Below are 43503 nucleotides of genomic sequence, written 5' to 3'. Positions count from 1 at the left end.
GAGATCGAACACATTCTTGATGTGTGCCGCCATGTCTGGAATTTTGCTCTGCGGGAACGTAAAGACTGGCTAAATTCCCGCAAGTCACCCGTGAATGCGTGCTCGATTCGGCAGGAATTTATCTTGCCAGCAGATGCACCCTTCCCGAACTACCACGTTCAGGCTAAGCGTTTGACCGCTGCCAAGACTGAATTTCCTCAGCTCAAGACGGTCAACGCTCAGGTTCTTCAGCAAGTCCTTAGAAAACTTGAGGCTTCTTGGGAGTCGTGGCGGTTAAAACGTTCGGGTCTTCCACGATTCAAAAAGCCGAATCGAATGCGGTCGTTGGTCTTCCCCCAGATGCTCAAAAACTGCGTGTCTGATGAGGGTATAAAGCTGCCGCAACTGGGCTGGGTTCGGGTTCGGTGGTCGCGGAAAATTCCTGATTTATTTCAGGTTAAGCAAGCTCGAATTGTGCGTAAGGCATCCGGGTACTTTGTCATGCTGAGCCTTCAGGCTGACGTCGATATTCCTGCTGTAGCCCCTCACGGACATCCGGTAGGGATTGATGTGGGTCTGGAGTACTTTCTTTCAACTTCTGATGGAGAACAGGTCAAGCGACCTCGCTTCTTCAACAATCTGCACCGCAAGCTGAAATCGCTGCAACGTCGATTGAAGAAAAAGCAGAAGGGGTCAGCTAACTGGCTGAAACTCCAGAAGAAAATTGCCAGAGTCCATCAACGTATTGCCGATACGAGAAAAGACTGGCATTTCAAGCTGGCTCATCACCTCTGCGACGGTGCAGGGATGATTTTTGTCGAAGATCTCGACTTCCGCATTATGGCCAAGGGAATGCTGGGCAAGCACACCCTAGATGCTGGATTGGGTCAATTTGTGAATCAGATCCTTCCCTGGGTGTGCTGGAAGCGCGATGTGTATTACGGCAAGGTGGATGCGCGGGGCACTTCTCAGGAATGTCCCGATTGTGGGGCAGAGGTTCATAAAGACCTCTCAACCAGGATTCATCACTGTCACAACTGCGGGTCAACAAAGCCCCGTGATGTGGCGAGTGGACAAGTTATCTGTAGCCGTGGGCAACGGCAAATCGAAATGCCTGTGGAGTCGAGGCGACGGGGGATCGGGTCACTGATTCTAGTTGGCTGGCTGTGAAGCAGGAAATCTTTGGGGCGACCCAAGGAATCTCCCTGCATACCCGGAACGGGTTGCTGGGAGAGGATGTCAACGCACGTCGTTCGCGAAGCGTTGGAAACCCGAAAAACAGAGGAAACGCAGCGAACTGACGCGTCTTATCACAGTTGACGCGCAGCTCAAACACCGATCGCTGCCAAAGCCGATCTATCCTTTAATGTAAAGTTTTGTTACTTACACTTGAAGATTGTTATCAGTTAAATAGATAAGCCTCGACTGTAGGCTTTAAAAGTTCACCCCTGTGGATCTTTGAGATCGGGCGCAGGAGAGTATGCTTATTGAGAATTTGCAGCAAGATTGGCTTATTGAAAGTCAATAGACATATTTTGTTGAGAGTAGTAAGCTGATGACAGCTAGAGGAAGAACGCACTCAAGCATCGGTATTACGAAGGATCGCCTCTGAAACTCGTGCTGCGATTCCACGTCACCCGATCGCCGACTGGGTTTTCCTTAGCATCAACTATCTACCTTGGAGAAGCATCATGGCTACGACTACTGTTCGGGAAGTCCAATCGCAACAACTGCAAACAGCTAATTGTCAAGCTTGCTTGTCGCTCAACTGCCCTCTGAGCGGTTCTGCGGACTTTCCCGTGACGATGTGTAGCAGTTATCGTACCGCAAACTGCGCCCTGTGTGTCAACAAATCTTGCGCTCTCAACGGCACGTTGGAATCCCCCGTCATGTCTTGCGACGGTTTCCAACCCGTTGGTGCTTGAGTCAAGACAGAGATACCTAGACGACAACAATACTCCTTCGCTCGGCGCTTGTGGTCGAGTACAGCCGTAAGCGTATAAGCAATCTAAGCGATCGCACGTTCGAGAGATGGGATTTACTGAACCCCTCACTCAGACTGTCCGCGACGTGCGATCGCGCCGAGCGATATTTCGTTTTCGGCATTGAACTGTCTCTCGAAGTCGCTTCACTGCGATCGGTGCGACGGTGGCGAAGGCTCGTCGCCCTCCTTCAACTGAATCAAATAGCCGCAGCGGTTCTCGCCGTTAATCATCCAGTGAGTGCGTCGCACGTGACAGTCCGGTAACGCCCGTGTAAACATATCCAATTCGTGACCGCACACGCTCGGAAACGATTCAGCCACATTAGAGATCGCACAATTATATTCTGCAACCACAAATCGCGGCTTGGCGTTGTCGTCCTCCGCCTCCAATTCCATCAATTCCGCCATATAACCTTCAACGCGGCGGAGTTCGACCAAGTGTTCCACCCGTTCTCGAAGCGGCGCTCGACCGAGTTTCTGGCGATAGAACTCAGCCTTGCGTTTCCATTGCTTGCCGAGAACCTTGCCCATCTCGTCTTGACCGACCGTTTCGGCCAGCGTATCGAGCAAGGACACCGCAAACTCGTCGTAATGATTGGGAAACCGTTCGCGTCCGGCACTCGTGAGTTCGTAAACGTGCTGCGGGCGTCCCATTCCCGCTTGCACCGAACGATGTTGAATCAGGTTTTCTCCTTCTAAATCCTTCAGATGGCGGCGAATGGCCTGCGGGCTGATTTTCAACGCCTCGGCCAAGGTCTGCGCTTTCGCTTGCCCGTATTTGAGCAAGTATTGCAGAATGTCGCCTTTCGTGGAACTATGCTGAGTGGTCGCCCTCGTCATGGTTATCCCCAAACCCATTGCAGCAACGTATTATAAGAATTATCGATTTCGACTTTGACAACAAGGGTATTGCTAAAGTAACCTTAATGTAAGGAATAAAACAACACCCTTGTTGCTTTACACTCCATTATAGACAGAAGTTGTTTGAATCAAGTGTCATATGAATGCACCGACGAGTCCCCAGCAGGCAACCGACAAGAATTTAGAAGCCATGCGGAAGTTTTCCGAACAGTACGCCAAGCGCACCGGAACTTACTTCTGTTCGGACTTAAGCATCACGGCTGTCGTCATTGAAGGCTTAGCCAAACACAAAGACGAGTTAGGTGCGCCGCTGTGTCCTTGTCGCCACTACGAAGATAAAGAAGCCGAAGTCAAAGCCACCTATTGGAACTGCCCCTGCGTTCCCATGCGAGAACGAAAAGAATGCCACTGTATGTTGTTCCTAACTGAAGATAACGACTTCGCAGGCGACCAACAAGACATTAGCATCGAAGAAATTCGCGAAACGACCGATCGCATGAGTGCATAACACTTCGAGAAGTTTAAGATTTCGCCCCGAGCCACCGCTCGATTGTTCGATCCCGATTCAATCCCACTTTAAATTCCACCTTTTCCCAACCTTTCCCACTCAACCCCGTTCGTAAGAGAGAGAACTCGATCGATGAGTGCGACCGTCAAAACCCTAGTCAACCAGCCCTACAAATACGGTTTCGTAACCGATATCGAAACCGAAAGTGTACCGCCCGGATTAAACGAAGACGTCATCCGTGCCATTTCCGTCAAGAAAAACGAACCGGAATTCATGTTGGAATTCCGTCTGAAAGCCTATCGCCAATGGCTGAAGATGGAAGAACCCAACTGGCAACACGCCAGCTATCCCCCCATCAACTATCAAGATATCGTCTATTACTCAGCTCCGAAAGTAAAAGGCGACAAGAAAAAACAAAGCCTCGACGAAGTCGATCCCGCCCTTCTCGACACCTTCGAGAAACTGGGAATTCCCCTTTCGGAGCAAAAACGCCTCGCCAACGTCGCCGTCGATGCCATTTTCGACAGCGTATCGGTGGCGACGACGTTCAAAGAAAAACTCGCCGAAGCCGGGGTTATCTTCTGTTCGATTTCAGAAGCCTTGCAAGAACACCCCGAACTGGTGAAAAAATACATCGGAAGCGTGGTTCCCGTGGGCGATAACTACTTCGCCGCCTTGAACTCCGCTGTCTTCACCGATGGTTCCTTCGTCTTCATTCCCAAAGGCGTGAAATGTCCGATGGACTTGTCGACGTACTTCCGCATCAATAATGGAGAAGCGGGACAGTTCGAGCGTACCCTCATCGTCGCCGAAGAAGGGGCATCCGTCACCTATCTCGAAGGCTGCACCGCTCCCATGTTCGACACCAACCAGCTTCACGCTGCGGTGGTGGAACTGGTGGCACTCGACGACGCCGAAATCAAGTACTCCACGGTACAAAACTGGTTCGCCGGAGACGAAGAAGGCAAAGGTGGAATTTACAACTTCGTCACCAAACGGGGGTTGTGCAAAGGCAAGAACTCCAAAATCTCATGGACGCAAGTAGAAACCGGTTCCGCCATCACCTGGAAATATCCCAGTTGCGTCTTAGTTGGCGACAACTCCGTGGGTGAGTTTTATTCCGTAGCCCTCACCAACAACCGCCAGCAAGCCGACACCGGCACGAAAATGGTGCATATCGGCAAAAACACCAAAAGCACCATTATCTCGAAAGGGATTTCGGCTGGGAAGTCGAAAAACAGCTATCGCGGCTTGGTGAAAATGGGGCCGAAAGCCTCCGGCGCCCGGAACTATTCCCAATGCGACTCGATGTTAATTGGGGACAACGCGGAAGCGAATACGTTCCCCTACATCGACGTGAGTAACAACAAGGCGCGAGTCGAACACGAAGCCTCCACCTCCAAAATTGGTGAGGATCAGTTGTTCTACTTCGCGCAGCGGGGGATTTCGGAAGAAGACGCGGTGTCTATGATTATCAGCGGATTCTGTAAAGATGTCTTCAACGAGTTACCGATGGAATTTGCGGCGGAAGCCGATAAATTGTTGAGCTTGAAACTCGAAGGAACCGTCGGTTAATTCAATCGCATCAGGTGGGCGCTGCGGTCCACCTGATTCTTCTCTCCGATGCGATCGGTGAGGTACGCGACGGCGCAAAACTTTCGGGTATAACCAACAAATCATGTACCGAGTTTCCGTAGGGTGTGTGACGGCGGTGAAGAAGTTTCGGCAATATCCAAAAAATGGAATTTCCGCCGTCACGCACCGCGCGCCACCCAAGCAATGAAAGGTAGGGTGTGTGACGGCGGTGAAGAAGCTTCGGGAAACCGCCCAAAGGGAATTTTTACCCTCACGCACCACCCCCTTGTTGAGGTAAATTCAATTCCGTTTGATTTTTGTATTGATGTGTCGGAAAAATCCAAACATCGGTGCGTAACGGCGGAATTAAATTTTTGAAAATTCAGCGAAACGGGTTGAACCGCCGTCACTACGAATTAAATTTCTGGCAATTCAAATTAAGGAAATGTCTGAAGAGTCTGAAAAGCTAAAACAGCAATTAGAAGCTATCCAAGCTGCTATTAATGCAGCGATTACCGAATTAAACGAAGCAAAAACTGAAGCAAATCGCGTTCAAAGTATTATATCTTCCAATAATGCTTTGACTCGGAGTAACGTTGCATCGGTTAAAACCAAAGCGGTGATTGAGTATTTAAAAAGTGTAAATACAAGCCTATTAGAGGCTTTTAATGCAGCCAAAGATGTAAAAAAAGGTTTAGAGGAATCCAAATGAGTGAATCAGATATTAGTCAAAAACTCGAAATTTACAAAAGAAAGTTTATAGCCGAAAAGGTTGAGATACAAATTTCGGCAATGAAATTAGAGGTCGATCAAATTCAACAAGAAATCTATGAAATTCAAAGTTTTCTTTCAGGAAAAAGCGATATCCTCAAACAGACCAGTCGCGTTCCAAAAATTAAAATGGCAAGCATTCGGGCATATCTTCAAAGTTTACAGGCTCGATCGAGCGAACTTCAAGTCTCAATCCAAGAAAGCTTAGACGCTTTAGAAAAAATCGAAAATCCTGGGTCTTCGGAGTTTGTGGTTAAAAACGTATAAAATGATACAAAAAATCGAAAATTCGAGAGCCAAAACCCTTGAAATCTCGTGAAGTTAGTTTTTCTGTCACCCTAAATTCCGAAGAGCCAAAATCCTGAAGCACCAAACGAGATAAAATAAAATCTATCTCGGTCGTTTCAAAATTCAAACTTTGTCAACCGCTAAACCCATGATTGTCGAAAACGCACCCACCATTCTATCCGTCAAAAACCTCACTTCCAACGTCGAGGGAACCCAAATTCTCAAAGGCTTGAACCTAGAAATCAAAGCCGGAGAAATCCACGCCATTATGGGACCTAATGGTTCCGGAAAAAGCACCTTCTCCAAAATTCTCGCCGGACATCCCGACTACGAAGTAACGGGGGGCGAAGTCATTTATAAAGGAGAAAACCTCCTCGAACTCGAAGCCGACGATCGCGCCACCGCAGGCGTTTTCCTCGCCTTCCAATACCCCATTGAAATCCCTGGCGTTAGCAACCTGGACTTTCTGCGCGTCGCTTATAACTCCCACCGCAAAGCTCGAGGCTTAGAAGAACTCGACACCTTCGATTTTGAAGATCTCGTTGAAGAAAAACTCGACGTCGTGAAAATGAGAGCCGAGTTCCTCAACCGCAGTGTCAACGAAGGCTTTTCCGGTGGGGAGAAAAAACGCAACGAAATCTTGCAAATGGCGCTCCTCGAACCCACCCTTTCCATTCTCGACGAAACGGATTCCGGGTTGGATATCGACGCGCTGAAAATCGTTGCCAACGGGGTGAACCAACTCGCCACAGAAGACAATTGCACGCTGATGATTACTCACTATCAGCGGTTGCTGGACTACATCGTTCCGGATTTCGTTCACGTGATGTACGACGGACGCATTATCACCAGCGGCGATAAAGATTTAGCCCTGAAACTGGAAGAGCAGGGTTACGATTGGGCGATCGAAGAATTTGCAACGGTGGGGGTGTAAATGAGTCCTGAAACGATTACCAAACAACAAGTTTCGTCGCTCACCCAACTGCTGAACCTGCGAGAACCCCTCGCTACAGAGGTGACGGCGCTGAAAACCCTGCGCGATCGATCGGAAGCCTGGGTGCGAGAACTGGCGATTCCCACGACGCGCGATGAAGAATGGCGCTTTACTGATTTGTCGCCGCTGCTGAACGTGGAGTTCAACACCGCGCCGTCGGTAGACGTCAAGCAGTCGCGCATCGAAACTTGTCTGCTTCCGGAAGCGCCGCAAAGTCGGCTCGTTTTCGTCAACGGTGCGTACACTGAAAGTCTATCGGACGTTCGGGCGTTGCCAGAGGGTGTTTGGGCGGGGAACGTCAGCGCACTTCCCCCGGAAAAACAAGAGCAACTGGGCGACTATCTCGCCCGACATCCGAACCACGGTGAAGTCTTTACCGCGTTGAACTCCGCCAGTTTTACCGATTTGGCGATCGTCTGGGTTCCGCGCGGAAAAATCGTCGAAACGCCGCTGCAACTGATGTTTGTGGCGTCTCCAACGGATAAGGCAATGCTGACGCAACCCCGCTGTCTCGTCGTCGCGGAAAGCAACAGTAGCCTGACGCTGGTTGAAGAGTATATTGCCACCACTGAAGGCTGTCCCGATTCCCAAGGTGTCGCCTATTTCAACAACGCCGTGACGGAAGTGTGGCTGCACGAAAACGCGGACGTGAATCACGTGCGCCTCGAACGGGACAACGGTTCGGCGTTCCACATCGGCACTACCGCTGTCACCCAAGCCCGCGACAGTCGCTATCGCTTCCACGCTTTGACGCTGGGGGCGCAGCTTTCGCGACACAACATCGAAGTTCATCAAATTGGGGAAGGGACGACCACCACCTTAAACGGGTTGACTCTCATCGGCAAAACGCAAACCGCCGATACCCACAGCACTGTTGCTTACAACTATCCCAACGGAACGGCGAACCAACTGCACAAGTGCATTGTCGGCGATAAAGCCCACGCCGTCTTCAACGGGCGTATCGTCGTCCCCCAAGCGGCGCAGATGACCAACGCCAGCCAACTCAACCGCAACCTGTTGCTGTCGCCGAAGGCGCGAGTTAACACGAAACCGCAGTTGGAAATCGTGGCCGATAACGTCAAGTGCAGCCACGGCGCGACGGTGAGTCAACTCGAAGCGGACGAGGTGTTTTATCTGCAAAGTCGCGGGTTGGACAAAACCACCAGCGAAAACCTCCTCGTCGATGCGTTTGCGGCGGAAATTCTGCAAGAGGTTCCTTTAGAGTCCCTGCGGAAAGCGATCGCCCAATGCGTCGCCTGTCGCGTCGAGTTGTAATCTCGAAGTCTGGGTTCTCCAACGACTCGTTAATCGTTAATCTAGAACTATCTAGCACTATACCGAGCGAACGTCCGAACGCTGAAGCCCCAACATGACTCTTGCTACTGAAAAAACCTTAGCCGATCGCGTGCGGGAAGAATTCCCAATCCTGCACCAGCAGGTTCACGGTAAACCCCTGGTGTACCTGGACAACGCGGCGACATCCCAGAAGCCGAACGCGGTTCTCGACGCCCTAGAACACTATTACAAATTCGATAACTCCAACGTTCATCGAGGCGTCCACGCCCTCAGCGCCCGCGCCACGGAGAACTACGAAGCCGCCCGCGATAAAGTGGCAGCCTTCGTCAACGCCGCGTCTCGCAACGAAATCGTCTTTACCCGCAACGCCAGCGAAGCCATCAACTTGGTGGCGTATTCCTGGGGGGCGAACACGCTGCAACTGGGAGACGAAATTATCCTCTCGGTGATGGAACACCACAGTAACCTTGTGCCTTGGCAGTTGGTGGCGCAGCGTACCGGGGCGGTGTTGAAATTCGTCGAAATGACGGAGACGCAAGAGTTCGATTTCGAGCAGTATCAAAGCCTGCTGTCGGAGAAAACGAAACTCGTCGCCGTGGTTCACGTCTCCAACACCCTCGGCTGCATCAACCCGGTTCGCGACATTACCGAACTGGCGCACCAACGGGGGGCGAAGGTGTTAATCGACGCCTGCCAAAGTGTGCCGCATATGCCCATCGACGTGCAGGAAATCGGCTGTGACTGGCTGGTGGCGTCGGGACATAAGATGTGTGCGCCGACGGGAATCGGGTTTTTATACGGCAAATTGGAGATTCTCGAAGCCATGCCTCCGTTTTTGGGCGGCGGCGAGATGATTGCTGATGTGGAGTTGGAAGCGTCTACGTATGCCGAACTTCCCCATAAGTTTGAGGCGGGAACTCCGGCGATTGGTGAAGCGATCGCTCTCGGTGCGGCGGTAGATTATTTGATGAATCTCGGGATGGATAAAGTCGCCGAGTACGAACACGAACTCTGTCGGTATTTGTTCGACAAACTCTCGACGGTTCCGGGGATTACGGTGTACGGCCCGCAACCGAAAGCCGACGGCAGCGGACGGGCGGCGTTAGCGTCGTTTACGTCGGCGGACGTTCACGCCAACGACCTTTCGACGTTGTTGGACGAGGCGGGCATTGCCATTCGCACGGGGCATCACTGCACGCAGCCGTTACATAAGATTTTAGGGCAGTCTTCGACGGCGCGGGCGAGTTTGTATTTTTATAATACTCGCGAGGAAATCGATGGCTTTGTGGCGGCGTTGAAGGAGACGATCGCGTTTTTCAAGAACATCATGGGTTAGGAGAGTCCGCGATTCAGACATTCGGTACATTATCGGTACATTAAGAGGGTAGGCGATCGCCTATCCTTTTTGTTTGACGCTGTATCTCTGTGGTTTCCTATTTCCTATAGCCATTGACGAGTTGTCGTCGGGACTTGAGTTCGATACAGTAAAACTAAAAGTAACCACAACATTAAAAAAATAAAAATTTTAGGAGAACTTCCAATGTTTGACTGGCTCAATTCTCTATTAGGACGCCATCCCGAGCGCGTCAACGCTGATGTTGAAATTTATACTTGGCAGACTTGTCCGTTTTGTATTCGCGCGAAGTTGCTGCTGTGGTGGAAAGGGGTGAAGTTTACAGAGTATAAAATCGACGGTAATGAGGAAGCGCGTGCGAAAATGGCAGAACGCGCGAACGGACGCCGTTCGGTGCCGCAGATTTTTATCAACAACCAGCATATCGGCGGTTGTGACGATCTCTACGAGTTAGACAGTCAGGGGAAACTCGATCCGATGTTGGCGTGAAATCTGGCGCGATCGCTGCCTTACTATTCCATACAAAACACACCGATCGCTTGTCATGAAATCGTAGATCGAGTTTCGACTTCGCTCAACCCAACGAAAAGCGCCTATGTTTACGGCGGTTGGGTTGAGATGACGAAACCCAACTTACGCGACTATTGCATACAAAAACAACCTAAAATAATCTTACTATTTTATACAAAACCCATCGATCGCACTTTATAAAGCGATCGATGGGGTTTCACTAGCCTAAAGTCCCAGCGTTAAAGATTCGCGAGAACCTTAGTAACGGCCGATACCTTGACCGGGTTTGTAAACGATGAAGCTCACCGTTTGGCACTGCTTGATGTTGTCGAAACCGACGACGCGAATGTAGCAGTTGGAGTACTCAGAACGGCACTCGCGGACTTCGTTGAGAACGTCTTGGGGGGTGCGAGCGTCGAAGAGGGGCAACTTCCACAGCGTCCAGTGGTGGTCGCCGGGGAGGGGATCGGCTTCAAATTCCACCGCCGGGATGAACCCTTGATCCAACATATATTGGATTTGGGCGGCGATTTGCTGGTCGGTCAGCGGGGGCAAGTAAGACAGCGTTTCGTAGCGGCGCTCTTTCGGCAGCGTTTTCATCTCAAATAACTCCTAAAGGTCGTGTCGGAATTCAATCTTGAGAGTCGTTGGACTCGATTTCTGGATGAGTTTCCGTAGAAGACTCCAAGGACGAGTCAGCGGTTTGGGTCAAACGTTCCAGAATTTGGCGGCGACAGTCAGTATTCGAGTTGGCGATGTTCGCTCGAACCATCTCCGGAAGAAAATCCAAGATTTCCTCGGCTAAGTGGGCGCGAACGGTCAAAATCCGCAACACCAACTCTTTATTGTCCTGCATCAATTCTTGCAGGAAAACTTCGCCCTTTTGGATCCGGTTTTCTGCCGAACGCTGACTGAGCCAAATTGCCTGAGACGGGTTCGTCTCCGATAACTGGTCGATAATCGTCCGAACGGCCTGATAGGTCAAATAACTTTGTAAGACCTCGGCTGTTTGGTTTGCGACTTTTTTCGGATACATCGAACCTAACCCTCCCTCAACCGCCTCGTCTTGCGGTGCTAGTAGTCGTAACGATCGCTACTCGAACGCTCGTTACTACCACTAGCAGCTTTTCAGCGATTAGAGGGTATCGACCGCTTCAAACTCGAACTTGATTTCTTTCCACAGTTCGCAAGCCACGGCCAGTTCGGGAGACCATTTGGCAGCTTCGCGGATGATGTCGCCACCTTCGCGCATGAGGTTGCGGCCTTCGTTACGGGCTTGGACGCAAGCTTCGAGCGCGACACGGTTGGCGGTTGCACCCGGCGCGTTACCCCAGGGGTGTCCGAGGGTTCCACCACCGAACTGCAAGCAGGAATCGTCACCGAAGATGTCCAGCAGTGCGGGCATATGCCACACGTGAATACCACCGGACGCCACAGGCATTACGCCGGGCAGAGACGCCCAGTCTTGGGTGAAGAAGATACCGCGAGAACGGTCTTCTTCGACGAAATCTTCGCGCATCAAGTCCACGAAGCCCATGGTGATGCCTTTTTCACCTTCGAGCTTACCGACGACGGTTCCAGAGTGCAGGTGGTCGCCACCAGAGAGACGCAAGCACTTAGCGAGGACGCGGAAGTGGATACCGTGGATTTTCTGACGGTCGATAACCGCGTGCATTGCACGGTGAATGTGCAGCAGAACACCGTTGTCACGGCACCAACGCGCCAGGGTGGTGTTGGCGGTGAAACCACCGGTGAGGTAGTCGTGCATGATGATGGGGGTGCCGATTTCTTTGGCGAATTCGGCCCGCTGCATCATTTGCTCGCAGGTGGGGGCGGTCACGTTGAGGTAGTGACCTTTGATTTCGTTGGTTTCAGCCTGTGCTTTTTCGATGGCTTCTTGGACGAACAAGAAGCGATCGCGCCAGCGCATGAAGGGCTGAGAGTTGATGTTTTCGTCGTCTTTGGTGAAGTCCAAACCACCGCGCAGACATTCGTAGACGGCGCGACCGTAGTTCTTCGCAGACAAACCCAGTTTCGGTTTGATGGTGCAACCGAGGAGAGGACGACCGTATTTGTTCAGTTTGTCCCGTTCGACGGTGATACCGTGTGGCGGTCCTTGGAAGGTTTTGACGAGGGCGACCGGGAAGCGGATATCTTCGAGGCGCAGGGCTTTGAGAGCTTTAAATCCGAAAACGTTCCCCACGATCGAGGTCAGAATGTTCGTGACCGAACCTTCCTCGAACAGATCGAGCGGATAGGCGACGAAGCAGAAGTATTGGTTGTCTTCGCCGGGGACGGCTTCGATGTCGTAGCAACGACCTTTGTAGCGATCGAGGTCGGTCAGTCCGTCCGTCCACACCGTCGTCCAGGTTCCGGTGGAGGATTCAGCGGCTACTGCTGCACCTGCTTCTTCGGCGGGAACGCCAGGCTGCGGGGTCATGCGGAAGCACGCCAGCAGGTCGGTGTCTTTGGGGGTGTAGTCGGGGGTGTAATACGTCAGGCGATAGTCCTTAACGCCTGCCTCAAACCCGGCTGATTTCGCTTGTACCATTTCCTCAGCTATCTCCTTAATATCAGAGGTTCAATATCGACAGAACGCGACCGTTGACCGTCGTAAGCGTCTGTCCCGTCGTCTGCTCTTCCATCGCTGCCGATGTCAGAGTCGTGCCTACCGCCGTTCGGCACGATCGCCACGAAGCGAGACTTGCTTTGTCAGGTCGCACTGTACAGGCTAAGCCTGTTTGCTTCTCGGTCTCGACAGTCTTTCTGGGTGAAAACCCGTCCCCAGCGAACCGCTTGACTGGTCAAAACTTTTTGGCGCTCTCCGTTGCCGCTTTTTAACGGAATTTTACTGCCGCGAGCGCATCGCTCGAAAAGCGATCGAGAGTCGAGAAGTTATTGAAGCCAACAGTTTGGATTGAATGTTTCCTTACCGAGACATATCTTAACACGGTTCGGGATTTTTTCTTAAAAAAATCTCGCGTTTATGAAGATATCTAGATTTCTTTTTTTTCTGAGTCGGATTAGTTTAACTAATGCAAATTTACTTGTAAAGGAATATCACAAAAAGTAAAGAATAAAAACACGGAAAAACCCGCCCGATCGCTACAAAGAACGGACGAAAAACCCTTTAATTTTGACAGTTTCTCCTCGGATATCCGACTTCACTTCTGTCAGATCTTTCAAGACTCGGGGAGATTTTTTTACATTTAGAAAAGAAAATTAGGGTATTGCTGCACGTCCCGATAAAAATATTTACAATTTAAGTAGGAGCGACTGCAAATTGACCGAGGAAACACTGCCGAGGGACGGTAAAATTTACGCCCATTAGGGAGTGTTCTCACCCTCAGACTCAGAACGCTTGGCATGGGGAAATAACGTGGTCAAAATCCGATTGAGATGGACTTCTCCATAGATAATTCGCGTTTGACTGACCTCAGCGGGTGGCTCTGACGAATTTTCAGGAACGTCTTCGGGCGATCGCTCGGAATTCTCCAGGGTATCTGTTGGAGTGGTCGCGGCATCTCCTTCGGGCGAGTCTTGCCAGTAATCTGGCTCCGCTTCAGGTTCCGGTGTCGGCGGAGTCGGGTCTTCGGAGGTTTCGAGAGAACGGGGTCGATCGCGATCCGAGGATGGCGAAATTTCGGAAGTCTCGTCCTCGACTGGCGTTTCTCCAACGATGGGGCGACTGCGATCGCCGACGATGGAGGCTGTCGGCAAAATGCAATTGGCAGCAATATCGCGATCGATGACTGTCGACGCCGCGCCGACGCAAGCGTGAGCGCCGATTTTACACGCGCCCACCAACAGCACGCCCGCCCCTAAATTCGCCCCCGTTTCGATATCGATCGCCCCGTTGTGGGCGTGAATCACCGTTCCCAAGCCAATACACACCCCCGCCGCGATCGAAATTCGACTGTTCGCTCCGGCCTGCAAAACCACGCCCGTTGCGATGGCGGCACTCGGATGGATCGCGACCTCCCCACAAATATAGAGATCGTCGCGAGAGAATTCTGCTCCGCTGACGCGATCGAAACTAGATATCGGTAGCCGTTGCATTCGGGTAATCGGTCAGAGGTTTACCAACGCGTCTCGTCTTCAGGCAGGAGAAATCGAGGGATGACAGTTATCTCCCGTTCGCTTCAGTCAGTATGCGTCCGCGTCGATTTCTCCCGATCTCGAACTGAACGAGTCGCGGTTTTACGGACGTTGGATAATCGTTTCGGCCACCCGACGCTTGGCAGCGGCATCGATACCGATCAGCCGCACGTATTCGCCATCGTGTTCTTGCAAACAGGCTTCGAGGGCGGGAACCACATCCGACAGGCGAGTGCTGTCGATGGGGGCACAACTTTGCCAGGATTTAGTTTTAAACCGACGGGGCGTCGCGTGTTCCGTACCGATTTTGCAACCTTGCGCCAACAGCGATCGAATTTGGTCGAGGGTTTCGCGATCGAGGCGATCGCTCGACGCGCCGTTTTTCGAGGCTTGGTAGCTCGCGGCACTCGCGCCGAACCCTTGGCCGGTCGAACTTGCAGCCGTTCGAGATCCACTCGACGGTGCGGGTTTGTCGTCGGGGCGTTGAATAATCGTTTCCAACACGCGGCGTTTGGCGCCGGGGTCGATACCGATTAACTGCACGTATTCCCCAGCGTGTTCGGCCATGCAGGCTTCGAGTTCCCGCAACACTTCCCGTTCTTGCGTCGCTTGAATGGGAGCGCAGCTTTTCCAAGACTTGGTTTTAAAGCGGCGCGGCGTGGCGTGTTCCGTACCGATGCGGTAGCCCTGAGACAACAGCGATCGCACTTGGTCGATCGTTTCGGGACTCAGGCTCGTGCTACCACTGCGACCGTAGGAGGCGACGCCAGCGTTCCCCGTCACCGCAGCCACTTTCGTCGCGGCGGTTTTCGTCGGGGTCGAAGACCCGTCAGGACGTTGCACGATGGTTTCTACGACGCGGCGTTTGGCCTCGGCATCGATCCCGATAACCCGCACGTATTCGCCCTGGCACTGCGTTAAAATCTCGTTCAGTTCGGCGATGGCGTCGGCTTCCCGCTTACTTTCGAGGGTTCCGACGGTCAACCAAGACTTGGTTTTGAACCGACGGGCGTTGGCGCGTTCGACGCCGATTTGGTAGCCAGCCCGCAACAGCGATCGCACCTGTTCGGCCGCATCGCCATCCAAGTCACCACTGGCGGTCGTCGTGCCTCCGCCGCGAGACGCGGCCGGACGGCTAGCCCGATAAGAGGACGCACCGGAAGATCCGTTCCCCGTCGGGGCAGATTCTCCCGGCCGTTGGACGATAATTTCAGCCACGCGGCGTTTGGCGTCGGGGTCGATACCCACAACGCGCACGTATTCATTTTCATAATCGGCTAAAGCGCCTTGCAGTTCGGCTAACGCGCGATCGGGGCGGTTGCTCGATAGCGTGCCGGCCGTCAGCCAGGATTTGGTTTTGAACCGACGGGCGTTGGCGTGTTCGATACCGATTCGATATCCTTGTTGGAGCAGTCTTCTGACCTGCTCGGTCGTTTCTCGATTGAAAGTCATCTTCCCTACTGACGTATCGCTGGATACAGCTCGTCGAAGCTCGTCACTTTTAAGATCTCGTACAGGCGACATTTCGCCCGTGCCGTTGGATTGCTGGGCTTCCTCGCGCAGTGCCGCGTTGATTTCCAAGAGGCGAGCGGCAAAGGCGCGATCGACATCTCGCACGTCCGGCAAGCGATCGGCTTGAGCCTGCGTCGTTACCGTTGCCCCCGACGGAACGTATTTCCCCGGTGGAATCGCCACGTCTTGAATCAAAGCGTGCATCATGACGATACAGCCTTTCCCGACTCGCGCGTTGAAGACGGTCGATCGAAACCCGATAAAACAGTCGTCTCCCACGTAAGCCGGGCCGTGAATCAAGGCCATGTGCGCGATGCAGGTGTCTCGACCGATCCAAACCGAATATTCTTTTTGTCGGTCGCCGAGGACTTTGGAGCCATCTAATCCGTGGATGACGACACCGTCTTGGATGTTGCTGCGATCTCCGATATAAAACGGAGACCCTTCATCCGCTCGAATAGACGTACCTGGAGCGATAACGACACCTTCGCCGACGGTCACGTCTCCGATGAGATTTGCAAAGGAGTGGACGTAAGCCGTTTCTTGAATTTTCGGTTCGCCAAGCTCCCGCGACCGCGATGGCGGTGGAGCCGCGCGCTTGCGAACAACCATAACTATTTCGATCCTCCCAATTCAACCTTTCCAACTCGAGCCACTCCGGAGCGGATCGGGTTAATTCCTGACGGAGATTCCGTCACCTCGTTGTTTAGTATTGGTCTTTTTTGTTATAGAGCTGCCCGTTCTCCACGCTAACGGTGTCGATGATGCCGATGGCCAAAGCGTCGATCGGACAATTTTCGCGACCCGATTCCACTCGCGCCGCGCTCCCGCGACTGACGAGAACCCACTCTCCCACGCCAGCGCCGACCAAATCCGCCGCCACTTCGTATTGAGGTCGAGCTCGGCCGTCACTGTCGATCGTCTGCAACACCAATAACTTCAAACCCCTCATGCTATCGAGCTTTTGGGTGCTGACAACGGTGCCGCACACTTTTGCAATCTGCATTCGCTAAGTTTTCCGTTTAACGGCGGATGGTGCGCGGCGAACCGACGCTTTCCCGGAACTGTTCGACCGCCTCGGTATAGCGGATCGGCAGCACGTGCTCTAGGTTTTCGTGGGGACGCGCGATAATGTGGGTCGAGAGAACTTCACCGCCGTTGACGCGTTTGACGTTATCGACACCCGCACCGACGGAAGCTTGCACTTCCGACACGTCACCACGCACGATTACGGTCACGCGACCCGAACCGATTTTTTCATATCCGACTAAGGTTACGCGGGCTGCTTTCACCATCGCATCGGCGGCTTCGACGACCGCCGGAAACCCGAGGGTTTCGATCATTCCTACTGCAATCGACATAATATTCTCAAACTCCTGAAATTTCTGATTCCGTTGGGTCAACGGCCGTCTTTATAGTTGGTCTGTGATGCAAACCTCAGCTAACGAACTTTCGCTCGTGCCGCGATCGCAGACCAACTCGATCGAACGACACGAACTTAATAAGTGCGGAATTGATCGACTTCCTCGGTATAGCGAATCGGCAGGACGTATTCTAAGTTCTCATGAGGACGGGCGATGATGTGCGTCGATAACACTTGACCGCCGTTGACGCGGTTGGCTGCATCGATCCCTGCGGCCACGGAGGCTTGCACTTCCGACACGTCGCCACGCACGATGACCGTCACGCGACCCGAGCCGATTTTTTCGTATCCGACTAAGGTGACGCGAGCCGCTTTCACCATCGAGTCAGCCGCTTCAACCACCGCCGGGAACCCCAGCGTTTCCACCATTCCTACCGCAATTGACATATTGACGCTCCTTAATATTCCTGAGCCACGATCGAAAACGCGGACAAAATACAATCGATGCAAAAACAGCCCGGTTATTGTGTTTCAGCTCTGTTCGACGGTTCGGTTTCGTTCTCGCCATGGCGGTGTCTCGGACAAGACTGTTGGCTTCTTCGACCGGCGAGTCGATTCCTCTCAGAGTACCGAAAACAAGTAACCCAGCAATTTTTGGACGGGGAAGGCTAAATTATTCAATCCCAATACAAAGGGTAGGAAACTTTGGCACCTTTGACAATATAAATCAAGATGATATTTTTAAATCGGATGGTTTAATAAAAGTTAACGGCCGAATTTCTCGGACAAGGTTCTCGCGATCGCGACGATTCTCGGTCGGGCGTTCTGAACTGCCTTATAATTTCTTTATCCTTTCATCGATCGATTGACTTTCGCCCCTGCCAGCTATTGCAGAGGCGATAAAGTTGCTGTGTTCGATCGATCGAACCGACACCCGAACCGATCGTTTGCGAAACCGACAACAATCGTTCTTCCGCGCGGGAGATTCCCGAAGCGGGCGATCGGTGCAGTTGGCCTCGATCGCGGCGTGCGTTGGTAATGGTTGTCCGTTTTACAGATTTTTTTATAATGACTCGTTTGCTTTTGGAGACCTGTTGGTTCGTCCCCATTTACGGGCTGCTCGGTGCAATTTTAACGTTACCGTGGTCTCTCAGTATCGTGCAGCGCACCGGACAGCGTCCGGCGGCCTACATCAACTTACTGATGACGCTGGCGGCGTTCGTCCACGGATCGATCGCCTATTTCCAAACCTGGAATCGCGAACCCCAACAACTTATATTTCCGTGGCTGCAAGCGGCAGACTTAGACTTGTCCCTAGCGATCGAAATCTCCCAAGTCAGCCTGGGGGCGATGGAACTGGTGACGGGAATCAGCCTCGTCGCCCAACTCTACGCCCTGGGCTACATGGAAAAAGACTGGTCTCTGGCGCGGTTTTTCGGCATGATGGGCTTCTTTGAAGCCGCCTTGAGTGGAATTGCCCTGAGCGATTCTCTCTTCCTCAGTTACGGCTTACTCGAAATGCTCACCCTGTCGACGTACCTCCTGGTAGGCTTCTGGTACGCTCAACCCCTGGTTGTCACTGCCGCGCGCGATGCTTTCCTCACCAAGCGCGTCGGCGATATCTTGCTATTAATGGGCTTAGTCGCCCTCTCGAGCTACGGAACCGGCTTGACCTTCAGCGAACTCGAAGCCTGGGCCGAAACCAACCCCCTGCCCTTCTGGACGGCCACCTGGCTGGGCTTGGGACTGATTGCCGGGCCGCTTGGAAAATGCGCCCAATTTCCCCTCAACCTCTGGCTCGACGAAGCTATGGAAGGCCCGAGTCCCGCTTCGATTTTGCGAAACTCCGTCGTCGTCTCGGCCGGTGCCTACGTTCTCATTCGCCTACAACCCGTCTTTACGCTGTCTCCCGTCGTAGCTGACAGCCTCATCGTCATCGGTGCGATTACCGCCATCGGCGCGTCCCTAATGTCGATCGCTCAAATCGATATTAAACGGACTCTATCCCACTCCACCAGCGCCTACATGGGTCTGGTGTTTATCGCAGTCGGTCTCGGACAAGTCGATATCGCCCTGTTGCTGCTATTTACCCACTCCATTGCCAAAGCGTTGCTATTTACGAGCGTTGGCTCTTTGATTCTGGCTACGAACAGCCAAAACATCACCGAAATGGGCGGTCTGTGGTCGCGAATGCCCGCCACGACGACTTCTTTTGTCGTCGGTTCCGCCGGACTCGTCGCCTTGCTTCCTTTGGGTGGGTTCTGGACGCTGCGCCGTTGGGTCAACGGCTTTCAAGATATCCCCTGGTGGGCGGTATCGATTTTACTGGTGGTCAACGGACTGAGCGCCTTGAGTTTGACGCGGGTGTTTCGATCGATCTTCTTAGGGTCTGCCCAACCGAAAACCCGTCGCGCTCCCGAAGCCCCCTGGCCGATGGCCGTTCCGATGGTGTCTCTCATCGTCGTGACGCTGTTGGTTCCGCTAATTTTGCAACGTTGGCAACTGCTCTTAACTTGGACTGGCCCTTGGGAATATTCTCACAATCCCCTGGTTCAGTTCGGCGTTCCCTTGCTGGTGTTAAGCGGCTTCCTCGGTGTCATGGCGGGAAGTATCATCCCCCTCGAGCGGACTGGGGCGCGATCGCGCCGCATTCTCGTGCGGTTTTGGCAAGACTTGCTCGCTTATGACTTCTATATCGATCGCATCTATCGCGTGACCGTCGTTGCCTTAGTCGCACTGTTCTCTCGCCTCGCCTCCACCTTCGATCGATACATTGTCGATGGCGCTGTGAACCTCGTCGGATGGGTCGCCATTTTCAGCGGTCAAGCCCTCAAATACAGCGTTTCCGGTCAGTCTCAGTTTTACGTCCTGACGATTCTCGTCGGAACCGGCGTTCTCGTCTTTCTGGCCTTGACCTGGCCGTTCTGAGATAGGGAGATGAGGAGATTTCACACCATCTCCTCATCTCCTGGTTGAGGGCGGTGCGTGACGATTTCTCGGTCTCAGGATTTATACCCGATTTTTCAAGTCACGCAGCCTTGTATGTTGGCGGTGTACATTGTCGGTGCGTGACGATTTCTCGGTCTCAGGATTTATACCCGATTTTTCAAGTCACGCAGCCTTGTATGTTGGCGGTGTACATTGTCGGTGCGTGACGATTTCTCGGTCTCAGGATTTATACCCGATTTTTCAAGTCACGCACCCTACGGCCGCCTTATCAACGATCGATTGTCAATGCTCAATTTTTAAAAAGACGAATGCTCAGCGCGTTAATTTTCGTTCCCGTTCTCGGGGCTGGTCTCATTTTTCTGTTACCCACGACGCTTCCCTCGTCGCGATTTCGTAGCATTACCCTCGTTCCGCTGGCTGGATTGCTTCTGTGGACGATCGCGATCGCCGCACAGTTCGACCTGACCCAAACCGGGATGCAGTTCACCGAACGCCTCCCTTGGGTGGAGTGGTTGGGATTGAACTATCACTTAGGCGTTGACGGAATCTCGTTACCGCTACTGGTTCTCAACGCGGGACTGACCCTTATCGCCGTCTTCGCCAGTGCGTCGAATATCGAACGTCCTCGCTTTTACTATTCTCTGCTGTTACTCCTCAACGCCGGGGTTTCAGGAGCGTTCCTCGCCCAAGACTTACTGCTGTTTTTCCTGTTCTACGAAATCGAACTGATTCCCCTGTATTTCTTGATTGCGATCTGGGGCGGAAAACGCAGAGGCTACGCAGCGACGAAATTCCTGCTGTATACAGCGGTATCGGGCATTTTTATCCTGGCGTCATTCCTGGGATGGGTGTGGCTGACGGGAGCGCAAAACTTCGATTACAACCCGAATTTAACCGCGAGTCTTCCGGTAACGACGCAACTGATTCTGTTAGCCGGATTGCTTGTCGGCTTCGGTATCAAAATCCCCATTTTCCCGTTTCACACTTGGCTTCCCGACGCTCACGTAGAAGCTTCGACCCCCGTATCGGTCTTGTTGGCGGGGGTGTTGCTGAAACTGGGTACTTACGGTTTGTTGCGGTTCTGCGTCGGCTTGTTTCCCGAAGGGTGGTCGGTCGCCGCGCCGACACTGGCGATTTGGGCGTCTGTTAGCGTATTGTACGGGGCGCTGACGGCGATTTCCCAACAGGATATGAAGAAAATGGTGGCGTATTCGTCGATCGCCCATATGGGATATATCCTCCTAGCCGCCGCTGCTGCAACCCATCTGAGTTTGTTGGCGGCGATCGCCCAATCGGTCAGTCACGGTCTGATTTCTGCGATGCTGTTCTTACTCGTGGGCGTGGTGGGTAAAAAGACGGGAACTCGCGATATCGACAAACTGCAAGGGTTGCTCAACCCCGAGCGAGGATTGCCCCTCGTGGGAAGTTTGACCATTGTAGGGGTGATGGCCAGTGCGGGAATTCCCGGTATGGTGGGCTTCATCGCCGAGTTTATGGTGTTTCGCGGCAGCTTCCCCGTATTCCCCATCGCCACGTTACTCTGTTTGGTGGGAACGGGTTTGACGGCGGTGTACTTCTTGCTGATGGTCAACCGAGTATTTTTCGGTCGTTTGTCTGACATCGTGACCGATTTACCCCCCGTACAGTGGGGCGATCGCGTTCCGGCGATCGTGTTGGCACTGTTACTCGTTATCTTTGGCATACAACCGAACTGGCTCGTCCGTTGGAGCGATGCCGAAGCCGCGACCTTAGTGCCGGGTTATTCGATCGTCCAAACGATACAAACTTCGGCGATTGAAATTCCCCCCTCAAAGGAAGTCTTCTAAACTATCGAGTTTCGGAATTTTTTGCAAGATTTTTGATTCCCCGATCGCCAACTTTAATGTAATCGCTCGTTATGGTTAGTACACCTCTGGCTCCGTCGAGCCATCCCCTGGCTGAATACGTTCACCGCCTTGAAAGCGGTCAGGCGTTATTGAAAGATACGCCCAAAAACGTGGTTGAAGTCGTCGGAATTTTAAAGAGTTACGGTGTCGTTCTCGATGCTTATTCTCGCAATCTGATTTACATTGCCGAACATCAATTTTTAAGATTGTTTCCCTTTTTTAAATATTTCAACGGCGAGGTCACGCTCTCGAAATTGTTGAAATTTTGGTGGCACGATCGCATCAATTACGAATATGCCGAATACTGTATGCGATCGATGCTCTGGCACGGAGGAAATGGTTTAGACGAATATCTCGACACCGATGAATTTAAAAACCTTGCCGTTCGTGCCATTCGCGCCAAACTGCGTGGAAATCCCTTTATGCAAGGGTTAAACGGGCTGTTTCCCGATTTCCTCCCCGAACAAGTTCGTCAGTCCTGCTATTACAGCGGCTTGGGGCAATTTTGGCGGGTCATGAGCGATATGTTTCTCTCGCTGTCCGATCGCTACGATCGCGGCGAAATTCAATCGATTCCGCAAGTCGTCCAACATATCCTCAATGGCTTGGTGGCCGACGCCAACCGCCCCATTACCTTCAGCGTAGAAATCGACGGCGAAACCTACGATATCATCCCCAAATCTGTCGGATTAACCTTTCTCGTAGACACGGCGGTTCCCTACGTGGAATCGATTTTTTTCCGAGGCGCTCCTTTCCCCGGTACGGTGTCTTATAACGCCCAAGCGTTCCAAATTCCGGCCGAACAGGGCGATTTTACTTACGGGGCGCTTTACGCCGATCCGTTACCGATTGGAGGTGCGGGAATTCCACCGACGCAACTGATGCAAGATATGCGTCACTTTTTACCGGATTACCTGCACGAGATTTATCGAAAAGGGAAGCGACAGGAAGACGATTTGCGGGTGCAAATTTGCCAAAGTTTCCAAAAGTCAATGTTTTGCGTAACCACGGCTGCGCTTCAGGGGTTGGCGCCCCATCCTCTCGATACGACGGATATCGAGCAGCGCAAAGCCAACCGCGCCTTTTTGGAACAGTGGATGAATCGGTTTGTCACCTCCCGCGTGGAAGTCGTTAACCAGTAATATCCAGTGTTCGTTGACATCCTCTCCCCCTCTCCCCCTCTCCCCATCTCCCCCTCTCCCCCTCTCCCCATCTCCTGGTGGGGGCGGTGCGTGACGCGGTAAAACCCCATTGACCGGACTTCGGCGGTATTTGGGCGCCCGCGTCACGGCACCCTACGGGTGGTAAAACGGAAGCCATACTCGGAAGGTCGTTCCGGTATCTGACGGCTCGAAGGTGTTCCAGGGATGTTGGGGCGGGCTGAACACTTCGATTTCGCCGTGCATTTGACGCACGAGGTCGCGGGCGATCGCGAGTCCGAGTCCGGTGCCTGGGATGTTGCTGTCGGCTCGTACGCCCCGAAATCGCCGCTCGAAGAGATGTTCTAGGTCTTGGGGTGGAATGCCGAGGCCGGTGTCGCTGATGGCGATGGCAGCGCCTTCTCCGAGGCGATCGTGGTGGAAGGTTCCCGCGTCGAGGCGGATTCGTCCGCCTTCTGGGGTGTATTTGATGGCGTTGTCGATGAGGTTGTTGACCACTTCGATTAAGGCTTTGCGATCGCCTCGTACTGTAGGAAGGTCGTCGGGAAGGCTGGCGTGAAAGTCGATGTGGCGATCGCTGGCGATGGCACGAGCGGACACGCCCAGCGGGGCAATAACCTCGTGTAAATCGACGGGGTCGGGGCGATCGTCGCTGTAGGGTAGTAGGGGAAGAGGCGCGGGGACTTCGTCGGCGTCAGCCTCGAAATCGACACTCTTGGGTAAGACGAAGGGTTCGGTATCGATCGCCTCGTGGAAATCTTGCAATAAATCTTGTAGGCGATCGCTCTCTCGCACGATGTTATCGGCGTACTGTCGCCGTTCGTCATCGGGATTGAGGCGTTTGGTGAGGAGTTTTCCGAAAATGCGGAGGGCGCTGAGGGGATTTCGGAACTGGTGCAGCCAGTCGTGCAGGAGGTCGTGTCGCTGGGTTTGAAGCTGCTGCTGTTGGCGATAGTTGCGTTCGGCCCACTGACCTCGTTGTTCGAGCAGACAGGCGATGGCGATGGTGTGGGCGGTGCGTTCGACCGTTTCGCGATCGCCCTCGCTCCAGGGTCGCCCCGGACGCGCTATCACCAGCAGCCCCACGACGACGTTATCGTGAACGAGCGGAAGGACGAGTCGATCGGATTCGGGGGGGACGGCGTCCTCGCTGGCGCTTGCATCTCCTTTGGGGGACTCGTCGTCACTGAGCGCGAAGACTAAAGGGTCTGTCGATACTGGAAGAGCCGATCGCAATTGTCGGTACGGACGGTAAGAACTCCGTTCCACGTCTGAAGACGGTTCGTCGAACGTCATCGGAATTTCAATGCTTTCCCAATCGCGCTGGCTTTCGGGTTCGGCCACGACGGGGATTAACTTACCTTGCGAACCTCCCATCGCACGATCGGCCAGGTAGACGACGATCGGCGAAGCCCCTAAGTTGCGTTCGAGGAGCGTGACTTGCTCCCGACAAAGAGTTCGGAGTTCGTTGCTGACAGAAATCGTCATAAGACATTTCGCTCGAGCCAGGTCGTTTCGGTCGATGTTGAAGTCGAAGTGGCAGGACAACACCGACCTCAGCAACAGAATGGGATTGACGATCGACCGAACTCAACCAAACCGCCGATGACTTCGTTGCGCTCGAGAGTCGTGAGGATTGGAATTTTTTTTGCGGCGGTGAGGGCGATCGTCTCTTGACTATTTTAAATAACTTATCGAATTCCTAAAAAACAGTTGAAATTATTGTCAAGATCTGATATATTTTGCTCGGTTTTGGTAGCTATCACTACAACCCGTCGGCAACAAGAGGAGGTAGACAACCTTGGCAAGAAGACGCAAAAGAAAGAGCCGTCGCCGTCAAGAAGGACGAAGAATCTTAGAACACGTGCCTCAGTACAGTATTGAAAGCGGGGAAGACAAACCGGTCACTGCTGCACGTAAGTATATCAAATCCGCGCAAATTGCGCCGCCTGCTCTGCTCCTCGTCAAGCGAAACGAACATACGACCGATCGCTACTTTTGGGCTGAAAAAGGTCTCTTTGGCGCCCAGTACGTCGAGGAAAACCATTTCCTATTTCCCAGTTTGCGATTGGTCATCGAGCAGCAAGAGCGGACGCAGACGGCCAGCGGTAAGTAACCGCTTCGATCCGTCGCACGAACCTAGCGACTCAGATCTTCGAGGTCTTCGAGTTTGTCGTCGCTTCGGCACTGCGTAAGTCAGGCAACGCCTGCTGTAATGCTATCAATTCGTCGCGATGAGCGATTACAGTCGCACGGCTGCCTTCGGCTGCATTGCAGTCGCGGGCGGCCTCGACTTTTACCGTCACCCGTTCGCTGCGGTTGGCACTTTTCCAGTACAAGACCCCAGCAAGGGGAGATCCTATCACGAGTAGGGGCGCAAAGTTTGAAAGTTTGGGAACCAAACTCGAGAAGACCAAGGCAACACAGAGCAGTCCGACAGCGGCGAGAAGGCTGAGAAAGATGGCGAGAAACCAACTCGCTCGAACTCGTCCTTCAAATATGACTCGATTGTCGTCAGGATCGAAGGCGGCGGCGCGATAAGCCCGTTGGGTGAAGTATTGTTTGAGAGACGACGATAGGTCTTCAGGGGCGCGATCGCTAGCCAAACTGACTTCTTGAGTGCAGTCTTTGGACGCGGCACGGATGAAAAAGACTAATCCCACGGCGAGTAACAAGGTGGGAATCGCGATCGAGGTGGTCATCGAATTGGCCATGAGTGCCGTATTTGCTCGAAACGTCCGGGTTTCCAAGAGTGTCTGAGAGACGGTCTCTTTACATAATTTTACAATTTAACGGACAGTTTCCGGGCGATCGCGACAGGGAGTCGAAAAAATTGTCGCTAAACTCCCGTTGTTGGGACGTTTGTACGGTACTGTTTCTATGAAGTTTTTCGGATCGGCGATCGCAAGTAGTCTACCAGTTCGCAAAATCCGTCCCCTTCTTCTGCTTGCGTGACGTACTGGGGCAGTTGACATCCTCTCCCAGCAACCCGTTCCGGGTATGCAGGGAGATTCCTTGGGTCGCCCCAAAGATTTCCTGCTTCACAGCCAGCCAACTAGAATCAGTGACCCGATCCCCCGTCGCCTCGACTCCACAGGCATTTTCGATTTGCCGTTGCCCACGGCTACAGATGACTTGTCCACTGGCCACATCACGGGGCTTTGTTGACCCGCAGTTGTGGCAGTGATGGATTCGAGTTGAGAGGTCTTTACGAACCTCTGCCCCACAATCGGGACATTCCTGAGAAGTGCCACGAGCATCCACCTTGCCGTAATACACATCACGCTTCCAGCACACCCAGGGAAGAATCTGGTTGGTAAACTGACCCAATCCGGCATCTAGGGTATGCTTGCCTAGCATTCCTTTCGCCATAATGCGGAAGTCGAGATCTTCGACAAAAATCATCCCTGCACCGTCGCAGAGGTGATGAGCCAGCTTGAAATGCCAGTCTTTTCGCGTATCGGCAATACGTTGATGGACTCTGGCAATTTTCTTCTGGAGTTTCAGCCAGTTAGCTGACCCCTTCTGCTTTTTCTTAAGCCTGCGTTGCAGCAATCTCAGCTTGCGGTGCAGTTTGTTGAAGAAGCGAGGTCGCTTGACCTGTTCTCCATCAGACGTTGAAAGAAAGTACTCCAGACCCACATCAATCCCTACCGGATGTCCGTGAGGGGCTACAGCAGGAATATCGACGTCAGCCTGAAGGCTAAGCATGACAAAGTACCCGGATGCCTTACGCACAATTCGAGCTTGCTTAACCTGAAATAAATCAGGAATTTTCCGCGACCACCGAACCCGAACCCAGCCCAGTTGCGACAGCTTTATACCCTCATCAGACACGCAGTTTTTGAGCATCTGAGGGAAGACCAACGACCGCATTCGATTCGGCTTTTTGAACCGTGGAAGACCCGAACGCTTTAACCGCCACGACTCCCAAGAAGTCTCAAGTTTTCTAAGGACTTGCTGAAGAACCTGAGCGTTGACCGTCTTGAGCTGAGGAAATTCAGTCTTGGCAGCGGTCAAACGCTTAGCCTGAACGTGGTAGTTCGGGAAGGGTGCATCTGCTGGCAAGATAAATTCTTGCCGAATTGAGCACGCATTCACGGGCGACTTGCGGGATTTTAGCCAGTCTTTACGTTCCCGCAGAGCAAAATTCCAGACATGGCGGCACACATCAAGAATGTGTTCGATCTCTGAAACCTGCTCCGCCGTTGGCTCTAGCTTAAATTCCCACGTCATGTTTAGCATATCTAAACTGTAGCAAATCTTTTGTAGGTTACTCCCCTCGGTCGCGCTTCGCTACACCACCAGCCAAGCTTTCAGCTATGGCTGGAGTACTGCGAAGAATCTGGATAGGGCAGGCGATCGCGGTATTTGGCGATGTTGGCTACGCCGACGGAATGGGGAAACACGGCAGCATCGAACAAACTGGCATCGTTGGGACTGTCGCCGACGGTGACGACTTCCTTGGGGGAGAGTTGGGGAAAGCGATCGCCCAACACCTGCAACACCCCTTTGGCTTTATGCTGCATGGGGAGTTTCAGGTGTCCCTGAATCGAACTGTAAGTGAACCCCCAACCGCGATCGTCGCACCAGGCGGCGATTCGGTCTAACTCTTGCGGTGAAAGTTCCGACAAGTCGAAGGCCCAATCCGTCAAGCGAAAGCGATTGTCCTCAGACTCGCGAACTTGCGGAAAGTCCGTTTGTAACGCGCGAAACGTCTGCGCCAGTTCCCGGCGGTGTTCGGCGAAATCGGCAATGGGAACCAGGGGAACCGGAGGCTTGTCGCCGTGAGTGTAAAACAAGCCGCCGTTTTCCGCGATCGCCCCAGATACGGGAAGATACGTCACCAAACCGCCGACCCAACCGGCCGAACGCCCCGTGACCACGAGAACGGAAATATCCCGCTCGGCTAAATCTTCCAACGCTCGAAACAAAGACGACGCGAACCTTCCCCGGCTCGTCATCGTCCCGTCCATGTCTGTGGCAACGAGGCGAATCTTGGAGGAAAATCGCGCGGCGACCGACTCAGATAGTGCAAGAAACGGCATAGAGAATACAATTGAATATAGATCGATCCAGTGAAGAGCGATCGAGCGCAACAACGCTCGTTGGATAGGCAGACTGAAGGTTAACCCAGAACCTTCGATCGCGCTCTCATTTCGCTCTGGCCAGAAAACGGCGCTTGCAAGCCAGCCACTATACTAGACCCAGTGAAGTGCAGTCGGCTTTATGGAGTCTATTGTCCCAGCTTCCGGGCAAACTCGGGGTGGCATTGGCGTGTCGAAGCGATCGTTTTCCATCGCAACTGATATCGAGATTCAGTCGAACGGGCATCTTAACAATGAGGCGAAGCCCGTCGCGCTACCTGCTGAACCCGTCAAGAACCCATGGAGTTATCGACCATGTCAACTCCCGCCATCCCCGTCGAAACGACGTTGGCACAAGCCCCTGCCCCCCCGACCTCTACAGAAGGATCGGCAGCTCCCCCTGTCATTTGGATGGGAGCTTCGGGATTGCTCCTCGTGGCCGCGATCGGCCTCGGTGTCGCCTATAAAGTGACGAGCGATCGCCTGCAAAAGAAACTTCGCACCGAAGAGTTTAAAAACCGCGAACTTCAGAAAAAATACAAACGCGCCATCGACACGATTTCCAAGATGGAGCGCAATCCGGACTTAATCCACTCGCGGGAATTCAACCTCGACTACTTGCGAATGCGGATGGAAGAAGAAACCTTCCACTTCGGCATCGTCAACCAAATCAAAGTCAAGGTCAAAAGCAAAATTTCTGTGGCGTTGCGTCCGACTGCCGAAAATCGAGGTACCGGCCGTCAAGTCAACGAAATCTTCGATGTGGAGTACGAAACCGGATCGGGCGCCAACATCAAAAAACGGGTGTTGTTCCGTATCCAAATCAAGCTCACCAAACTTCCCACTCAACCGACGAGCGCGACCATCAGTCAAATTATCGACTGTATCGAAACCTATCTCAGCCCGGCGGGAGACAACGACACTTGGCAACCCGCTTTACAAGGGCGCGTGGCTTACATCCATTGGGATCAAAACGCCAAACCGACGCCACTGTTGGTTCTCGAACAAAGCAACGAAGGGGTTAACGTCACGTTCCGCACGACCCGCAGCAATGCGGCGGGGGGAATGCCTATGAGTTCGACGCCGAAAACCCAAACGCCGAGAACCCAAACGCCAACCACGAAATCCAGAACGCGCACCTCGAGTACGAAATCCTCTGCTTCTCGAAGCGCGAAGGGTAAAACTCGCGTTCGTCGCACGAAGTCGCAGTAAAGACGGGCTCAATAGCAGGTACGCTCGAAACAAAGACGCGGATCGCTCCAACCCGCGTCTTTTTCTCACGAACGGTTTTTCTGACCCGAGGCTGCCTCGGATTGCGTTTAACGCCAAGCCAAATAGGGAAGTTTCGCGGCCGTCTCTCGCACGGCGTCGCGTTGGTTGACGAGCTGTCCGCAGCTATCCCAAACGCCGTTTAGGAAGCTCTGACGCGCCCCTTCGGGCATCGATACGGACACCGTCAGATCGCCGCAGCGCACTTCCATTTTCTCCAAATCCACCGCGATCGCAGTTTGGGGGTTTTTGGCGATCGCCCCTTGCAGGGTTTCGACAGATTCGGCGTCGGCGGTGACGCAGGGAACGCCCATCGCGACACAGTTTCCGAAGAAAATTTCGGCAAAGCTTTCGCCGACGAGAGCTTCGATTCCCCAACGACGAATGGCTTGGGGCGCGTGTTCGCGACTCGAACCGCAGCCGAAGTTGGCGTTGACGACGAGGACGTTGGCGCCTTGGTATTCGGGGCGATCGAAGGGATGTTGACCGTTGGTTTGCACGCGATCGTCTTTAAAGGCGTGTTCGCCGAGGCCGTCGAAGGTAACGCAACGCAGATAACGGGCTGGAATGATGCGATCGGTATCGATATCGTCGCCAGCCAGGGGAATACCTCGTCCAGAAATGTTTTTGATTTGACTCATCTTTCTTCGGCGCAGAGTGACTAAAACTGGAGTTGTCGGGTGGGCAATGCCCACCGTTAGCTTACGAACCCTCTCGAAACAGGTTCAAAGACAGGCAAGATGCCCGTATTACGGAGATTTTGAACGCGATTACATCAACTCGCGCACGTCGGCGACGGAACCGTTGACCGCAGCCGCAACCACCATCGCAGGACTCATCAACAGCGTGCGTCCCGAAGACGATCCTTGACGGCCTTTAAAGTTACGGTTGGAGGACGAGGCACTGATTTGGTCGCCTTGCAACTTATCCGGGTTCATGGCCAGACACATGGAACATCCAGCGTTGCGCCATTCAAACCCTGCTTCGAGGAAGACTTTATCTAAGCCTTCAGCTTCGGCTTGTTGCTTGACTTCTTCGGAACCGGGAACGACGAAGGCTTTCACGCCGTTGGCGACTTTATGGCCTTGGGCGAATTTCGCCGCTTCCCGCAAGTCGCTAATGCGTCCGTTGGTGCAGCTTCCGATAAAACAAACATCGACTTTCGTGCCTTTGATGGGGGTTCCGGGGGACAGCTGCATATATTTGTAGGCTTCCTCGGCGATCGAGCGATCGCCCTCCGGTAAGCTGTCTGGCGTCGGCACCGATTCGTCAATCCCGATACCTTGTCCCGGCGTGATTCCCCACGTCACCGTCGGGGAAATCTCTGCCGCGTCGAACACCACCACGTCGTCGTATTCGGCATCGGCATCGCTACGAATGCTGTTCCACCAGGCGACGGCTTTCTTCCAATCCTCGCCTTTCGGGGCGAATTCGCGGCCTTGGATGTAGTCGTAAGTGGTGGTGTCGGGGTTGATGTAACCGCAACGGGCGCCCCCTTCGATGGACATATTGCAAACGGTCATCCGTTCTTCCATCGACATCTTCTCGAAGGTGGTGCCAGCGTACTCGTAGGCATAGCCCACGCCGCCTTTAACGCCCAGTTTGCGGATGATATGGAGGACGACATCTTTGGCGTAGACACCGGGGCGCAAATCGCCGTTAACTTCGACTCGACGAACTTTGAGTTTGTTCATGGCCAGAGTTTGGGAGGCCAGAACGTCGCGGACTTGGCTGGTGCCGATACCGAAGGCGATCGCTCCGAAGGCGCCGTGGGTGGAGGTGTGGCTGTCACCGCAGGCGATGGTCGTTCCCGGCAGGGTCAGTCCTTGTTCCGGCGCGATGACGTGGACGATTCCCTGACGGCCGGAACCGACGTTATAGAAGCGAATGCCGTGTTCTTTGCAGTTGTTTTCTAAGGCTCGAATCATCTCTTCGGCGAGGGTATCGGCGAAGGGACGCGCTTGGTTTTCCGTGGGGACGATGTGATCGACGGTGGCCACGGTTCGCTGAGGATAGGGGACGTTCAGACCCCGTTCTCGCAGCATGGCGAATGCTTGAGGGCTGGTGACTTCGTGGATGAGATGCAACCCGATAAACAGTTGCGTTTGACCGGAAGGCAGCGTTCCCACGCTATGGGCTTCCCAGACTTTATCGAATAATGTTCCCTTACTCATCGCGCACAGACTTGGTTTAAGCGTAGTCTTCTATTTTATCGCGCGGAGGGACGTTTGAGTTATCGGAATTCTAATCGCTCAGATGAGTTAAACTTAGAGCCTTTTTGACTCTTTTTTCTAGAAGTCGAAGTCGGGTTGGGGATTTCCGATCGGACATTTGCGATGGCTCGGAGATAGTAAATCGAAGGGATTTTGTTATGATGTCACGTTTATCGTCTAACTGTCGATCTCACTTCGATTTTACGGACAAATTGAGTGTTTGAGCGATTTGTGTCGCGTTTATCTCGTTATATTCGTCGCAAGATCGGATTTTCTAGAGGGCGATCGCATCTCGAGTCTATGTCTTGATTTGGAGTTTTTAAAAATTCTCGTTATACTAAAAGCTAAAGAGATAGAGTTTTGTTTGGATCTAACAAAACACCTTGGGGAGTTTTGCTGTTTAGCCCAAAGTATTTCTTTAGAAATATTTCTTCCGAAGGAGAACGACGTCAGGAAGAAAGTGAAAAATTAGAGTCCGAACGATTTTAAACGCAATCGCACTCGAAGATCGGGACGGTTTTTAAAATAGTTGAGTCGAGTAATGAGGTTCGGGGTTTTTGTCGTTTCCCCCGATTTGTGATTCCGAAAGGAATGCTAAACCATTCGTCAGAACAGCCTGACGGGATCGACTCACTCTCTAAATATTGAGAGAGAGATTTAACACTCGACTTAACTATTCTCATTACTTCTGTGCTTCTGTTGCGCGATCGAAACTTCATAATTTTCTAAAGCATTACAATTCGATCTTAATAGACATTTTTGAGATACACCAAAATTTTTAGTAAAAATCGCAAAAAATAGTGTTTTAAAACGGACAAAATTTACACATTTACATCATTAGTAGGGTGGGCATTGCCCACCACTACATTGAGGTGTGCATCTCACTTTTGCAAAAACATCAGTTTGGGGTGGCAAAATTCCCGATTAGCACTTCTGGTATAAGATCCCCGGCATCTTGGAGATGCCGGGGATCTGGAAGTAAGTCCTAATGGATTTCGCATAAAATTAGATGATATTAATACGATGCCGTGCGATCGCAATATTAATCTGCCAGTTCTTATTGATTTTTTAACATAAGATCGTAATTTGATGGTTAGTTTTGAATACTTTTTCACTCGAACTCTTTAGAAATTTGATCGGTTTTTGCCGCCATAATAAAATCATTACGATGCAGTCCGTTAATGGCGTGAGTCCACCAGGTCACCGTGACTTTTCCCCATTCGGTCAACAACACCGGATGATGGCCTTCTTTTTCAGCTTCCTCCCCCACGCGTTGGGTAAATTTGAGTGCAGTTTTAAAATCTGGAAACTGATAAGTGTGTTGGAGATGTAACTCTCCATATTCCTCGATCGCCTCCCAAGACGGAATCTGAGATTGAAGTTCTTCAACTTCAGTTTGGCTCAGTGGTTGGGACGTTCCCTTACAAGGTTCGCAACGTTGGTGTTCGAGATTTTCCACGGTATTGGCTCCAAAAACTCGTCTGTAGGCTTCGTCTCAATTCGATCGTGCGATCGCAGTTCGACCGACATCCTCTTCCTCACGACTGATTTTGACGACAAATCGCCTCGAGACGCGATCGACAACGCCCCGAGGCGGAAATTCAACGCATTCCCTATCGTCCGAAATACTCCGACGTGAAACTCCCGTGCAGTCCGTAGGGAATGTGATACTTTAAGTTCAACTGAGCGATCGGCCCGGCGTCGATGGATTTTGCATCGAAAATCGCCAACTTCGATCGATGCTTTTCGGCGTCGTACACCAACAACAGCACCCATCCGTCATCTTCCTCCGTCGCACCCGGACGCGGAACGAACGCCGGTTCGCCGCCAAACCCGCGAGGCGCAAAACTCCACACCTGAGATGTCCCCGTTTCGCGATCGACCTTCATAACGCCCTGTAACGGTGCGTTTCCTCGTTCGGGGTGGGCGATTCCCATGAATAAATATCGATTTTTCCGTCCCACTGTCTCGGGATGTAACACGGGGAACTCGCAACAGCGGCGTTCGATAACCTCGTGACGGACGTTCTCATTCTGCAAATTCACCCGGAAATTCCACAACTGACCCTCGGGAATCTGGCTGAAATCCACGTCGCGAAAGTCAGAGTCCGAATCGGGTTGCGGGAACGACTCGTAACAAATCGAATCCACAACCACCTCTCCGTTGTCTTCCCAAGCGTTGGCGTGGTGGAACACGAAACAAGGTTCCGTCTCGACAATTTTCACGTTGCGCGAACCGTCGCGGGGAATCAAGACGATTTTCGTGGGGGCGTCGGGGTCGAACTTCACGCATTCCGCCGCACCGCGAAAGCCCAAAAGGTAAGGAAGGGGGTTGAAGGTGACGGGATTTTGGAAAAAGACGCAGTAGTTCGGTGTAATCGCCATGTCGTGGAGAAAGGCGAAACCGGGAATCGCGTGCGTGTGTTGGCGGAGAAGCGTTCCGTCCGGGGCGAATTCGTAAATGGTGATGTCGGTGGACAACCCCGGATTTACCGAGAAGTTGACGAGAACGGGTTTTCCGTCGTCGAACTGCGAGGCGGGGTCGATGTGGGGGTGTGCGGAAAACGCATCTCCGGTATCGAGGAGTCCGTCGAGGCGATCGAGTCCTTGGGTTTCTAGGGTGTGGGGATCGAGGCGATGGGGTTCGGCCGCTTCCCACAACGCCAGCAGTTTACCGCCCCAGTGGATAATGTTGGTGTTGGCGATGTTTTTGAGGCGCAAGTCGAAGAGGTTCGCCAGCCAACCGCCGGGTTTCTGGGTTCCGAACACGCCGCGATAGAGGGGTTTTCCCGCCTCTCGTTCTTCGACAAACCCTTGGGTACGCACGAAGCGGTTTTGAAAAAAGGCGCGACCGTCTTTGAAGGCGATCGCACAGGCCATTCCGTCGCCGTCGAAGGGGTGGTTGACGGGATAGTCGCCGATATTCAGCAAACCGGGGCCGACGCGAAACAGGGTTCCGGTTAAGTCTGGGGGAATTTCTCCCTCAATGTCGTCTATCCAGTACGCCGACTCTTGGGTTTGGGACAGGTAGCCCCGTTTCCAATCTTCGCGACTATAAATAGCTTGTGTCGAGCAGCTTTGAAGATGCATATTCGATCGAATTAAGCTTAATCGTTCTACAACATTTTTTATTGTAACGATTAATTAATTTAGATCGTTCTCCATCTTAAAAAACTTCAGATCGATATTATTGGGGTTGACTTTTTTGGGTAAAAGGTATAAAATAAACTCTGTAGCTAATATAAATTAAATTTCATTTTTTTCTTGAAGACCTAGACAATACCCCAAAATAAACAAAAGCATTAGCCATGCCGATCGCAATTCCAGATAAGTACAAACCAGGACTCATTCAAATAGGATCTATAAGTACATCCGAAATGGATTCCCTTGTCTCCGCATTAAATAGTATAGGCGAGAGATCGCTAGACTTAGGCGCGATCGCTCGGGAAGTTTTTGAAAAAGCGGCTTCTGGTCTGAGTGAGAGGGTAGTTTTAGATATCATAAGCTCTTTGTTTTCCTTAAAAGCTTTTATAGAGTATGGAGGCTATGATATCGAAGAAATCTTAGTAGATCTAACTTTAAATTTAGAATTAGAAGAAAACCAAAAAGAAGTATTCAAGGATCGGATTCAAGAATTTTTAGAAATTCCAGAAATTAGCTTTTTTTTGAAGGCAAATTTACTAACACAAGAGTACGAAAAAATATATTCTAGTTCTAGAATATTAACTGATATTCGACCGGTTTTTGAAAAAGATGACTTTAAAAGTGTAATTGTCGTTCACAGTTTAAGAATTCAATACAGTTCTCAAGAGGGAAGTAAAGAATTCTTCGTTGCTCTGGATGGAAGCGATTTACAAGAGTTGCAAGAGCAAATCCAAAGAGCAAGCAAAAAATCGAGGCTGATCGAAGATAAATTAAAAGAATTAGGGACTAGCTGCATTAATTCAAATATAGATAAAGATCCAGATTAAACGGACTCGGATGTTTGAGTTGCATGATTCAAACGAAGCATGATATAGCACAAAATGTAATAGCACAAAACCGTATTGGCTTCCTATGATTTCTTCGCATCAGTTAAGAAGATAGCATTGATTGAATAAATCAAGAGTTTTTAACAGAGATAGAGATGAAGACATTCAAGCTACCATTTTCAGAAATTCCAAAAGGGCAAAAATATATCTACAAAGATCGAGATCGTATCTCTAAAAATAAAATTGACTTAGAATTAAAGCGTGATGTAAGAGAATGGTCGATCGGCAGTAATAGTAATTATAACAAAATCTTAAATAGCATTCGCGATTACCAACAACAAATCAATCGTTTGCAGCAACAAGTAGCACTACTTGAAAGTTTTGAATTGCGAAATCCTTCTCAAGTCAAGTGTTTTGTGCAGAAACATCCCGCTATTTTAGATCTTCTTGAAGATGCTTTGAAGAAAGCCAAACAGCTATTTGGATGTAAATCTGATGAATACATCCTTGACTATATATGCTACAACTACGAGGATGAAACCTTGGTAGCAAGTGAAAATTTAGGTTTTGAACTGACAGAAATAGACGAATGTTTGTTTTTGATAATTAAGACAAACGTAAGTTCGGAAGAGTCAGTTACATTACTCAATCAATTTGAAGAAGAATGGTATATCAATAATGTTCCTTGCGATATAGCTTCAGTATTTTGTGTTGAAGTTGAATAGGTCATGAATAATTTTGACGGTAAAAATTTTTTGGTACTCGCTGAGAAAATCTTGAAGAATAGTCAATTTCCTAGTGAGGCATCTTATAGAACGTCAATTAGTCGTGCATACTACGCGGTCTTTTTGACTGCTCGAGAATATATTAAAGTCAAAAATCCTACAAATTGGCAAAATATTATAACTCGTGGAGGCAACGTTCACAAAAAGGTTAAAAATTATTATGCAAGTAGATTTGGCAATAACGGGAAACGAATAACCAATAAACTAAATAGCTTAAGGAAAAAGAGAAATAACGCTGATTATGAGATAAGTACTGTGATAACAAAAAGTCAAGCAGAACAAGCTTGCTTAGATGCTAAAACAGCAATAAATCTTATAGGACAGCTTAGGTAATTTAAATTGTTATAGATTGACTCATGAAAGTTTTTCACGTAATTCTTCTATGCTAAATTGTAATTCTATGAGTATAAATGATTTCATTTTTGAATCGGCATTTCCATATAAATATGGAAGATGAGCTGTCTAATGTTCGACTTCAGATAAGATTGTAACGATATATTGCGAAAACCTCAGAATTGTAAAGGGGCGATCGCTACCATAAAAAAAGTATTGAAAATTACAGGAACCTCTAAAAATTCACCATGTCTGACGGACAATCCACCCTTGAGACGCCGATTCTCCTGCAACCCGACACCCTCTGGAAACGCACTCTCGAACAGACGCAATACGCCCTCGACTGCGGTGCGCTGCAACCGATTCCTACGAATTACGAATACCTCGAACGAGGAGACGTGCGATTTCTGGTTCGAATTGTCTCAAATTTGGCTAGGAAAGAAAAAGCTCAAAAAAACCGAAAACAGCAGTTAAAACAAACGGAAAAAGATTTCAATCCCTTTCTTCCTTACGAAAAAAACCTCTTTGTCTCCGACATTTCCAAAACTCATCTTTGCTTATTAAACAAGTTTAACGTCGTCGAACACCATCTTCTGATCGTGACTCGTCACTTCGAGCATCAGGAAATTTGGCTCACCACGTCTGACTTCAAGGCGATGCAAGTCTGTTTGCAGCAAATCGACGGTTTGGCGTTTTACAACGGTGGAAGAGAAGCCGGAGCCAGCCAGAAACACAAACACTTACAACTGGTTCCCCTTCCCATGATGCCCGATGGGGGGCGACTTCCCATCGAACGGGCGATCGCTCGCACGCAATACGACGGCGACATCGGACAAACGCCGAGTTTTCCCTTCCCTCACGTGATCGCACCTCTGACTCCCGACACCGACGCCGAAACCGTCTTACAAACCTATTACCGCCTGTTAAACGCCGTGAACCTCCTCGACGGGGAACCGACGACAGAGCGACAAACGAAACCCTACAACCTCTTGGCGACGCGAGAGTGGATGATGGTGGTTCCCCGAGTGCGCGATCGCTTCGAGGGAATTTCCGTCAACGCCTTGGGATTCGCGGGGGCTTTGCTGGTGCGCGACGAAACCCAGTTACAGCAGCTTAAAAACAGCAAACCGCTCGAGATTTTGGCGCACGTGGCTAACATGGAAGAGGAAGCAACTTAACTTCGTTCCCTGTGTTGAGGAAATCCAAACATCTATGAAAGCTGTTGTTGGAGCTGGAGTCGTGGTTCTCGGAGTGGGAGCGGCGATGGCGGTGACGAACCCTGGCGAAACTGCTTATCAGGAGTACGCTGGCGATCGACTGTCAACCTATTTAAAAGAGGAAGCGTGCAGTCAAGCGGGGCCGTTGCAAAATACCTGTGAGTCTGTGGTGGAGTCGAGTCAACCGGAGTTACAACGCCTCGTCGCCAACAACACGAATCGCCAAAACTTTGTCCTTTTCAGTTTGTACCATACGGAGTTTTCGGTTCCGATTCCCGGCGTTCCGGCGGTTGAAGCTCACACCCTCGGCGGGTTTCGTCAGTTTCACATTTACGAGTTGAAGACGGAAAAGCAGTAGCGCGATTTTCTGAATACAAGCCAGATCGCCAGATCCCCGGCATCTTGGAGATGCCGGGGATCTTAAATGAAACGAAGTTAAGCAATTCTACTTACCTCAATGCCTCGAAATGTAAAGTTTTGAGAACTCCCCCTTGTCGTTCTGTTTAATCGCTATAAAGTGATTAAAGTATAAAAACGCTTTGGTCAGGCATATGAGTAGCAATTTAGCCAGTCTGTTACGGGAAGGGACGAAGCACTCCCACACCGCAGCCGAAAACACCGCTTTTATGAAATGCTTCCTCAAAGGGATCGTGGAACGAGAGCCGTTCCGCAAACTCCTGGCAAACTTATATTTGGTCTATAGCGCCCTTGAGGAAGAAATCCAAAACCATTTGGACAATCCCGCCGTCAAAGGGATTTACTTCCCCGAACTCAACCGTACCGCGAAACTCGAAGCCGATCTCGCTTACTACTACGGTGACAACTGGCGCGAGGAAATCGCCCCCGTGGAAGCCGGAAAAGTGTACGTCGATCGCATTCGGGAAGTGGCCAAAACTCAACCCGAATTGCTGGTGGCGCACGCTTACACCCGGTATATGGGCGATTTGTCTGGCGGACAAAGCCTGCGAAACATCGCGCGATCGGCGTTAGATTTACCGGAAGACAAAGGAACCGGGTTACACGAATTCGATGCGATTTCCACCCCGGAAGCGCGACGAGCGTTTAAATTCCGCTACCGCGACACCCTCAACGCCTTACCGGTGTCCGACGATATCGCCCCTCGCATTGTAGACGAAGCGAACTTGGCCTTTGAACTCAACCGCAACGTCATGCACGATTTGGAAGACGAGGTGAAAGCCGCGATCGGCGACCACGTTTTCGATTTGGTGACGCGCCAAGACAAACCGGGAAGTACCGAACGCGCCCCCGGACAACCTGCAAATTTAGTTCCGACGGAGTAGTGTAGGTTGGGTTTTATCTCTCGATCCAACCTACCTTTTCTTACAACGGGTTTCAACGCAACCTAGGAAATTGGGGGGATTCGGTCATCAGTTAACGTTTCCCTCCTCTCCACACAGCTTTCGACCAACACCGACCATTTTTTACTCGATCGATTTTTTCTATCTTTTTTGAGGTTTTTCTACAAAAACTTCAAAACTAACCGTTAAACTGACAAGCACCGGTCGATCGAGTAAAAAAATTTCTAACCCATTGTGACTAATTTTTTATTGAATTCAAAAAAATACTGAATTCAAACATCGAACCATTTCAGATCTTTTAAGATTCAAATACCAATGGAAGCACTGACTCAAACCGTTCGTTTCAATTCTGAGTTACTGGTTAAATACGATCGCCCCACCCCTCGCTACACCAGCTATCCCCCCGCTACAGAGCTACACGGCGAGTTTACAGAAGAAGAATTTAAAGCTGCCATCGAACGGGGCAACGCTAAAAAAACACCGCTCTCTCTCTATTTTCACATTCCTTTTTGCGAAAGTGCCTGCTACTTTTGCGGCTGCAACGTGATTATCACGGGATTGAAAGATCGCGTGGTCAATCCCTATTTAGAATACCTCTTTAAAAATATCGAACGGACGGCGGCGTTAATCGATCGCGATCGCCCGGTGGTTCAACTGCACTGGGGCGGCGGAACCCCGAACTACCTCACCCCGGAACACGTGGAAATGTTGTGGAACAAAATCCACGAACACTTCACTTTTGCCGAAAACGCCGAAATCTCGATCGAAGTCAATCCCCGCTACGTCGATCGCAACTACATCCACTTCTTAAGAAAACTCGGCTTCAACCGCATCAGCTTCGGTATCCAAGATTTCGATCCCAAAGTTCAAGAAGCCATCAACCGCATCCAACCCGAAGAAATGCTCTTCAACGTCATGAGTTGGATTCGCGAAGCCAAATTTGAAAGCGTCAACGTCGATCTGATTTACGGCTTACCCTACCAAACCCTCGAGACGTTCCGCGACACCATCGACAAAACCCTGCGTCTCGATCCCGATCGCGTGGCGGTGTTCAACTTCGCTTACGTTCCCTGGATGAAACCCGTTCAGAAAAACCTTCCGGTAGAAGCTTTACCCCAGGCGGCGGAGAAACTGGAAATTTTCCACATGACGATCGACAAACTCACCGAAGGCGGCTACGTCTTCATTGGGATGGATCACTTCGCCAAACCCAACGACGAGTTGGCGATCGCACAACGGGAAGGAGTACTGCATCGCAACTTCCAAGGCTATACCACCCAGCCCGATTCCGAACTGTTTGGATTTGGCGTGACTTCTATCAGTATGCTGCACGACGTTTACGTGCAGAACCACAAACGCCTCAAAGACTTCTACAACGCGATCGATCGCCAAGAACAACCCATCGAAAAAGGCGTTCATCTCGCCGAAGACGACAACATCATGCGCCGTGAAATTATCATGGAATTGATGTGTCACTTCCGCCTCGACAAACGGGAAATCGAAAACAAATATCTCATCGATTTCGATACCTATTTTTCTGAAGAAGAAGCCGAGTTAAAAGACTTAGAAGACGATGGTTTGTTGATGAACTTCCCCGATCGCATTGAAGTCACCCCCAGCGGACGGCTTCTCATCCGCAACATTGCCTTTGCCTTCGACGCTTACACCAAAGAGCGCCAACACCAACGGTTCTCGAAAGCCATCTAATCCTCTCTCAGTCGAGGCGTATGACGATACGCCTCGATTTTTCTCCTTCTACCTCTGTGTCCTCTGTGTCCTCTGTGCCTCTGTGGTGAAACTCCTTTAACAAAATCGCTTTAAGATAATCGATCGAGATTCCCATCCTTTTCTATTGTGAAGTTTTTCTAAAGATTTTTAAACAAAATCTCGATCGAATTCGATAAACCCTCTGACTTGTTAGTCCGAACCTTGTCATTCTAGACTTCGATCGAAAGCCCTATGAAGATTTTAATGATTCAACCCAACTACCACTCCGGCGGTGCAGAAATTGCCGGAAACTGGCCGCCGAGTTGGGTTCCCTACGTGGGCGGCGCGTTGAAAAAAGCCGGGTTCGATAACGTGCGTTTCGTCGATGCGATGACGAAGTACATTGACGACGAAACCCTCGGAACCATTATCGAAGCCAACCAGCCCGATGTGGTGATGGCAACGGCGATCACGCCGATGATTTACCAGTCTCAAAAAACGCTGCAAATCGCTAAAGAAGCTTGCCCCAACGCCGTTACGATTATGGGGGGCATTCACCCGACGTATATGTATTCCGAGGTGCTGCACGAAGCGCCCTGGGTGGACTACATTATTCGCGGTGAAGGAGAAGAAGTCACTGTGAATTTGATGCAGGCGATCGAAAGCGGTTCCGACAAACGCGATCGCCACGACATCAAAGGTATCGCCTTCTTTGAAAACGGACAAGTCGTCGCCACCGAAGCCCATCCTCCCATTTGCGATCTCGATACCCTAGATCCCGATTGGGATTTACTCGATTGGAACGATTACTACTACACGCCCCTTAACGTGCGTTTGGCAGTTCCTAACTACGCCCGAGGTTGTCCGTTTCGCTGTCGCTTCTGTTCCCAGTGGAAGTTCTGGCGGAAATACCGTTCTCGTACCCCCGAAAAATTCGTTGACGAAATCGAAAAACTCGTCAAAGACTACAACGTGGGTTTCTTCATTCTCGCCGACGAAGAACCCACCATCAGCAAACCTCGCTTTATCGCTTTGTGCGAGGAAATGATTAAGCGCGATCTTGACGTTCACTGGGGCATCAACACCCGCGTAACAGATATTTTGCGGGACGAAAACGAGTTGGCATTGTATCGAAAAGCAGGCTTAGTTCACGTGTCTCTGGGAACGGAAGCCGCCGCACAACTGAAGCTGAATTTGTTCCGCAAAGAAACGACGATTGAAGAGAACAAACGGGCGATTAAACTGCTCAAAGATAACGGCATCGTTGCCGAGGCGCAGTTTATCATGGGCTTGGAAAACGAAACCCCCGACACCATCGAAGAAACCTATCGCATGGCGCGGGATTGGAAACCGGACATGGCAAACTGGAATATGTTTACGCCCTGGCCGTTTTCCGAGTTGTTTGAAGATTTGGGCGATCGCGTGGAAGTACGGGATTATTCCCAGTACAACTTCGTGACGCCGATTATGAAACCGGACGCGATGGAACGGGAAGACGTTCTCAAAGGTGTGTTGCGGAACTACGCTCGTTTCTACCTGTGGAAGACGTTAGAGTATTGGTTCGTTAAAGATCCCTTTAAACGAAAATATTTGTTGGGATGTTTGAAAGCCTTCGCTCAAACGACGTTGAACAAGCGGTTTTACAACCTCAGCCGCGTCAAACAGAAAGGGTTGGGGATGGAAATCGAACTCGGGTTCGACAAAACGAAAATCCTCTCGCGGGAAGAAATCGCCAAACGCAAACAGGAACATCCGGAACTGGCCGCCGACGTGGATTTTGCGGGAACCGTTTCGGCGTGTGGTGCGCCTCGGGATTTGGAATATAACGAGGACGACGCCAGTTCTCAAGATGCGGGTTCTCAAACCATGAAGGTGTAGACAGGCGATATTGATTTGGTTTTCGTAGGGGCGTTGTGTGTAAAGTACAACGCCCCTACGGGGTTTATGGCGATCGCATCGTTGAAGGGGGGTGTTATCAAAAAATTTGGGTCTAAAACCCCGCCCGTCTAGGGCGGCTTTTGACAATCCTGTTTTTTGTTCTAAAATATTCAGAACAATCAAGCTAAACGACAATGCTTGTTCTCGAGTTCAAAGTCAAAGGTAAACCCCACCAATACGCAGCGATTGACGAAGCGATCCGAACTGCACAGTTCGTTCGCAACAAGGCACTGCGCTATTGGATAGATAACCGAGGTGTTAACAAATACGACCTCAACAAATACTGTCGAGTCCTGGCTCGAGAGTATGGCTTTGCCCGAGAACTCAACAGCACGGCTCGTCAAGCCTCAGCCGAACGCGCTTGGTCGGCAATTTCTCGTTTCTTCGAGAACTGTCGCAAGTCTGTTCCTGGCAAAAAGCGGTGCGACCCTGCGCCGTCGCACGGCGCTAGGGCTTGCCCTGAGCTTAGTCGAAGGGAACGCGCACCAAGAGAAGGATATCCCAAGTTCAAGAAAAACAGTCGTTCTGTCGAGTACAAAACTTCAGGTTGGAAGTTACTCGATCCCAAGCATATTGT

The 43503-nt window shown here is 51.3% G+C and carries 41 protein-coding genes and 2 pseudogenes; 25 read left to right on the top strand and 18 right to left on the bottom strand.

What is annotated here, in order from left to right:
- Positions 1 to 1280 (top strand): annotated as a pseudogene (locus GEI7105_RS31905) (RNA-guided endonuclease InsQ/TnpB family protein); the annotation flags it as partial.
- A gap of 390 nt (positions 1281 to 1670) precedes the next feature.
- A complete protein-coding gene (locus tag GEI7105_RS35345) occupies positions 1671 to 1904 on the top strand; it encodes a hypothetical protein (protein ID WP_071592104.1) in 234 nt (77 codons plus the stop codon).
- A gap of 203 nt (positions 1905 to 2107) precedes the next feature.
- Here the strand turns inward: GEI7105_RS35345 and sufR are convergent, their stop codons facing one another.
- A complete protein-coding gene (gene sufR / locus GEI7105_RS0122365) occupies positions 2108 to 2803 on the bottom strand; it encodes an iron-sulfur cluster biosynthesis transcriptional regulator SufR (RefSeq protein ID WP_144053985.1) in 696 nt (231 codons plus the stop codon).
- 160 nt (positions 2804 to 2963) lie between these two features.
- Between sufR and GEI7105_RS0122360 the strand changes: the two genes are divergently transcribed.
- The 9 genes from GEI7105_RS0122360 (at position 2964) to grxC (ending at position 10099) form a co-directional block, all read left to right on the top strand.
- Positions 2964 to 3332 carry a ferredoxin thioredoxin reductase catalytic beta subunit gene (locus tag GEI7105_RS0122360; protein ID WP_017662638.1) on the top strand — a complete coding sequence of 123 codons (369 nt, stop codon included), beginning with the start codon at positions 2964 to 2966 and terminating at the stop codon, positions 3330 to 3332.
- A 132-nt stretch (positions 3333 to 3464) separates the two neighbouring features.
- Entirely contained in the window at positions 3465 to 4907 is a 1443-nt protein-coding gene (sufB, locus tag GEI7105_RS0122355) for a Fe-S cluster assembly protein SufB (protein WP_017662637.1), read from the top strand.
- Positions 4908 to 5030: 123 nt separating this feature from the next.
- On the top strand, positions 5031 to 5285 hold the full coding sequence (locus GEI7105_RS38735; RefSeq protein WP_158413248.1) for a hypothetical protein: 255 nt from the start codon (positions 5031 to 5033) through the stop codon (positions 5283 to 5285).
- Positions 5286 to 5352: 67 nt separating this feature from the next.
- A complete protein-coding gene (locus GEI7105_RS0122350; RefSeq protein WP_017662636.1) occupies positions 5353 to 5619 on the top strand; it encodes a hypothetical protein in 267 nt (88 codons plus the stop codon).
- Positions 5616 to 5945 carry a hypothetical protein gene (locus GEI7105_RS0122345; RefSeq protein WP_017662635.1) on the top strand — a complete coding sequence of 110 codons (330 nt, stop codon included), beginning with the start codon at positions 5616 to 5618 and terminating at the stop codon, positions 5943 to 5945. Before GEI7105_RS0122350 ends, GEI7105_RS0122345 begins: the two co-directional genes overlap by 4 nt.
- 169 nt (positions 5946 to 6114) lie before the next feature.
- On the top strand, positions 6115 to 6900 hold the full coding sequence (gene sufC, locus GEI7105_RS0122340) for a Fe-S cluster assembly ATPase SufC (protein ID WP_017662634.1): 786 nt from the start codon (positions 6115 to 6117) through the stop codon (positions 6898 to 6900).
- Positions 6901 to 8235 carry a Fe-S cluster assembly protein SufD gene (gene sufD / locus GEI7105_RS0122335; RefSeq protein ID WP_017662633.1) on the top strand — a complete coding sequence of 445 codons (1335 nt, stop codon included), beginning with the start codon at positions 6901 to 6903 and terminating at the stop codon, positions 8233 to 8235. It abuts the gene before it with no gap.
- 94 nt (positions 8236 to 8329) lie between these two features.
- Positions 8330 to 9592 (top strand): SufS family cysteine desulfurase, encoded by a 1263-nt coding sequence (locus tag GEI7105_RS0122330; protein WP_017662632.1) that lies wholly within the window; start codon positions 8330 to 8332, stop codon positions 9590 to 9592.
- A gap of 204 nt (positions 9593 to 9796) precedes the next feature.
- Positions 9797 to 10099: a glutaredoxin 3 gene (gene grxC / locus GEI7105_RS0122325; RefSeq protein ID WP_017662631.1), complete on the top strand. Its 303-nt coding sequence runs from the start codon at positions 9797 to 9799 to the stop codon at positions 10097 to 10099.
- A 279-nt stretch (positions 10100 to 10378) separates the two neighbouring features.
- On the opposite strand, the gene GEI7105_RS0122320 is transcribed toward grxC, so the two are convergent.
- The 9 genes from GEI7105_RS0122320 to GEI7105_RS0122285 form a co-directional block, all read right to left on the bottom strand.
- The gene (locus GEI7105_RS0122320; protein ID WP_017662630.1) at positions 10379 to 10720 is read right to left on the bottom strand and encodes a ribulose bisphosphate carboxylase small subunit; all 342 of its coding nucleotides are present in this window, start codon (positions 10718 to 10720) and stop codon (positions 10379 to 10381) included.
- A 31-nt stretch (positions 10721 to 10751) separates the two neighbouring features.
- Positions 10752 to 11156 carry a RuBisCO chaperone RbcX gene (gene rcbX / locus GEI7105_RS0122315; RefSeq protein WP_017662629.1) on the bottom strand — a complete coding sequence of 135 codons (405 nt, stop codon included), beginning with the start codon at positions 11154 to 11156 and terminating at the stop codon, positions 10752 to 10754.
- A gap of 99 nt (positions 11157 to 11255) precedes the next feature.
- Positions 11256 to 12671, bottom strand: coding sequence for a form I ribulose bisphosphate carboxylase large subunit (locus GEI7105_RS0122310; protein ID WP_017662628.1), 1416 nt, complete (start codon positions 12669 to 12671; stop codon positions 11256 to 11258).
- A 22-nt stretch (positions 12672 to 12693) separates the two neighbouring features.
- Positions 12694 to 12843 carry a hypothetical protein gene (locus tag GEI7105_RS38730; RefSeq protein WP_158413247.1) on the bottom strand — a complete coding sequence of 50 codons (150 nt, stop codon included), beginning with the start codon at positions 12841 to 12843 and terminating at the stop codon, positions 12694 to 12696.
- A gap of 604 nt (positions 12844 to 13447) precedes the next feature.
- Positions 13448 to 14179: a beta-carboxysome scaffolding protein CcmN gene (gene ccmN / locus GEI7105_RS31900; protein ID WP_017662627.1), complete on the bottom strand. Its 732-nt coding sequence runs from the start codon at positions 14177 to 14179 to the stop codon at positions 13448 to 13450.
- Positions 14180 to 14320: 141 nt separating this feature from the next.
- Complete coding sequence (gene ccmM, locus GEI7105_RS0122300; protein ID WP_017662626.1) at positions 14321 to 16342, bottom strand: beta-carboxysome scaffolding protein CcmM; 2022 nt, start codon at positions 16340 to 16342, stop codon at positions 14321 to 14323.
- Positions 16343 to 16436: 94 nt separating this feature from the next.
- The gene (gene ccmL, locus GEI7105_RS0122295) at positions 16437 to 16736 is read right to left on the bottom strand and encodes a beta-carboxysome shell vertex protein CcmL (protein ID WP_026097873.1); all 300 of its coding nucleotides are present in this window, start codon (positions 16734 to 16736) and stop codon (positions 16437 to 16439) included.
- Positions 16737 to 16752: 16 nt separating this feature from the next.
- A complete protein-coding gene (locus GEI7105_RS0122290) occupies positions 16753 to 17091 on the bottom strand; it encodes a carbon dioxide-concentrating mechanism protein CcmK (protein ID WP_026097872.1) in 339 nt (112 codons plus the stop codon).
- A 137-nt stretch (positions 17092 to 17228) separates the two neighbouring features.
- Positions 17229 to 17540 (bottom strand): carbon dioxide-concentrating mechanism protein CcmK, encoded by a 312-nt coding sequence (locus GEI7105_RS0122285; RefSeq protein WP_017662623.1) that lies wholly within the window; start codon positions 17538 to 17540, stop codon positions 17229 to 17231.
- Positions 17541 to 18161: 621 nt separating this feature from the next.
- On the opposite strand from GEI7105_RS0122285, the gene GEI7105_RS0122270 reads away from it, so the two are divergent.
- From GEI7105_RS0122270 to GEI7105_RS0122260, 3 genes are all read left to right on the top strand, one after another.
- Positions 18162 to 20021 (top strand): NAD(P)H-quinone oxidoreductase subunit F, encoded by a 1860-nt coding sequence (locus GEI7105_RS0122270; RefSeq protein ID WP_026097871.1) that lies wholly within the window; start codon positions 18162 to 18164, stop codon positions 20019 to 20021.
- A 329-nt stretch (positions 20022 to 20350) separates the two neighbouring features.
- Positions 20351 to 21868, top strand: coding sequence for an NADH-quinone oxidoreductase subunit M (locus GEI7105_RS0122265; RefSeq protein WP_017662619.1), 1518 nt, complete (start codon positions 20351 to 20353; stop codon positions 21866 to 21868).
- Positions 21869 to 21939: 71 nt separating this feature from the next.
- The gene (locus GEI7105_RS0122260) at positions 21940 to 23070 is read left to right on the top strand and encodes a CO2 hydration protein CupB (protein ID WP_017662618.1); all 1131 of its coding nucleotides are present in this window, start codon (positions 21940 to 21942) and stop codon (positions 23068 to 23070) included.
- Between the two features lie 153 nt (positions 23071 to 23223).
- Here the strand turns inward: GEI7105_RS0122260 and GEI7105_RS0122255 are convergent, their stop codons facing one another.
- Positions 23224 to 24576 (bottom strand): sensor histidine kinase, encoded by a 1353-nt coding sequence (locus GEI7105_RS0122255; protein WP_026097870.1) that lies wholly within the window; start codon positions 24574 to 24576, stop codon positions 23224 to 23226.
- 313 nt (positions 24577 to 24889) lie between these two features.
- Between GEI7105_RS0122255 and GEI7105_RS0122250 the strand changes: the two genes are divergently transcribed.
- Positions 24890 to 25204 carry a DUF3155 domain-containing protein gene (locus GEI7105_RS0122250; protein ID WP_026097869.1) on the top strand — a complete coding sequence of 105 codons (315 nt, stop codon included), beginning with the start codon at positions 24890 to 24892 and terminating at the stop codon, positions 25202 to 25204.
- Positions 25205 to 25235: 31 nt separating this feature from the next.
- Here the strand turns inward: GEI7105_RS0122250 and GEI7105_RS0122245 are convergent, their stop codons facing one another.
- From GEI7105_RS0122245 to GEI7105_RS31895, 3 genes are all read right to left on the bottom strand, one after another.
- Entirely contained in the window at positions 25236 to 25802 is a 567-nt protein-coding gene (locus GEI7105_RS0122245) for a cofactor assembly of complex C subunit B (protein WP_026097868.1), read from the bottom strand.
- A 199-nt stretch (positions 25803 to 26001) separates the two neighbouring features.
- On the bottom strand, positions 26002 to 27333 hold the full coding sequence (locus GEI7105_RS0122240) for an RNA-guided endonuclease InsQ/TnpB family protein (RefSeq protein WP_017662614.1): 1332 nt from the start codon (positions 27331 to 27333) through the stop codon (positions 26002 to 26004).
- 71 nt (positions 27334 to 27404) lie between these two features.
- Entirely contained in the window at positions 27405 to 28136 is a 732-nt protein-coding gene (locus GEI7105_RS31895; protein ID WP_017662613.1) for an HAD-IIB family hydrolase, read from the bottom strand.
- A 354-nt stretch (positions 28137 to 28490) separates the two neighbouring features.
- Between GEI7105_RS31895 and GEI7105_RS0122230 the strand changes: the two genes are divergently transcribed.
- Positions 28491 to 29387, top strand: a complete 897-nt coding sequence (locus tag GEI7105_RS0122230; RefSeq protein WP_035493813.1) for a hypothetical protein — start codon at positions 28491 to 28493, stop codon at positions 29385 to 29387.
- Positions 29388 to 29494: 107 nt separating this feature from the next.
- Here GEI7105_RS0122230 and leuD read toward each other — a convergent pair whose 3' ends face one another.
- The 4 genes from leuD to GEI7105_RS0122205 all read right to left on the bottom strand — a co-directional run bounded on the left by leuD (position 29495) and on the right by GEI7105_RS0122205 (position 34746).
- Entirely contained in the window at positions 29495 to 30085 is a 591-nt protein-coding gene (gene leuD, locus GEI7105_RS0122225; protein WP_017662611.1) for a 3-isopropylmalate dehydratase small subunit, read from the bottom strand.
- A gap of 129 nt (positions 30086 to 30214) precedes the next feature.
- Positions 30215 to 31618, bottom strand: coding sequence for a 3-isopropylmalate dehydratase large subunit (leuC, locus tag GEI7105_RS0122220; protein ID WP_017662610.1), 1404 nt, complete (start codon positions 31616 to 31618; stop codon positions 30215 to 30217).
- 1150 nt (positions 31619 to 32768) lie between these two features.
- Complete coding sequence (locus GEI7105_RS0122210) at positions 32769 to 33116, bottom strand: 4a-hydroxytetrahydrobiopterin dehydratase (protein ID WP_017662608.1); 348 nt, start codon at positions 33114 to 33116, stop codon at positions 32769 to 32771.
- A gap of 154 nt (positions 33117 to 33270) precedes the next feature.
- Entirely contained in the window at positions 33271 to 34746 is a 1476-nt protein-coding gene (locus tag GEI7105_RS0122205) for a carotenoid oxygenase family protein (protein ID WP_017662607.1), read from the bottom strand.
- Positions 34747 to 34964: 218 nt separating this feature from the next.
- Between GEI7105_RS0122205 and GEI7105_RS0122200 the strand changes: the two genes are divergently transcribed.
- The 9 genes and pseudogenes from GEI7105_RS0122200 to GEI7105_RS31890 form a co-directional block, all read left to right on the top strand.
- Positions 34965 to 35627: a hypothetical protein gene (locus GEI7105_RS0122200; RefSeq protein ID WP_017662606.1), complete on the top strand. Its 663-nt coding sequence runs from the start codon at positions 34965 to 34967 to the stop codon at positions 35625 to 35627.
- Positions 35628 to 35782: 155 nt separating this feature from the next.
- Complete coding sequence (locus GEI7105_RS0122195) at positions 35783 to 36352, top strand: hypothetical protein (RefSeq protein WP_017662605.1); 570 nt, start codon at positions 35783 to 35785, stop codon at positions 36350 to 36352.
- 3 nt (positions 36353 to 36355) lie between these two features.
- Positions 36356 to 36745 (top strand): HEPN domain-containing protein, encoded by a 390-nt coding sequence (locus GEI7105_RS0122190; protein ID WP_017662604.1) that lies wholly within the window; start codon positions 36356 to 36358, stop codon positions 36743 to 36745.
- Positions 36746 to 36993: 248 nt separating this feature from the next.
- Entirely contained in the window at positions 36994 to 37923 is a 930-nt protein-coding gene (locus GEI7105_RS0122185) for an ATP adenylyltransferase family protein (protein ID WP_017662603.1), read from the top strand.
- Positions 37924 to 37957: 34 nt separating this feature from the next.
- Positions 37958 to 38320 carry a DUF4359 domain-containing protein gene (locus GEI7105_RS0122180; RefSeq protein ID WP_017662602.1) on the top strand — a complete coding sequence of 121 codons (363 nt, stop codon included), beginning with the start codon at positions 37958 to 37960 and terminating at the stop codon, positions 38318 to 38320.
- 193 nt (positions 38321 to 38513) lie between these two features.
- The gene (locus GEI7105_RS0122175; RefSeq protein ID WP_017662601.1) at positions 38514 to 39263 is read left to right on the top strand and encodes a biliverdin-producing heme oxygenase; all 750 of its coding nucleotides are present in this window, start codon (positions 38514 to 38516) and stop codon (positions 39261 to 39263) included.
- Between the two features lie 333 nt (positions 39264 to 39596).
- Entirely contained in the window at positions 39597 to 40988 is a 1392-nt protein-coding gene (hemN, locus tag GEI7105_RS0122170) for an oxygen-independent coproporphyrinogen III oxidase (RefSeq protein ID WP_017662600.1), read from the top strand.
- A gap of 252 nt (positions 40989 to 41240) precedes the next feature.
- A complete protein-coding gene (gene bchE / locus GEI7105_RS0122160) occupies positions 41241 to 42866 on the top strand; it encodes a magnesium-protoporphyrin IX monomethyl ester anaerobic oxidative cyclase (RefSeq protein WP_017662598.1) in 1626 nt (541 codons plus the stop codon).
- Between the two features lie 194 nt (positions 42867 to 43060).
- Positions 43061 to 43503, top strand: a pseudogene (locus GEI7105_RS31890) (RNA-guided endonuclease TnpB family protein); the annotation flags it as partial.

It is taken from the genome of Baaleninema simplex PCC 7105, assembly GCF_000332355.1.
Lineage (GTDB): Bacteria > Cyanobacteriota > Cyanobacteriia > Cyanobacteriales > Geitlerinemataceae > Baaleninema > Baaleninema simplex.
The sequence above is the reverse complement of the archived record's forward strand: the minus strand, read 5'-3'. Positions and strand labels throughout refer to the sequence as shown.

Coding starts and splice junctions, on each gene's coding strand:
- GEI7105_RS35345 (WP_071592104.1), top strand. CDS start 1,671: ATGGCTACGACTACTGTTCGGGAAGTCCAATCGCAACAACTGCAAACA.
- sufR (WP_144053985.1), bottom strand. CDS start 2,803: ATGACGAGGGCGACCACTCAGCATAGTTCCACGAAAGGCGACATTCTG.
- GEI7105_RS0122360 (WP_017662638.1), top strand. CDS start 2,964: ATGAATGCACCGACGAGTCCCCAGCAGGCAACCGACAAGAATTTAGAA.
- sufB (WP_017662637.1), top strand. CDS start 3,465: ATGAGTGCGACCGTCAAAACCCTAGTCAACCAGCCCTACAAATACGGT.
- GEI7105_RS0122350 (WP_017662636.1), top strand. CDS start 5,353: ATGTCTGAAGAGTCTGAAAAGCTAAAACAGCAATTAGAAGCTATCCAA.
- GEI7105_RS0122345 (WP_017662635.1), top strand. CDS start 5,616: ATGAGTGAATCAGATATTAGTCAAAAACTCGAAATTTACAAAAGAAAG.
- sufC (WP_017662634.1), top strand. CDS start 6,115: ATGATTGTCGAAAACGCACCCACCATTCTATCCGTCAAAAACCTCACT.
- sufD (WP_017662633.1), top strand. CDS start 6,901: ATGAGTCCTGAAACGATTACCAAACAACAAGTTTCGTCGCTCACCCAA.
- GEI7105_RS0122330 (WP_017662632.1), top strand. CDS start 8,330: ATGACTCTTGCTACTGAAAAAACCTTAGCCGATCGCGTGCGGGAAGAA.
- grxC (WP_017662631.1), top strand. CDS start 9,797: ATGTTTGACTGGCTCAATTCTCTATTAGGACGCCATCCCGAGCGCGTC.
- GEI7105_RS0122320 (WP_017662630.1), bottom strand. CDS start 10,720: ATGAAAACGCTGCCGAAAGAGCGCCGCTACGAAACGCTGTCTTACTTG.
- rcbX (WP_017662629.1), bottom strand. CDS start 11,156: ATGTATCCGAAAAAAGTCGCAAACCAAACAGCCGAGGTCTTACAAAGT.
- GEI7105_RS0122310 (WP_017662628.1), bottom strand. CDS start 12,671: ATGGTACAAGCGAAATCAGCCGGGTTTGAGGCAGGCGTTAAGGACTAT.
- ccmN (WP_017662627.1), bottom strand. CDS start 14,179: ATGCAACGGCTACCGATATCTAGTTTCGATCGCGTCAGCGGAGCAGAA.
- ccmM (WP_017662626.1), bottom strand. CDS start 16,342: ATGGTTGTTCGCAAGCGCGCGGCTCCACCGCCATCGCGGTCGCGGGAG.
- ccmL (WP_026097873.1), bottom strand. CDS start 16,736: ATGCAGATTGCAAAAGTGTGCGGCACCGTTGTCAGCACCCAAAAGCTC.
- GEI7105_RS0122290 (WP_026097872.1), bottom strand. CDS start 17,091: ATGTCGATTGCAGTAGGAATGATCGAAACCCTCGGGTTTCCGGCGGTC.
- GEI7105_RS0122285 (WP_017662623.1), bottom strand. CDS start 17,540: ATGTCAATTGCGGTAGGAATGGTGGAAACGCTGGGGTTCCCGGCGGTG.
- GEI7105_RS0122270 (WP_026097871.1), top strand. CDS start 18,162: ATGACTCGTTTGCTTTTGGAGACCTGTTGGTTCGTCCCCATTTACGGG.
- GEI7105_RS0122265 (WP_017662619.1), top strand. CDS start 20,351: ATGCTCAGCGCGTTAATTTTCGTTCCCGTTCTCGGGGCTGGTCTCATT.
- GEI7105_RS0122260 (WP_017662618.1), top strand. CDS start 21,940: ATGGTTAGTACACCTCTGGCTCCGTCGAGCCATCCCCTGGCTGAATAC.
- GEI7105_RS0122255 (WP_026097870.1), bottom strand. CDS start 24,576: ATGACGATTTCTGTCAGCAACGAACTCCGAACTCTTTGTCGGGAGCAA.
- GEI7105_RS0122245 (WP_026097868.1), bottom strand. CDS start 25,802: ATGGCCAATTCGATGACCACCTCGATCGCGATTCCCACCTTGTTACTC.
- GEI7105_RS0122240 (WP_017662614.1), bottom strand. CDS start 27,333: ATGCTAAACATGACGTGGGAATTTAAGCTAGAGCCAACGGCGGAGCAG.
- GEI7105_RS31895 (WP_017662613.1), bottom strand. CDS start 28,136: ATGCCGTTTCTTGCACTATCTGAGTCGGTCGCCGCGCGATTTTCCTCC.
- GEI7105_RS0122230 (WP_035493813.1), top strand. CDS start 28,491: ATGTCAACTCCCGCCATCCCCGTCGAAACGACGTTGGCACAAGCCCCT.
- leuD (WP_017662611.1), bottom strand. CDS start 30,085: ATGAGTCAAATCAAAAACATTTCTGGACGAGGTATTCCCCTGGCTGGC.
- leuC (WP_017662610.1), bottom strand. CDS start 31,618: ATGAGTAAGGGAACATTATTCGATAAAGTCTGGGAAGCCCATAGCGTG.
- GEI7105_RS0122205 (WP_017662607.1), bottom strand. CDS start 34,746: ATGCATCTTCAAAGCTGCTCGACACAAGCTATTTATAGTCGCGAAGAT.
- GEI7105_RS0122200 (WP_017662606.1), top strand. CDS start 34,965: ATGCCGATCGCAATTCCAGATAAGTACAAACCAGGACTCATTCAAATA.
- GEI7105_RS0122195 (WP_017662605.1), top strand. CDS start 35,783: ATGAAGACATTCAAGCTACCATTTTCAGAAATTCCAAAAGGGCAAAAA.
- GEI7105_RS0122190 (WP_017662604.1), top strand. CDS start 36,356: ATGAATAATTTTGACGGTAAAAATTTTTTGGTACTCGCTGAGAAAATC.
- GEI7105_RS0122185 (WP_017662603.1), top strand. CDS start 36,994: ATGTCTGACGGACAATCCACCCTTGAGACGCCGATTCTCCTGCAACCC.
- GEI7105_RS0122180 (WP_017662602.1), top strand. CDS start 37,958: ATGAAAGCTGTTGTTGGAGCTGGAGTCGTGGTTCTCGGAGTGGGAGCG.
- GEI7105_RS0122175 (WP_017662601.1), top strand. CDS start 38,514: ATGAGTAGCAATTTAGCCAGTCTGTTACGGGAAGGGACGAAGCACTCC.
- hemN (WP_017662600.1), top strand. CDS start 39,597: ATGGAAGCACTGACTCAAACCGTTCGTTTCAATTCTGAGTTACTGGTT.
- bchE (WP_017662598.1), top strand. CDS start 41,241: ATGAAGATTTTAATGATTCAACCCAACTACCACTCCGGCGGTGCAGAA.